Source organism: Alistipes sp. (assembly GCF_048465635.1).
Taxonomy (GTDB): domain Bacteria; phylum Bacteroidota; class Bacteroidia; order Bacteroidales; family Rikenellaceae; genus Alistipes.
Map to the genome: position 1 here is coordinate 229,408 of NZ_DBFWLF010000005.1, position 57,671 is coordinate 287,078.

The 57,671-nt window shown below is 62.3% G+C and carries 46 protein-coding genes, 3 tRNA genes and 1 riboswitch (1 of these 50 running past the window's edge); of the genes, 29 read left to right on the forward strand and 20 right to left on the reverse strand.

What is annotated here, in order from left to right; all coding sequences use genetic code 11:
- Positions 1-985, forward strand: the 3' portion of a protein-coding gene (gene purB / locus ACMO9O_RS01955; RefSeq protein ID WP_418981941.1) for an adenylosuccinate lyase. The gene continues 365 nt to the left of window position 1, outside the view; the window shows 985 of its 1,350 coding nt (coding positions 366-1,350); its start codon lies off the left edge, out of view; the stop codon is at positions 983-985.
- A gap of 189 nt (positions 986-1,174) precedes the next feature.
- Positions 1,175-1,918: a hypothetical protein gene (locus tag ACMO9O_RS01960; protein ID WP_418981942.1), complete on the forward strand. Its 744-nt coding sequence runs from the start codon at positions 1,175-1,177 to the stop codon at positions 1,916-1,918.
- 951 nt (positions 1,919-2,869) lie between these two features.
- Here ACMO9O_RS01960 and ACMO9O_RS01965 read toward each other — a convergent pair.
- The 3 genes from ACMO9O_RS01965 to ACMO9O_RS01975 all read right to left on the reverse strand — a co-directional run bounded on the left by ACMO9O_RS01965 (position 2,870) and on the right by ACMO9O_RS01975 (position 7,903).
- On the reverse strand, positions 2,870-3,985 hold the full coding sequence (locus ACMO9O_RS01965) for a fimbrillin family protein (RefSeq protein WP_418981943.1): 1,116 nt from the start codon (positions 3,983-3,985) through the stop codon (positions 2,870-2,872).
- A gap of 20 nt (positions 3,986-4,005) precedes the next feature.
- On the reverse strand, positions 4,006-5,781 hold the full coding sequence (locus tag ACMO9O_RS01970; protein WP_418981944.1) for a C10 family peptidase: 1,776 nt from the start codon (positions 5,779-5,781) through the stop codon (positions 4,006-4,008).
- Between the two features lie 478 nt (positions 5,782-6,259).
- On the reverse strand, positions 6,260-7,903 hold the full coding sequence (locus ACMO9O_RS01975) for a PL29 family lyase N-terminal domain-containing protein (RefSeq protein WP_418981945.1): 1,644 nt from the start codon (positions 7,901-7,903) through the stop codon (positions 6,260-6,262).
- A gap of 219 nt (positions 7,904-8,122) precedes the next feature.
- Positions 8,123-8,318, reverse strand: a riboswitch (cobalamin riboswitch).
- A 227-nt stretch (positions 8,319-8,545) separates the two neighbouring features.
- On the opposite strand from ACMO9O_RS01975, the gene ACMO9O_RS01980 reads away from it, so the two are divergent.
- The 5 genes from ACMO9O_RS01980 to ACMO9O_RS02000 all read left to right on the forward strand — a co-directional run bounded on the left by ACMO9O_RS01980 (position 8,546) and on the right by ACMO9O_RS02000 (position 15,073).
- Positions 8,546-10,159, forward strand: coding sequence for a hypothetical protein (locus tag ACMO9O_RS01980; RefSeq protein WP_418981946.1), 1,614 nt, complete (start codon positions 8,546-8,548; stop codon positions 10,157-10,159).
- Between the two features lie 241 nt (positions 10,160-10,400).
- Positions 10,401-11,858 (forward strand): amino acid permease, encoded by a 1,458-nt coding sequence (locus ACMO9O_RS01985; RefSeq protein WP_418981947.1) that lies wholly within the window; start codon positions 10,401-10,403, stop codon positions 11,856-11,858.
- 101 nt (positions 11,859-11,959) lie between these two features.
- Positions 11,960-13,852, forward strand: coding sequence for a glycosyltransferase 87 family protein (locus ACMO9O_RS01990; protein ID WP_418981948.1), 1,893 nt, complete (start codon positions 11,960-11,962; stop codon positions 13,850-13,852).
- Positions 13,849-14,628, forward strand: a complete 780-nt coding sequence (locus ACMO9O_RS01995; protein WP_418981949.1) for a polysaccharide deacetylase family protein — start codon at positions 13,849-13,851, stop codon at positions 14,626-14,628. The genes ACMO9O_RS01990 and ACMO9O_RS01995 overlap by 4 nt, the downstream gene beginning before the upstream one ends.
- Positions 14,621-15,073 (forward strand): GtrA family protein, encoded by a 453-nt coding sequence (locus ACMO9O_RS02000; RefSeq protein ID WP_418981950.1) that lies wholly within the window; start codon positions 14,621-14,623, stop codon positions 15,071-15,073. The genes ACMO9O_RS01995 and ACMO9O_RS02000 overlap by 8 nt, the downstream gene beginning before the upstream one ends.
- A 259-nt stretch (positions 15,074-15,332) precedes the next feature.
- Here the strand turns inward: ACMO9O_RS02000 and ACMO9O_RS02005 are convergent.
- From ACMO9O_RS02005 to ACMO9O_RS02015, 3 genes are all read right to left on the reverse strand, one after another.
- Positions 15,333-15,407: transfer RNA gene (locus ACMO9O_RS02005), tRNA-Val, on the reverse strand.
- Positions 15,408-15,446: 39 nt separating this feature from the next.
- Positions 15,447-15,521 (reverse strand) — tRNA-Val (locus ACMO9O_RS02010).
- A 137-nt stretch (positions 15,522-15,658) separates the two neighbouring features.
- A tRNA-Asn gene (locus tag ACMO9O_RS02015) sits at positions 15,659-15,732 on the reverse strand.
- A gap of 123 nt (positions 15,733-15,855) precedes the next feature.
- On the opposite strand from ACMO9O_RS02015, the gene ACMO9O_RS02020 reads away from it, so the two are divergent.
- Genes ACMO9O_RS02020 through ACMO9O_RS02040 form a run of 5 tightly spaced genes read left to right on the forward strand, consistent with a single transcriptional unit; the run spans position 15,856 to position 21,133 of the window.
- Positions 15,856-16,932, forward strand: coding sequence for a DUF1573 domain-containing protein (locus ACMO9O_RS02020; protein WP_418981951.1), 1,077 nt, complete (start codon positions 15,856-15,858; stop codon positions 16,930-16,932).
- Positions 16,933-16,988: 56 nt separating this feature from the next.
- Complete coding sequence (locus ACMO9O_RS02025; protein WP_418981952.1) at positions 16,989-17,876, forward strand: sulfide/dihydroorotate dehydrogenase-like FAD/NAD-binding protein; 888 nt, start codon at positions 16,989-16,991, stop codon at positions 17,874-17,876.
- Positions 17,873-19,144, forward strand: coding sequence for a M1 family aminopeptidase (locus ACMO9O_RS02030; protein WP_418981953.1), 1,272 nt, complete (start codon positions 17,873-17,875; stop codon positions 19,142-19,144). Before ACMO9O_RS02025 ends, ACMO9O_RS02030 begins: the two co-directional genes overlap by 4 nt.
- An 8-nt stretch (positions 19,145-19,152) precedes the next feature.
- On the forward strand, positions 19,153-20,556 hold the full coding sequence (gene gltA / locus ACMO9O_RS02035; RefSeq protein ID WP_418981954.1) for an NADPH-dependent glutamate synthase: 1,404 nt from the start codon (positions 19,153-19,155) through the stop codon (positions 20,554-20,556).
- 1 nt (position 20,557) lies between these two features.
- Positions 20,558-21,133 (forward strand): lipocalin family protein, encoded by a 576-nt coding sequence (locus ACMO9O_RS02040; protein ID WP_418981955.1) that lies wholly within the window; start codon positions 20,558-20,560, stop codon positions 21,131-21,133.
- 532 nt (positions 21,134-21,665) lie between these two features.
- On the opposite strand, the gene ACMO9O_RS02045 is transcribed toward ACMO9O_RS02040, so the two are convergent.
- Both ACMO9O_RS02045 and ACMO9O_RS02050 read right to left on the reverse strand, forming a co-directional pair.
- Positions 21,666-22,724 carry a glycosyltransferase family 9 protein gene (locus ACMO9O_RS02045; RefSeq protein WP_418981956.1) on the reverse strand — a complete coding sequence of 353 codons (1,059 nt, stop codon included), beginning with the start codon at positions 22,722-22,724 and terminating at the stop codon, positions 21,666-21,668.
- 220 nt (positions 22,725-22,944) lie between these two features.
- Positions 22,945-23,550 (reverse strand): DUF4254 domain-containing protein, encoded by a 606-nt coding sequence (locus ACMO9O_RS02050; protein ID WP_418981957.1) that lies wholly within the window; start codon positions 23,548-23,550, stop codon positions 22,945-22,947.
- A gap of 77 nt (positions 23,551-23,627) precedes the next feature.
- Between ACMO9O_RS02050 and ACMO9O_RS02055 the strand changes: the two genes are divergently transcribed.
- The 4 genes from ACMO9O_RS02055 (at position 23,628) to ACMO9O_RS02070 (ending at position 28,916) form a co-directional block, all read left to right on the forward strand.
- The gene (locus tag ACMO9O_RS02055; protein WP_418981958.1) at positions 23,628-24,626 is read left to right on the forward strand and encodes a glucosaminidase domain-containing protein; all 999 of its coding nucleotides are present in this window, start codon (positions 23,628-23,630) and stop codon (positions 24,624-24,626) included.
- A 13-nt stretch (positions 24,627-24,639) separates the two neighbouring features.
- The gene (locus tag ACMO9O_RS02060; protein ID WP_418981959.1) at positions 24,640-25,326 is read left to right on the forward strand and encodes a hypothetical protein; all 687 of its coding nucleotides are present in this window, start codon (positions 24,640-24,642) and stop codon (positions 25,324-25,326) included.
- A gap of 167 nt (positions 25,327-25,493) precedes the next feature.
- Complete coding sequence (locus tag ACMO9O_RS02065) at positions 25,494-27,527, forward strand: S9 family peptidase (RefSeq protein ID WP_418982131.1); 2,034 nt, start codon at positions 25,494-25,496, stop codon at positions 27,525-27,527.
- Positions 27,528-28,406: 879 nt separating this feature from the next.
- On the forward strand, positions 28,407-28,916 hold the full coding sequence (locus tag ACMO9O_RS02070; RefSeq protein WP_418981960.1) for a methylated-DNA--[protein]-cysteine S-methyltransferase: 510 nt from the start codon (positions 28,407-28,409) through the stop codon (positions 28,914-28,916).
- Between the two features lie 225 nt (positions 28,917-29,141).
- Here ACMO9O_RS02070 and ACMO9O_RS02075 read toward each other — a convergent pair whose 3' ends face one another.
- Positions 29,142-29,750, reverse strand: coding sequence for a superoxide dismutase (locus ACMO9O_RS02075; protein ID WP_418981961.1), 609 nt, complete (start codon positions 29,748-29,750; stop codon positions 29,142-29,144).
- A gap of 50 nt (positions 29,751-29,800) precedes the next feature.
- Positions 29,801-29,968: a rubredoxin gene (rd, locus tag ACMO9O_RS02080; RefSeq protein ID WP_418981962.1), complete on the reverse strand. Its 168-nt coding sequence runs from the start codon at positions 29,966-29,968 to the stop codon at positions 29,801-29,803.
- 121 nt (positions 29,969-30,089) lie between these two features.
- Between rd and ACMO9O_RS02085 the strand changes: the two genes are divergently transcribed.
- The 3 genes from ACMO9O_RS02085 (at position 30,090) to ACMO9O_RS02095 (ending at position 32,237) form a co-directional block, all read left to right on the forward strand.
- Positions 30,090-31,466 (forward strand): tryptophanase, encoded by a 1,377-nt coding sequence (locus ACMO9O_RS02085; protein ID WP_418981963.1) that lies wholly within the window; start codon positions 30,090-30,092, stop codon positions 31,464-31,466.
- A gap of 179 nt (positions 31,467-31,645) precedes the next feature.
- Positions 31,646-31,906 carry a GlsB/YeaQ/YmgE family stress response membrane protein gene (locus ACMO9O_RS02090; RefSeq protein ID WP_418981964.1) on the forward strand — a complete coding sequence of 87 codons (261 nt, stop codon included), beginning with the start codon at positions 31,646-31,648 and terminating at the stop codon, positions 31,904-31,906.
- Between the two features lie 4 nt (positions 31,907-31,910).
- Positions 31,911-32,237 carry a hypothetical protein gene (locus tag ACMO9O_RS02095; protein WP_418981965.1) on the forward strand — a complete coding sequence of 109 codons (327 nt, stop codon included), beginning with the start codon at positions 31,911-31,913 and terminating at the stop codon, positions 32,235-32,237.
- A 131-nt stretch (positions 32,238-32,368) separates the two neighbouring features.
- Here ACMO9O_RS02095 and ACMO9O_RS02100 read toward each other — a convergent pair whose 3' ends face one another.
- Positions 32,369-32,803 (reverse strand): PepSY-like domain-containing protein, encoded by a 435-nt coding sequence (locus ACMO9O_RS02100; RefSeq protein WP_418981966.1) that lies wholly within the window; start codon positions 32,801-32,803, stop codon positions 32,369-32,371.
- 122 nt (positions 32,804-32,925) lie between these two features.
- Complete coding sequence (locus tag ACMO9O_RS02105) at positions 32,926-33,792, reverse strand: VIT1/CCC1 transporter family protein (protein ID WP_418981967.1); 867 nt, start codon at positions 33,790-33,792, stop codon at positions 32,926-32,928.
- A gap of 322 nt (positions 33,793-34,114) precedes the next feature.
- Here ACMO9O_RS02105 and ACMO9O_RS02110 point away from each other — a divergent pair, with 322 nt between their 5' ends.
- The 5 genes from ACMO9O_RS02110 to ACMO9O_RS02130 all read left to right on the forward strand — a co-directional run bounded on the left by ACMO9O_RS02110 (position 34,115) and on the right by ACMO9O_RS02130 (position 39,071).
- Positions 34,115-35,365 carry a spondin domain-containing protein gene (locus tag ACMO9O_RS02110; RefSeq protein ID WP_418981968.1) on the forward strand — a complete coding sequence of 417 codons (1,251 nt, stop codon included), beginning with the start codon at positions 34,115-34,117 and terminating at the stop codon, positions 35,363-35,365.
- A gap of 60 nt (positions 35,366-35,425) precedes the next feature.
- On the forward strand, positions 35,426-35,656 hold the full coding sequence (locus ACMO9O_RS02115; protein WP_418981969.1) for a hypothetical protein: 231 nt from the start codon (positions 35,426-35,428) through the stop codon (positions 35,654-35,656).
- A 42-nt stretch (positions 35,657-35,698) separates the two neighbouring features.
- Positions 35,699-36,472: a hypothetical protein gene (locus ACMO9O_RS02120; protein WP_418981970.1), complete on the forward strand. Its 774-nt coding sequence runs from the start codon at positions 35,699-35,701 to the stop codon at positions 36,470-36,472.
- A gap of 81 nt (positions 36,473-36,553) precedes the next feature.
- Positions 36,554-37,519: a manganese catalase family protein gene (locus ACMO9O_RS02125; RefSeq protein WP_418981971.1), complete on the forward strand. Its 966-nt coding sequence runs from the start codon at positions 36,554-36,556 to the stop codon at positions 37,517-37,519.
- Positions 37,520-37,628: 109 nt separating this feature from the next.
- On the forward strand, positions 37,629-39,071 hold the full coding sequence (locus ACMO9O_RS02130) for an alpha-amylase (protein ID WP_418981972.1): 1,443 nt from the start codon (positions 37,629-37,631) through the stop codon (positions 39,069-39,071).
- 67 nt (positions 39,072-39,138) lie between these two features.
- Here ACMO9O_RS02130 and ACMO9O_RS02135 read toward each other — a convergent pair whose 3' ends face one another.
- From ACMO9O_RS02135 to ACMO9O_RS02150, 4 genes are all read right to left on the reverse strand, one after another.
- Positions 39,139-40,140, reverse strand: coding sequence for an aspartate-semialdehyde dehydrogenase (locus ACMO9O_RS02135; RefSeq protein WP_418981973.1), 1,002 nt, complete (start codon positions 40,138-40,140; stop codon positions 39,139-39,141).
- A 770-nt stretch (positions 40,141-40,910) separates the two neighbouring features.
- On the reverse strand, positions 40,911-43,322 hold the full coding sequence (locus ACMO9O_RS02140; protein ID WP_418981974.1) for a transglycosylase domain-containing protein: 2,412 nt from the start codon (positions 43,320-43,322) through the stop codon (positions 40,911-40,913).
- Positions 43,323-43,386: 64 nt separating this feature from the next.
- Positions 43,387-46,344, reverse strand: coding sequence for a hypothetical protein (locus tag ACMO9O_RS02145; protein WP_418981975.1), 2,958 nt, complete (start codon positions 46,342-46,344; stop codon positions 43,387-43,389).
- Entirely contained in the window at positions 46,344-46,691 is a 348-nt protein-coding gene (locus ACMO9O_RS02150; RefSeq protein WP_418981976.1) for a translation initiation factor, read from the reverse strand. The genes ACMO9O_RS02145 and ACMO9O_RS02150 overlap by 1 nt, the downstream gene beginning before the upstream one ends.
- A 146-nt stretch (positions 46,692-46,837) precedes the next feature.
- Here ACMO9O_RS02150 and ACMO9O_RS02155 point away from each other — a divergent pair, with 146 nt between their 5' ends.
- Entirely contained in the window at positions 46,838-47,929 is a 1,092-nt protein-coding gene (locus ACMO9O_RS02155; RefSeq protein WP_418982132.1) for a DUF4435 domain-containing protein, read from the forward strand.
- Positions 47,930-48,028: 99 nt separating this feature from the next.
- On the opposite strand, the gene ACMO9O_RS02160 is transcribed toward ACMO9O_RS02155, so the two are convergent.
- From ACMO9O_RS02160 to ACMO9O_RS02175, 4 genes are all read right to left on the reverse strand, one after another.
- Entirely contained in the window at positions 48,029-48,439 is a 411-nt protein-coding gene (locus ACMO9O_RS02160; RefSeq protein ID WP_418981977.1) for a hypothetical protein, read from the reverse strand.
- A 655-nt stretch (positions 48,440-49,094) separates the two neighbouring features.
- Positions 49,095-49,571 (reverse strand): hypothetical protein, encoded by a 477-nt coding sequence (locus ACMO9O_RS02165; protein WP_418981978.1) that lies wholly within the window; start codon positions 49,569-49,571, stop codon positions 49,095-49,097.
- A 45-nt stretch (positions 49,572-49,616) separates the two neighbouring features.
- Positions 49,617-50,873, reverse strand: coding sequence for an aspartate kinase (locus tag ACMO9O_RS02170; RefSeq protein ID WP_418981979.1), 1,257 nt, complete (start codon positions 50,871-50,873; stop codon positions 49,617-49,619).
- A gap of 773 nt (positions 50,874-51,646) precedes the next feature.
- Positions 51,647-53,791: a prolyl oligopeptidase family serine peptidase gene (locus ACMO9O_RS02175; RefSeq protein WP_418981980.1), complete on the reverse strand. Its 2,145-nt coding sequence runs from the start codon at positions 53,789-53,791 to the stop codon at positions 51,647-51,649.
- A gap of 108 nt (positions 53,792-53,899) precedes the next feature.
- Between ACMO9O_RS02175 and ACMO9O_RS02180 the strand changes: the two genes are divergently transcribed.
- From ACMO9O_RS02180 to mdh, 4 genes are all read left to right on the forward strand, one after another.
- A complete protein-coding gene (locus ACMO9O_RS02180; protein ID WP_418981981.1) occupies positions 53,900-54,727 on the forward strand; it encodes a 2,3,4,5-tetrahydropyridine-2,6-dicarboxylate N-succinyltransferase in 828 nt (275 codons plus the stop codon).
- A gap of 13 nt (positions 54,728-54,740) precedes the next feature.
- Entirely contained in the window at positions 54,741-55,466 is a 726-nt protein-coding gene (locus tag ACMO9O_RS02185; RefSeq protein WP_418981982.1) for a biotin--[acetyl-CoA-carboxylase] ligase, read from the forward strand.
- 126 nt (positions 55,467-55,592) lie between these two features.
- Entirely contained in the window at positions 55,593-55,970 is a 378-nt protein-coding gene (gene gcvH / locus ACMO9O_RS02190; RefSeq protein ID WP_418981983.1) for a glycine cleavage system protein GcvH, read from the forward strand.
- A gap of 553 nt (positions 55,971-56,523) precedes the next feature.
- Positions 56,524-57,465, forward strand: coding sequence for a malate dehydrogenase (gene mdh / locus ACMO9O_RS02195; protein WP_418981984.1), 942 nt, complete (start codon positions 56,524-56,526; stop codon positions 57,463-57,465).
- The last annotated feature ends 206 nt before the right edge of the window (positions 57,466-57,671 follow it).

Genomic DNA, 57,671 nt, shown 5'->3' on the forward strand with positions numbered 1-57,671 from the left:
CGTGAACAACACGGCCATCCCCCTCTCGATCAAGGAGGCGCTTACGGGCGTCTACTACCCCGCCGTCGAGCAGGTGCGCGACCAAATCGCCGCTTTCGCCGAGGAGTGGCGCACGGTTCCGATGCTGGCCCGCACCCACGGGCAGCCCGCCTCGCCCACGATGCTCGGCAAGGAGTTCATGGTCTTCGTCGAGCGCATCGAGAAGCAGCTGGCCCTGCTGCACGACATCGCCGTACCGGCCAAGTTCGGCGGGGCAACGGGCAATTTCAACGCCCACCACGCCGCCTACCCCTCGATCGACTGGGCGGCCTTCGCCGACCGCTTCGTGGGTGAAAAACTCGGTCTCTGCCGCTCGCACTACACCACGCAGATCGAGCATTACGACAACCTGGCGGCCATCTTCGACAACCTGCACCGCATCGACACCATCCTGGTGGATTTCGCGCGCGACATGTGGACCTACATCTCGATGGAGTACTTCAAGCAGCGGATCAAGGCGGGCGAGGTTGGATCGAGCGCCATGCCCCACAAGGTCAACCCGATCGACTTCGAGAACGCCGAGGGAAACTTCGGCCTTGCCGGAGCGTTATACGCCCACCTCTCGGCCAAACTCCCCGTCTCGCGCCTGCAGCGCGACCTGACGGACTCGACCGTGCTGCGCAACGTGGGCGTGCCGATGGCTCACACGCTCATCGCGCTGCGTTCGCTGATGAAGGGGATGGGCAAACTGATCCTCAACCGCGAAGCCATCGACCGCGATCTGGAGGCCAACTGGGCCGTGGTGGCCGAGGGCATCCAGACCATTCTGCGCCGCGAGGGGTTCCCCAAGCCTTACGAAGCGCTCAAGGCTCTCACGCGCACCAACACCCGCATCACCGCCGAGGCGATCGCCGCATTCATCGAGACGCTCGCCGTGTCGGAGGAGGTCAAACGCGAACTGCGCGCGCTCTCGCCGGCGACCTATACGGGGATTTATAATAAATAGTCGCACTTCGAGAAAGGAGAAACCCGGGCTTATCTCCGGGTTTTTTCATGTTAAACCGATGCTTGCCATCTCGCGGCCGTTGGCCGCCCGATACCAACAACAAAGTCATAAGATGGCTGTTTTATTCGGAATGATTTGGCAGTTGCGGCCCGATTGCTTATTTTTAGCACGAACTAAACGTGCACGGAGATGAAAACGTCTTTGTTGATCCTGACACTCCTTACATTCGCCTCCTGCGGCGGGCAGGGAGAGCAAAAACATGCCTCGGTCGAAAACGATCGTGCAGCGGCAGGCGCTTCCGCCGAGACTGTCACCCCGTCTGCCGCCGACAGCAATACCGGGGACCAACGCCCCCTGCCGAAAACCGACTCCCCGGAGGCGACGAACGACAAGGACTCTTGCGAATCGAGGTATACGATCAAGACAGGCGGCGCAGGTATATTTTCCATCGGACAGCCCATACCGGCTCAGGCGGAGGGCTACACGATAACCAAAGGTATCGAAACCAGATGGGAGGAGGGAGAAGAGTTCGACATACCCATCTATACGATTTCGGAAAAGGGAGAGCGCCTGTTGAACTTGGAGCCTTTCTATGACGATAAAGCCGGACAATACTCCGAAATAATCGGGGATATCTACATACTGTCCGAAAAGTTCCGAACTACCGAAGGCATCGGATTGGAATCGACGCTCGAAGCGTTTACGGCGGCGTATCCCGATTTCAAAATCTGGTACTCTTACGTTAGCGACATCTATGTAATCGAGACGGACCGACTGGATAACATCCAGTTTCTTCTCGACGGCCATGACTTCCTGCAAGAGGGCGGGCCGGATTTCGACAGCGACAGGACCATCCTGCAACCGTCCGAATTTAAAAAAGGCTCGAAAATCAAAGCGATCCGAATCTTCGGTTATGTCGACGATTATTTATAAAGCAAATAAGGGAGGAGGCGGATATTTCTGGTATAAAGATCGTTCGTGAGGTCATATGATAGGCCGTGACAATGCAGTTCCAGCCACCATGATTTTTGTAGCGCATGGTTGTCGCTTCAGCGACGCACCGTAAATATACCCCCGCCCCTCCCTCGGGAGGGGCGAAGAACCTAACACATGAATTAAACCTTTCGTGTTTGCGGCTCCTTGGAGCTGCGCGGGCGGTCATTTTCCCTTTTTCGGCTGCCAAACCGACGGGCCGCAGCCTCCCCCGGCGAAGGCCCGCTTGACCGCGTTCATCCGCAGGCTGCGCCCTTATTCATTATCCGCGGTGCACAGCACCGCACCTCCATCGCGCACTTCTGGAAACGGCGGGAATGGCGGTTGTCCGACGCCGAGCGCCCGGAACGGGCGTGCGATATGCTTTAGCTTTCGTGCCCGTTCAGCGAGGCGGAGGACAGACGCCCGACGTTTTCTGCGTGCGCCTCTCTTTCGCCCTTTCTTCTAAAGAAAGGGCAAGTCATTTCGGCTCGAAAAGCCGACGGGGCGCAATTTGGTTTGCCTGTCTTCGGCTGTTAAGCCGGCGGGCCGCAGCCGCCGGGCAGCGGAGGCCCGCTTGACCGCGTTCCTCCGCAGGCTGGGCCCGAAAGTAAGGGTCAGGCGCTTCTTAAAAATCACCCAATTCGCCACTTTGTTTTTCGGCTGTTAAGCCGGCAGCCCGCAGCCGCCGGGTGCGGAGGGCTGCATCTCAGCCTCCGGCTTCGATCCCCCTCCGCCGACTACGGACTGACCGGTACAATCGTTTTTTCATGCGGCTTGTTTAACGGCTTTTGAGCGGGCCGCAGCCTCCGATGGCGGAGGCCCGCTGATCGCGTCCCTCCGCAGGCTGTGCCCGCAAGTGCCAGTGACCAATATACTCGGCTCCGTATTCCCCCTGTCCCCGCCGTCGAGTCAGAACTGCGACAGGTCGACCCGCTCCACGCCCGTGAGGTCGGAAAGCTCGACCCGCTCCGCATTCCACATCTCGTAGAGGACCGTATAGGGACCGCTGCCCGCGTATTGGTGTGTCAATGCCTCCGCATACGGATCATCCGCTCCGTCGCCCCACCGGACAAAGCCGTAGGGCGAGCTGCCGAAGAACGCGGGTACGGCATACTGCGGGTTCGTATGCGTCACCCCGACGGTTCCGAACGGATCGTCGGTCAGCGGATCGGTTTCGGCATCGAGCGGGATGACCTCCGTTCGATCGGGCATCAGCACCGCCCCCTGTTCGGTGAGCATCACCTCAAAAATGTACTTCTTCCCCGCCGTCAGCTGCGTCGCGGGCAGCCAAACCAGGTAATCCTTCTCCGCGGTGCGGAGGACGACCGCGGTCTGCTCTGCGTCGACCGCATGGGGGATGGCGAAGAAGCCCGGATGGTCCGCGGTCCAGCCCGTCCGGGCCAGCGTCTTCACGCAGTCGCAGGTGTACGCCCCGGCGCGGGTGACCCGGATCGCACCGTCCGCGAGCGACATCGTACCCTCCAGCGGAAAGAGTTCATTCTCGACGATGATCTGCCGAAGTTCGCCCCCGACGTAACTGCGAATGTTGAACGCGACGATGCAGAGCGCGTGCCTGAGGGTCAGCTGCGCGGTGGGCTGCCGGTAATTCACGCGCACCGCCGGACCCGAATAGAGGTAGTCGGTCTGCGCCGCCACGCTCACCGGCCAGGCCGCCGGATCGCCCGCGTCTTCCCGATAGGGATAGGCGGCCAGCAGGGAGAGCTGCCCTTCGGGACGTATCATAACGCTCGGTTCTCCCCGCCAAACGCCGTTCGAGCAGGTCGCCCGGTGCAGGCGGCAGTTCCCGTCCGCGGTGCTGAAAAGCGACATTCGGTCGCCTGCGCCCAGCAGCGTGACCACATCATCGCGCTGCACGCGGGTCTGCACGGAGGTCGTAAAAGTTACCTCGACCTCTCGGATCGGGGTAGGCGTCGGCGACGGCGGCGTCTCTTCGACGTCCGAACTGCTGCACGATGCAACGAACAGCACCGCTGCGAAAAGTATATATTTCACGAGGTTTTTCATACTCTTCTTCTTTTCGATGATTACAACACCACTTGCAACGCAAAGGGCTCGGCGTCCGCTACGCCGATCGAGAGCGTACAGATCCCCTTGCCGAACGTTGAAACGGCAATATCCACTTTGCCGGTGACCGTATGCTCGTCGAAGAGCGTGGCGCCGTTCGGCCCGGTCAGCGTTACATCGGCGTTTTCGCAGGTCGACAACACGATCCTACGGGCGGTACGGTCATAGGCGAACGTCGACCGGGCGGCAATATAGTCTTTGTCGATCTGAGGAGTAAGCACAATCTCGTCCTGCATCCCCTCCGTGTAACGCCTGAGAATCCGCCACTGGGATTCGTCGTCCGCCTTGTAGAACGCACGAATCCGGTCTCCCGCCGCGATTCTGCCGGTGATCCGGCAGGTCAGCGTTCCGTCAGGCGCCGTCATCATCATGGATGGAAGCCCGACGATCGGAAAGACCTCGCTTACGTCCTCCTTTAGCTCCCCGGCCGCATCGCAGACCGTCAGTTTGACGGTCCCCGTGAACACATCGGGTCCGAAGTTGCCGTACGCCCCGGCCAGCACTTCGAACGGCACGTTCTGTCGGATGGTCTGCGCGTCGGTGGTCAGCCCACGGTATTCGACCCCCTTTTCGTTCGTATAGGGGTAGAATTTCAGATCGGACAGCCGGGTCGTGGTCCCGTCGGGGTCCTTCTCCAGGTCGACGATCGCACACTGATTGAATACGAACTCGAATCCCGCTCCGCCGATATAGAACCAGCCGTTATCATAACCGCCCCAACCCCAGTTGAAATGGAAGTAGTCCTGGTCATCGTAACCGTCGAGCACGAACTGGTGGCCCGCCTCCCCGTTATCGCCCGCGTAGAGCACCGGACGGTTTGCCTCGACCTCGCGTTTCATCAGTGCGATCCACTCCCTATCTGAGTAAGACTCCTTATAGGCGAGCGAAGCCGCCTTGCTGTAACGCATATAGGTGATTAAACCCGTCAATAAATCGGAAGTATAAGCGCCGGTCGCCTCCAAACCGTAATCGATGGAACATATGGACCCGGCATCGGCGATCAGACGGGCCGTCTCGGCAGCCTGGGCCGGCGTATATCCGTTGTCGTAGCGTTCGAGCATCAGGTCGTAGTCGTAGGGCTTCAACACACGCTCGGGCACGTGGATCGAGTAGGTCCTGGTGGTGTAGGCGGGCACGACGCCGATGCCGTGATCGGGCCAGCGATTGTAGTGCATCACGATCGCCGCGGCCGTGGCGACGCACCCGGTCAGCGTGCGTTGGCCCTGGTAGAGCGGGCAATCGTCGTTGAACGGAGGGGTCTGATTCCAGAGTGCCGTGGAGAGTAGCCGGACGACATTCCCGGTCCGGGAGGAGGCAGCGTTCCGCCAGGCCGGAAGCGGCGGCAGTCCGCGTTCGCGGGCCGTAAGGATCGTTTCGCGCACGGCCCGGAACCAGGCCTGCACATTTGCGGGCATCCCCTCCCTGCGGAATTTGCCCTCGGACGAATAACCCAGCAGCGGCACGGCGGCGTCATCGCCCGCAACGATGACGAAACCCGACGCATCGGTCCGGTTGAAGACGTAGAATGCCGGATCGGCATTGCTGCGGGTCGCGGCGGATTCACCGTCCCACACCAGTTCCAGCGCAGGCTGCCCGCTGCGTGTACCGACCGGGGAGACAAGAACGCCGAGCGCCACCTGACGGGCCTTTTCGGGTTTGACGGGCGCCGCATCGGCCCGTCCGGGCAGCGACAGAAGCGATGCGATCGAAAACAGAAGTAGCCAGAGTTGTTTCATAGACGATGCGGTTGTGGGCAGGCCGGCAGCGAATCGGGCGGCGCATCCCGTATTTACGCTCGTAATATACGCAATTTTTTGCAAATCTGCAACTTTCCCGGTTTCATCCGCGCTCGTCGGGAGCGCGGAACCGTTCCGGCCGGGAAGGTCGGATTTTCACCCCGGAGCCGGCCCGCCTCTGCCGCGCTGTTCCGCACGGACACAAACATACCCGAAAAGAGAAAGCGGTGCGATTTCCCGGGAGCGGGCCTTCGGTTTGGCATACACTTTGCACTTTCTCCGTACAGCTGCGGCACAGCAACCGCAGTGAGGTTTCTTCATTTATTTAAGTTTGGGTTAGTAGTTTTGGAGGGCAACCTCCGGGGGCAGCAGGCAATCGTGAGATTCCCTGCTGTTTTTTTTGTGCCGCAGACCCGACGCACACAAACAAAACGGCGGCAGGCCCGAAAGGTCTGCCGCCGTCCCACGGATGCAACCGCTACTCCCTGCAACAGCGCACCGAGTAGCCGTAGGAGCGCTCCTTGTCCAGCTCGGGGTTGATCGAACCGCTGCTCGAAAGCTGGCTGCGGAAGAAGAGGTAGCACGATTTGGCCGCCGTGGCGTCCGACGACCAGTAAGCGCCCGACCCGCCGGTCGAACTCCGCAGGCCGACGATGCTGCCCGAACTGTAATTGCGGTATCCCTGCGCCGGATACCACGCAGTCTGTACGCCGCAGGTGTAGGTCATGCCGAAATTCGTTCCGTCCCACGCCGAGACACCCTCGATGTAGTCGCGGCCCGCACTCATGTCCGACCAGGCGTCGATCTCCGGGACGCGGTAGCCCGGAGGGCAGGGGTCGTGGAGGCTCTTATTCGCACCCCACAGCATCTTTTTGGGCGACGCCAGCCAGTCGGACGACGTCCCGACCTTGGCGTTATAAAAGGTCGTCGGATGGGCGGCCGCCTCCCCGGGCGTGACCGTGGTATTGCTGAACGACCAGTCCAGCCCCTCATACGCCGGATTGAGGATCGTGTGCTCGCGTGCCTGCGCGAACGCCGTAGCCGACGTTTCGGTCTTTTCGCCGCCGTAGAACGGGTCCTTGCGGCCCCACTGATAGTAGAGACCGTAGGCCTCCGTACTGCCGGGCGTCGTCCCCACCGCCCCCAGGTTGCGGTCCTGGAAGACGGCCCCGTTGCCGCAGGTCATCGTCTGCGGAGGGTCGGTCACCCAGATATGCCAGCTCCAGACCACTGCGCCGTTCTCCATCAAAGCGATCAGCGCGTTGCCCTTGCCTTGGCCCACCGTAAAACCGATCTCTCCGGCCGCAGGGCCGAACGCGACCTCGCCGACCAGCCCTTCGGCATCGGTCCATAACCAGTCGGCCGTCATGCCGTCCGTCGTTTCGATCTGCGCATCGAACGCTCCCGCCTCGTCCTGCGCCCCGTTTCCGCGCACGGTCGCGCGGATCACGTAGCGGCCCGGCGCGGAAACGACATAGCAGTTGGCCGTTCCGCCGGCGCTCAGGTCGCTGACCAGCGGGGCGGAAAGTTCCCCGCCGTCCGCCAGCGCGACCCGTACGCGGCCGTCGGCCGCGGTCACCCCGCGGAACTGCGCCGCCCCGCACGCCGTCGTCGCTTCGAGGGGATTGCCGTCGCCGTCCTCGATGCGCCACGGTGCGGTTTCGGCATCCATGGTCACGGTCCAGAACCCGTCGTTGTCGACCCCCGTCACCGGCACGGGTCCCGTCAGGGGCATCCGCTCTCCGGAGCCGTCTCTGAGCCAGGGCTGCCCTTTCAGAGAGGCGAGCGTCCAATAACAAAACCCCTCGTCCGCCGCCATTCCGATCAGCGGGGTTGCCGCCGATGCCTCGCACGCGAGGGTGAGCTGCGTACCGTCCCCCATACCGAGGCGCACCCCCTGCTCCTCTTCCGCCACCGACCTTACGTCGGAGCGCATGAACGCTTCGGCCAGCTCCCGGAGCGCCACCAGCCCCGCATTCACCTCCTCCGCCTTTTGCAGCAGCTCGGGGGAAACGGGTTTCACAGGGACGGGGAGCGGTTCGTCCGGAATCTCCTCCGCATCGTTCTTGCATCCGCCCAGGAGCACAGCCCAGGCACACATGATCAGGATTTTCTTCATCATTTTTTTATTCGTTAAGTGGTTCTTTCGAGCTGTAAAAAGCCCGCAGCCACGAAACGACCCTCCCGCAGGCACAAGCCCGACGGGCGGCACGACAACGCCTCGTTCGACCGCAAGCGGTTTGTCCGACCGGGGACGGCGGCGAGAAAAAATGATCCGAAGCGAATGGCGGCCTGAAAAACGGCGGCAACGACTTCGGGTTCTCCCTTTCTCCGCAGGAGCGAACACCCGATCGCGCAAGGCAGGTCTTCTGACTCGTCCCTTGTGCGGCGCCTTCCCGGTCGTCGACCAGTGGCTCGGATTACCGCAACAATCAGCCCTTTACGGGCGGGACTCACAGCAGCGGGAACTGTCGCCGATTCGCACGGCGTTCCCTTTTAATTCCCCCGCGGGGGAAACCTTAGCGACGCAAAGATACTTTATTCGCCCGGATCGGCAAGCGTTCGGGCGAAATAGTTTCTTTTTTGCGTCCGACCGCCCGGTCCCTTCGCGCCTCCCGCGCGGAAATCACGCTTTTCGGCAATGCAGCTCTTCCGATCGGGCCGCCCGCATACGCTCAAAGGGCGTCGGAAAGAAAAATTTGGTTTTTTCATTCGGAATGATTACTTTTAGCAGCTTCACTTATAAAAAACTAATTTCACATTTATGACGAAAACCTTGATTTCGTGGGGAATGGCACTGACGGTGCTATGCTCCGGTCTGGCCACTTCGTGCAGCAGCAACGACGAGGACGAGGGGGGGGGAAATCCGCCCGCGCCTACGGTCGCAATCGCTCCCGGTAACGCTACGGCCTCGACCCTTCAATTCACCCTCACCCTCCGGGATGCGGACAAGTGCACCTACCTCTGCAAGGAGAAATCCGCCGCCGCTCCCGCCGCTGCCGAGATTCTGAGCGCGGGAAAGAGCGCAACCGCTTCCGGAAGCATCACCGTCGACCAGCTCTCGCCCAACACCGCCTACCGTCTCTACGCCATCGCCTCGAAAGGCAGCGTGAACGGTTCGATCTCGACGGCCGACCACACCACCCTCGCACAACCCGTCGTCAAGCTCAAGCCCGGCAGCGTCGTCACCAAGACGACCCTGACTTTCACGGCCGAGCTGACGGACGCCCAGTCGGGCGCTTATGTCTGCTTCGAGAAGACGGCCGACGCGGTCGTTCCGGCGGCCGAGGCCATCCTGCGCGACGGCAAACCCATCGCCGCATCGGGCGACATCACCGTCGAAGAGCTGACCGAATCGACCACCTACCTGATCGCCGCCGCGGTCAGCAACGGCAGCATCCTCTCCGAGGTAGCCACCCTCGAAATGACAACCGACGGCCCCGCACGCTTTACGCAGCAGGCTTTCGGCGGCTACATGGGCAAGCCCGCGGACAGCAGCTACGGCGAATACACGGTCGTGCTGGCCGACGGGCAGGCGGTCGAGGTGGACGGCGTATACAGCACCCTCGATGCCGGTATGGCCATGAGCTTCGATCTCTACCAGCTGATTCCGACCAATCTCAGTTCGATCACCCTTCCGGCACGCAACTACAAATACGCCACCTCGAAGAGCCTTTCGACGTTCCATCCCGACAAGACCTACTGCATGGTCAACGACGGTAAGGGCAACCTTTCGAAGATCGAATTTAAGGCCGGAACGATCGCCGTCACGCAGAGTGGTTCGACCTTCACGTTCGCGGTGAATCTCACCACGACTGCGGACGAGCCTTTCGAAGCCACCTACACCGGTCCCATCGTCATCACCGACCAGTCGGGCAGCGAACCGGACAAACTCCCCGAGCTGGAGGCCGACGTCACGGACATCACCTATATCCGTGCATTGGCCAAGTACTACACGGATTCCGATCAGGCCGACAACTGCATCGTCCACCTCTACGACGTGCAGCCCGGCGGGCTGGATTACGGGGCGGACTACCTGCTGGGCGCAGGCCATATGGTCGCGCTCGACCTTTCGACCGCCGTCTCGGAAGAGATGAAGCTGCAGGAGGGCGTCTACAACCTCTCCACGAACGGCGCTCCCGGCTCCTACGCCGCAGGCTACCAGACCGTGTTCATGGACGACATGCTGGCCGTGGGAACCTATTGCGAGAAGCGCAACGACCAGAGCCTTTCCGTCTACGGCTTCATCAATTCGGGAACCGTCACCATCTCCAAAGCGGGCGACGGCTACCGCTTCGTGCTCGATATGAAGACCGACAAGAATCACAAGATTACCGGCACGTACGAAGGCGTGGTGGAGATGACCGACAAGCGCTGATTCTCCCTCGTCAGCCAAACGGCACGCCGGACATCCCTTTGGGGACGTCCGGCGTTTTCGTCGGCCTTGGCCGCCCGGCGCCGAAGCGTACAGCGGAGAGGAGCGTTTTTCAGCCCCGCTCGCCGTCCCGGGACGTCGCGGCAGGTATCCGGGACGGTCGCGGAGCGCCGTTTTTTCGGGCGGAAGGCCCGCGCGGCACGAAAACTGTTTCAGAGCGCAAAAACCCTAAACAGTTTTGGTCATGGCTAAAAACAAGCACATCACAACCACCCAGCTCGCGCTGATGACGGCCGCCGCGGTCATCAGCCTGCGCGGGCTTCCGATGATGGCGCAGGAAGAGCTTACCATGTTTTTCTACATCTTCTTCGCCACGTTCCTCTTCCTCGTTCCGGCGGCGCTGGTGGGCGCGGAGCTGGGCAGCGCCTTCGCCGACCGCGGCGGCGGCGTCTACACCTGGGTCAAGGAGGCGTTCAACTCCCACCTGGGGTTCACGGCCATCTTCCTGCAATGGATTCAGAATGTCGTGTGGTATCCCACCGTGCTGGGATTCGCCGCCGCCTCGATCGCCTACCTGATCGGCATGCCGCAGCTGGCGCAGAACGGACTCTACGTCGGGCTGTTCTCGATCGCCATGTACTGGTGCGCGACGCTCGTGACGCTGCGCGGCACGTCGGCCATCTCGGGCATCACCTCGAAGGGATTTCTGATCGGCACGGTACTGCCGGGCATCGTCGTGATCGTGATGGCGATCGTCTGGATGGCGGGCGGCAACCCCATCGCGCTGGAGGACATTCCGGCCTCGGTGAGCCAGGTGGTCAACGTCGACGCGATGCAGCACGTCCACCCGCGGCTCTTTCCCCACATTTCGGGCATGAGCGACATCGCCTTTCTGGCGGGCATCCTGCTGCTCTTCGCCGGCGTGGAGGTGCACGCCGTGCACGCTCCCGAGCTGAAAACGCCGCAGAAGCAGTTCCCGCGCGCCATGTTCCTCGCGGCGCTGATCTCCTTTACGCTCTTCACGCTGGGCGCGCTGGCCGTGGCAATCATCACCCCCTACGACCAGATCAACCTCCAGTCGGGACTGTTCACCACCTTCCAGATCGTCTTCGACCGCTACCACGTAGGGTGGCTCTCCAACGTCATGGGCCTGCTGGTGGCCTTCGGTGCATTGGCCGGGGTCATGTCGTGGATTTCGGGTCCCAGCCGCGGCCTGCTGTGGACGGCCAAGGAGGGCGTGCTGCCCTGCTTCCTGCAAAAGACCAACCGCAACGGGGTGCAGGTCAACATTCTCATCATTCAGGGCTGCATCGTCACGCTGCTTTCGTCGTTCTACATCTTCATGAACGACGTGAGCGTGGCGTTCTTCCTGCTCAGCGCCCTGACCATCGGGCTTTATCTGATCATGTACATGATGATGTACGCCGCGGGCATCCGCCTGCGCTACACGCAGCCCCAGCTCGAACGCAGCTACCGCATACCGGGCGGCAACGCGGGCATGTGGGGCGTCGCGGGCATCGGATTTCTGGCCGTGCTGTTCGCCTTCATCGTCACCTTCTTCCCGCCCTCGCAGCTGCCGGTGGGCAGCCCCGCGACCTACACATGGCTGGTGGTGATCGGCACGGTGGTCTTCCTGGCTATCCCGCTGATCATCACCGCGGTGATGGGGCGCCGGGGTGCGAAAAAGCCGGAGACGAAGTAGTTCGGGACCTATTTTGCAGTAAAACGGGAACTTTCGACGGGTTCCCGTTTTACTTTTCGGCCGAATTTGCTTACCTTTGCCCCACCATCAACTACCCGAACATGCGCAAATTCGATTGGTCGTTCCTCACCAGCAAACGCAACCTCTACCTGCTGGGCTTCCTGATCGCCGCCGCGGTCACGTTCATGGAGGTCGCGCGCGGACGACACCTCAACTTCCTCATCTTCGCCGATTCGACGCTCGACTTCTGGCGCGGCATCAGCCCCTACACCCCGGAGTGGGTGGCGCAGCATGTGCGCTTCTTCCTCTACGCACCGCCCTTCTCGGTGCTCTTCGCCCCGTTCGCCCATCTGCCGGGATGGCTGGGTCCCTTTGCCTGGAACCTGTTCAACTACACGCTCTTCTACTTAGCCGTTTTCACGCTTCCCGAGCGCTTCTCGGAGCGGCAGAAGTGCCGGATCTTCCTCTTCACGCTCCCGATTCTGGCCCAAAGCCTGCTTTCGTTCCAGTACAACGTTCCGGTGGCCTACCTCTTCCTCTTCGCCTGGTCGCTGCTGGAGCGCGGCCGCGGCTTCTGGGCCGTGGTGCTCATCATGATCTCGGGCTTCACCAAGATCTACGGCATCTTCGAGCTGGCGCTGCTGGTCTGCTATCCGCGCTTCTGGCGCAATCTCGCTTACGCCCTCGTCGCCGGCGCCGCGCTCTTCGCCCTGCCGCTGCTGCGCATCGCCCCCGAAGGGCTGCTCCCCTACTACGGCGAGTGGCTGGACGCGCTGACGCGGCATCAGGCTGCCAAGACCTACGACTCGCTCTTCTACGCCCGTCCGCTGGCCGACTGGATGCTCGCCCACTTCCGCCTGCTGCAGATCCTTTCGCTCGGCACGCTGGCCGCGCTGTTCCTCGCCTCGTTCCGCAAGTGGACGACGGCGGCGTTCCGCGCCCAGGCGCTCGGTATTCTGATGGGCTGGGTGGTGTTGTTCAGCGACTCGGCCGAGAAACACACCTACGTCATCGCGCTGACCGGATTCGCCCTCTGGTACTGGAGCCGGCCCCGCCACACGCGAACGGACAAGGTGCTCTTCTGGGCGAACTTCGTGCTGCTGGGGCTCGTACCGATCGACATCATCTGCCCGGTTCCCGTCATGCGCTTCGTCACACGGACGCTGTGGCTCCATGTCTGGGTCTTCTGCTTCACGTGGCTGAGAATGGCTTACCTCACGTTCCTGCGCCCCGTCGCCGACTTCCCGCAGGCGGCCGAAAGTGACCCCGACACACCCCGTGCGGCGCAACCGGGCGATACACTCGACGTGGTGTGCCCCTGCTACAACCCCGCACCCGACTTCATCGAGCGCCTCAACCGCTCGCTCGAGGAGCTTCGGGCCATGTACCCCGCGCAGCGGCTCCACCTGATCGTGGCCAACGACGGTTCGCCCCGCGGCTTCGGGGAGGCGGAGCACGCCGAACTGCTGCGGACGATCGCCGACGCCGAGATCGTCGACATCCCCCACGGCGGCAAAGGGGCGGCTATCCGTGCCGGCATCGCCCGCTCCCAAGCCCCCTACACCATCTATACGGACATCGACATGCCCTATGCGCCCGAGTCGATGCGGCAGGTGATCGACCGCGTGCTGGCCGGGTGCGACGTGGTGATCGCCGTGCGCAACCGGAGCTACCACGCCAAGCTCTCGCCCATGCGCAAGGTGATGTCCTACGGCTCGAAGATGCTCAACCGCCTCTTCCTCAACATCCGCTACACCGACACGCAGGGCGGGCTGAAAGGGCTTTCGCCCCGCGCCCGCGAGGTGATGCTCCGCACGCGGATCGACGACTTTCTGTTCGACACCGAATTCGTGGTGCTCGCCGCGCGCGACCGGCGCATGCGCATCGAGCAGATCGAAACCACGCTGCGCGAGGGCATCGTCATGTCGAAGATGCCGGGCAAGGTGCTCGTCCGTGAATTGAAAAACTTTTTCCGAATCGCATGCCGCCTATGACCGTAACTTTGGGTTTCGACGTCGAAGAGTTCGATTTCCCGCTCGAACGGGGCCGCGAGATCGACTTCGACACGCAGCTGGCCGTCTCGTCCGAGGGCCTCGACTTTCTGCTGGACCTCCTGGACCGCCTGCAGCTGCGGGCCACGTTCTACACCACGGCCAACTTCGCCGCGCACCGTCCCCAGACCATCCGGCGCATCGTGGCCGCGGGCCACGAGCTGGCCTCGCACGACTACTACCATGCGCAGACCGCCGGATCGGACCCCGTCGGCAGCAAACGCCTGCTCGAAGAGCTGTCCGGGCGAACCGTCGTCGGCTACCGCGCTCCGCGGCTGGCCGTGGCCCCCTCCGACGCGCTCGAAGCGGCGGGCTACCGCTACAACTCCTCGATCAACCCCACGTGGATTCCGGGCCGCTACAACAACCTGCTCCGGCCGCGCGGAGTGTCGCTCGAGGGCGGGCTGAAGATCTATCCCACGTCGGTGGCGTGGCCGCTGCGCGTGCCGCTGTTCTGGATCGCCCTGCACGTCTTCCCGCTGCCGCTCTACCGCTTTTTCGCCGCCAGCGCGCTGCGGCGCGACGGCCACCTGAACCTCTACTTCCATCCGTGGGAGTTCTCCGAACGGCTCGCCGATCCCTCGTTCGGTGTGCCGGGCTACCTGGCCCGCTGCTCGGGACAGCGGCTGCAGCGCAAGTTCGAACGGCTGCTCGGCTGGCTCGTTGCGCGCGGCTGCCGCTTCACAACCACCCGCGAATACCTCGGCTGCGATGAATAGGTTGATCGACCGGCTCATCACGCTCATCCGCACGCTCTACGAAAACTCGTTCGTGCGCTTCGCAGCCGTCGGCGGCATCGCCACGGCCATCAACTACGTGACCTACGTGCTGATCGTCAGCCGCTGCGAGACGCTGGGCCTGACGGCCGCCTACATCCCCACGCTGGCCTACATCGGCGCGTTCTGCGTCAGCATCGTCTGCAACTTTTTCCTCTCCAACTACTTCACGTTCGGCACGAAACCCACCTGGGTCCGCGCCGGAAAATTTCTGACGGCCCACTTGGTGAACCTCTTCAACGAACTGGTGCTGCTCAACCTCTGGCTCTGGATCGGCGTACCGAAACTCTATGCGCCCTTGTGCGTCTTCGTGGTGGCCTTCCCGGTCAACTACTTCATGGTCCGCTTCGCCCTGCGCGGCAGGTTGCGCGGAGAGGGGAAGCAGTAGCGCCTCTGCCGACTGATGGCTCCAATAGCAAGAGAAAGCGACCGATCGGCCGCTTTCTCTTGCTATTGGCTATCCTATCTATATATCGAAATTCATCGGCATCCGCACCGCCGGAAAAAGGATAAGCCGATCCGGAGCGAATTCCTCGGTTCGCCTCGTCCCCTCCGGGGCAAGCGCTCTTTATTCATTGGACGCAGCTCGAGCAACCCTCCGCCCCGAACAAAAAAGCCTTCCGGAACGTATCCGAAAGGCTGCTTTGTGGGAACATGCGGATTTGAACCGCAGACCTCCTGCTTGTCGAGCAGGCGCTCTAAACCAACTGAGCTATGCTCCCTGCATAAAAAAACCATCCTGTTGGGATGGTTTCGACCTGTGGGAGCTGAGGGATTCGAACCCCCGACCCTCTGCTTGTAAGGCAGACGCTCTGAACCAGCTGAGCTAAGCTCCCTTGGTGAATGGCTTGGGACTGCAAAGGTAATTCAATTTTTGCGAACTCCAAATTTTCCCGGAAAATTTTTCGGCACGCACTCTTTACCTTGCAATAAAGCGAACTTGAAAGAACCTTACGCAACCCTCGCGCATCTGCGCCTGAACAAGGACTTGAACCTAGGACCCCATGATTAACAGTCATGTGCTCTAACCAACTGAGCTATTCAGGCATACGATCCGGTATTCCAACCGTTTCGGAGTGCAAATATAGGACAAAAAATCATTCCCGCAAAATAATTGCACGATTTTTTCGTAAAAAATGTACCTTTGCCTGTCACACCACACCGTTCGACATGATACGCTGCAAACATACCCTGCTCATTCTCTTGCTGCTGGGCCTTACGATCGTTCCGGCGCGGGCGCAGCTCCGCTTCGACGACGCCTCCTGGGATTTCGGCACGATCCGCGAGGACGGCGGCCGCGTCAGCCACACCTTCACGGGCGTCAATCGGGGAGACAAGCCGCTGGTCATCCTCGACGTGGTGACCTCGTGCGGCTGCACGGTTCCCCATTTCACGCGCAAACCCATCCTCGCGGGCGACCGGACGCGGATCACCGTCACCTTCGACCCCGCGAACCGGCCCGGCACGTTCGTCAAGGAGCTGGGCGTCTACTCCTCCGACCGCGAAAAGATCGCCACGCTCACCATCCGGGGCAGCGTCACCCCGCGCCAACGGAGCACGGAGGAGCTTTATCCGACCGACGCGGGCGGCGGCCTCTGGCTGAATACCTCGCTCAGCGCCTTCTCCTACATCTATCAGGGCAGGCGCGTGCAAGGCTCCGTCGGCTACGTCAACACCTCCGACCGGCCCCTCGCACTCGAACTGCGCCCCCAAACGACCAGCGGCGCGCTGGAGATCGACTACCCGCAGCGGATCGCCCCCGGCGAGCAGGGCGAGATCGCCCTCGCCTACTTCATCCCGGAAGAGCATCCCCGCTACGGCACGCTCAACGACACGTTCGAGATCGCGGTCGACGGGCGGAGCAACGGCACGCTGCTCATGGCGCACGGCATCGCGGTCGACAACCCGGCGACGAGCGGAAAAAAGCGGCCCGAAGCACAACTATCCGAAAATATCCTTAAATTTGGGGCAGTCAAACGACGGGGGCCCGTCGTGCGACGGCCGTTCACCATCTCGAACACGGGTTCGGGCGAGCTGATCGTCCGCGCGGTGGAGAGCGACGGACGCATCGCAACGACGCTCACGGCCGGAGAGCGCATCGCACCGGGCGACAGCCGGACGTTCTCCGTGTCGCTCGACCCGTCGAAACAGGAGTACGGCGTGCTGACCGACCGGCTGATGATCGTCATGAACGACCCCGCGCGTCCGATGCGGCGGCTGCGGGTGACGGCGATCGTCGAAGAGTGACGCCGCAGGGCAAGACCCGGAGGCATGCGCCCAAACGAAAAGAAGAAACGAAAGATATGTATCCCATCCTGGAAAAGAGACGCCTCGCCGAAGGCATCTATCTGATGAAGGTCCTCGCTCCGCGCGTGGCGCGTGCGGCGCTGCCGGGACAGTTCGTCATCGTCCGCGCCTCGGAGTGCGGCGAACGCATCCCGCTCACCATCGCCGACTATGACGCTATGGAGGGCAGCGTGACGATCGTCACGCAGGCCATCGGCGTCTCGACGCGCAAAATCTGTGCGCTGGAGGCGGGCGACCGGCTCGTCGACGTGGCCGGACCGCTGGGCCGGCCCTCCGAATTTGTCAACCTGCCCTCGGAACAGCTCGCAAAGCGCCGCTACCTCTTTATCGGCGGCGGCGTGGGCACGGCCCCGGTCTATCCGCAGGTCAAGTGGCTCGCCGAGCACGGCGTACGCGCCGACGTGATCGTCGGGGCCAAGACGCGCGACATGCTGATCTACACCGATGCGATGCGTGCTGTGGCGGGCAACCTCCATATCGCCACCGACGACGGTTCGGAGGGGTTCCGAGGGCTGGTCACGCAGTTGATGGAGCAGCTGATCGCCCAGGGAAATCACTACGACGAGGTGGTGGCCATCGGCCCGATGATCATGATGAAATTCGTGGCGCTGACCACGAAGAAATACGGTCTGAAAACCACCGTGTCGCTCAACGCCCTGATGGTCGACGGCACGGGCATGTGCGGCGCGTGCCGCGTCACGGTCGGGGGCCGGACCCGCTTCACCTGCGTCGATGGTCCCGAATTCGACGCGCACGAGGTCGACTTCGACGAAGCGATGCGCCGGCAGGGCATGTACCGCTCGGAGGAGCAGCGCCGCGCGGCCATCGCCGCCGAGCGAGAGGCCGGACACGTGTGTAGAATCGGACTGGACAAACAGCGATGAAGAAGCTGCTTCTGCTTGTCGGCACGCTGCTATCGGGCATCCTGAACGCCCATAGCGCAGACGGGACCGCCACGCCCGAGGTGCTCCGTTACGACCTGCGCCTCGCGCTCGACATCGCAGCCCGCACGGCCACGGTCAGCGGCTCGCTGGAGATCGATTTCAAGGGGTGCGACACGATCGGCCTCGTCCTGTGGGGACGCACCGCCATCCGCTCGGTCAGCCATGAAGGGTGTCCGGTAACCTACCGTTTCGACACGCTCGCCCCCGCCCCGGTCCTCTTTATTCCCGACGGACGCTCCTTGCAGCTGGCCAATCCGCGCCCGGGCAGCGGAAAAAACCGCATCGACGTGGAGTACCGATGCGATATGAGCGGTATCCAGGGTCCCGCCCGCGCATTCGACGATGCGTGGATCGAATTGGGATTCTACACCGCGTGGTATCCGGTCCATCCCGAGAGCGGGCAGGCGCACACCGAAATCGACATCACCATCGACGAGGGTTACCGGGTCGACGGCTCGGGGATCGTAACCCGCCAAAAAGACGCGTGGCATATCTCGCAGCCGTGGGCATCTTTCGACAATGTGGTGCTGGCATCGCCGCAGCTGAAGAACCGCACGCTCGACCGGGACGGAATCCGCTTCGAGGTGGTTTACACCGACTTCCCCGAAGCGGACGCCGAGGCGGTCCTGAGCCGCTGCGCGGAGATGCTGGCCTTTTACAAAACGTTGTACGGCGACCCCGACAGCGGCGACGACCGCCTGAAATTCTCCGTCTCCGTCTCCGGCGAGCGAGGCGGATACAGCCGCAAGAATTTCATCACCTATATGGGCCGCCGTTACGACAAATCGTTCGAGCGGGGCATTGCGCACGAGCTGGCGCATTTCTGGTGGAACAAGGCCCCGACCGACAGCTGGCAGGACTGGCTCAACGAAGCGTTCGCCGAGTTCAGCACAATGTGGTCCGTGCGCCGGTTCCGGGGCGTCGAAGCCTACCGGGACCTTGCAGCGGCTTACCGCGAAGATACCGCCGCGACCTGCCCGATTTGGGGCATCGACCGCGATTCGCCGGAAGCCTTTCGGGCCTTGTACGCGAAAGGGGCGCTCATCCTCTGCGACCTGGAGGAGCAGATCGGCGAGGAGCGTTTCTTCGCATTCATGCGGAAGGTAGCCGCCCGAAAGATCACTTCGACCACCGAATTTCTGCATTGTACCGAACAGTCGCTGGGTCGAGAGCTGCGCGACTGGTTCTTCCTCAGACTGAATAATTAGACCGCATTATGGCGAACAAGATACCCCGCGTCCCCGTACGCGAACAAAACCCCGAACGGCGCGCCGCCAATTTCGAAGAGGTGTGCTACGGCTACGACCTGCAGGAGGCCACGATGGAGGCATCGCGCTGTCTTCGGTGCAGGAATCCGCGCTGCGTAGCGGCCTGCCCCGTCGGCATCCGCATCCCCGACTTCATCGCCGCGCTCCACGCAGGCGACCTGCAGCGGGCCGCGGACATCATCGCCGAGGACAGCTCGCTGCCGTCGGTCTGCGGCCGCGTCTGCCCGCAGGAGAGCCAGTGCGAGGGGGCGTGCATCCTCGGCATCAAGGGCGAACCGGTCGCCATCGGCAAGCTGGAACGCTTCGTGGGCGACTGGAAGATCGAACACGGCGCCAAGACGTCCGCAACGCCCCGCAACGGGCACAAGGTCGCCGTAATCGGCAGCGGCCCCGCAGGGCTGGCGTGCGCCAGCGACCTGGCAAAGATGGGTTACGGCGTGAAGATTTTCGAGGCGCTGCACCAGGTGGGCGGGGTGCTGGTCTACGGCATTCCCGAATTCCGTCTGCCCAAGGAGCGCATCGTGGCGCGCGAGATCGAGGCCGTGAAACAGCTGGGCGTGGAGATCGAGACCGACGTGATCGTGGGCCGCACCGTGACCGTCGACTCGCTGCTCGGCGAAGAGGGCTTCGACGCCGTGTTCATCGGTTCGGGCGCGGGCCTGCCCCGCTTCATGGGCATCCCGGGCGAGAACCTCAACGGTGTGGTCTCGGCCAACGAATTTCTGACGCGCACCAACCTGATGCACGCCTACGACGAGCGCTACGACACGCCGATCTACGTCGGGCAGCGCGTGGTGGTGGTCGGCGGCGGCAACGTGGCGATGGACGCCGTGCGCACGGCCAAGCGGCTCGGTGCGGAGGCGACGATCGTCTACCGCCGTTCGGAAAAGGAGCTTCCGGCGCGCGCCGAAGAGGTCCATCACGCCCGCGAGGAGGGGATCGCCTTCCGCATGCTGACCAACCCCGTGGAGGTGCTGGGCGACGAGCGCGGCTGGGTGCGCGGCATCCGCTGCGTGGAGATGGAGCTGGGCGAACCCGACGCCTCGGGCCGCCGTTCGCCGGTGGTAAAGGCGGGATCGGAGTTCGAGATCGCCTGCGACGTGGTCATCATGGCGCTGGGAACCTCGCCCAATCCGCTGCTGGCCGCTACGACCGCCGGGCTGGAGACCGACCGGAGGGGCTGCCTCACCGCAGACGAAGCGGGCGCCACCACGCGCGAGGGCGTTTTCGCCGGCGGAGACGCCGTGACCGGGGCGGCCACCGTCATTCTGGCCATGGGGGCGGGACGGACCGCAGCACAGGCTATCGACCGCTATATCCATGAGAAAAAATCATCCCTTAAAAATAACTGACATGAAAAACATTCGAATCCTGGTTTCAGCCGCCGCTTTGGTCGGGCTGGCCGCCTGCTGCTCGAACGAGCCGAAAACCTTCACGGGCGTCATCACCGACGCCACGATGAACACCGTAACGGTGAAAGCCGATGCGGAGGACAAAACCATCACCTTCACCACCGAGAACGCCGACATGGCCCAGGCCAACGGGCTGCTGCTGGGTGCTCCGGTGGTCGTGGACTACAAAGGCTGCCTGAAAGATGTCATGCCCGCCACAAAGGTCGCCACTGATGCCACCTACGCCCAAGCGGTCGGCAGATGGACGATGCCCGATCCGAACGACCCCGAAGCCGTCATGGGCGTCGAGATCGAGATCGAGGGCGCCGCCGAGTCGATCAACATGGCCACGCTCCGCTACACCTCGTGGGAGCTTTCGGGCGAAGCCGACAAGATCATCCTCAAGGGCGAAAGCGAAGGCTCGGGCGAACCCATCGCATTCACCCAGACAGGCATTCTGGCAAAGAACGCCGAGGGCGTCTGGACCCTTGCGATCGAGGGCACGGAGGTCGTCTACACCCAGCAGGCCAATATGTAATTGTTACGGCTGCGATTTTCACAGGAAAGCCTCCGCAACTGCGGGGGCTTTTTATATTAGGAAGCCTGAGATAGGAGGGGTGGACCGGAATCAAATGCTGCGCCGCTGTCTGCGGGGCACGCGACAAGCGGCTCTCTGCCGACGGAGGCTGCGGCCCGCGGTTCTTCGGACCGATTAAACAAAGCGATTAGGCTTAATGTTAAAGTAGAAAGCTGCCCTTTTCGGACGCAGCCTGCGGAGAGACGCGACAAGCGGGCCTTCGCCGCCGGAGGCTGCGGCCCGCCGGCTCTTCGAACCGCAAAACAAGACAAACGAACGCGATAAATTGGACACGAACCTGCAGAATAAATAGGACGCAGCCTGCGGAGGACACGCGCTAAGCGGGCCTCCGCTACCGGAGGCTGCGGCCCGCGCGGCTCCTCGGAGCCGCAAGACTGAAGAGGAAAGTATTAATTCTATCTGATTACGCGGCCAGCTACCGCGTAGATTCGACACTCGTCAGCGGGTTATCGGTCATGCACTCACACTAATTTTATTCCGCTCCCCGGTCCGGGCGACATTCCGCCACGGCGGCGACCCGGTCGGCGATCATGCGGGGGGTTATGGCCCACAGGCAGCGGTAGTCCCCAAACTTACAGGGTTTGCTGCCGTAGACCGAGCAGGGCCGGCAAGGCAAATCGGCCTGCAATACATTCGCCGGATCGCATCCCCACCCCAGGAATCCCAGTCCGGGATGCGTCGCGCCCCAGACCGAGACCACGGGGGTTCCCACCAGCGCCGCCAGGTGCATGACCAGCGAATCCATCGAAACCACGCAGTCGAGATTGGCCACCAGATCCATCTCGCCCGCGAAACGCACCCGGCCATAAAGCGCCGTCACATTGGGGTGCATGCGCTCCATCTCCTGCGCGAACTCGGCCTCGCGTCCCCCGCCGCCGTGGATAAAGACGCGTTCGCAACGTTCCGCCAGCAGCGCGACCGCCTCGCGGCTCAACGCCTCGGGGTAGGTCTTGCCCGCATGGGCCGAGAAGGGTGCGAAGCCGACCCAAACGCCGTGCTTCTCCCCCATCGGGTTCGGCCGCTTCTGCGGCAGGACGGGCTGCGGATCGTCGAATACGAAGCCCAGCCGCCGGAAAACGTCGCAGTATCGCAGCACGGTGGGCCGCAGCGGCGCCATTCCCCGGCCGCCGCGGCGGATAAAGCGGCTTTTTTCGGCGCGTCCCTTGCGAATCCGCGCCACGGGAATCCCGTGCAGCCGCATCGAGAGCGAGAACGCCTGGGAGCGCATCACCCCGTGCACGTCGGCCACAGCATCCACGCCCAACCGCCGGGCTTCGGCGGCCAGACGCAACATCCCCGCCAGCGAATGGTGCGCGCCTTTGAGGTCCACATCGAGAAAATCGACCCGAAGCCCCGCGAAGAAGGGCTTGAAGTGCGGCTGCGTGGCGACGGTGACGTGCAGGTCGGGATAGGCCGCCGTCAGCGCCCGCAGCGCGTGCGGCAGCATCGCCACGTCGCCCATCGCCGAGTTGCGTACGACCAGCAGATGACGCGGCAGCCGCTTCCCGGTGTCGTACGGCTCCGCTTTCATGTCCGGAACCGTTCCGACCGACCGATCCGCTTTCGCGTCCGGTGTCATTCCGGTCGGCCTACCGTCCTGTCCGCCTCCGTCCGGCCGACCCGGGTCCACGCTCGGGTTCTCTCCGGCTGTCCGACCCGCTTTCGCGTCCGAGTCCGCGCCGGCCTGCGGCACGCGCGCTCCATCCGGCTCCGCAGCAAGCGGTCCTCTGCCGGCAGGGCGCGCGCTGCCGTTATTTTTTCTGCCCATAGAGCACCGGATTGAGGGCCGGGTCGTTGTACATCTTCATCTGTTTATAGGTCTTCATGTACTTGCGGCCCGCCTCGATGTCCTCGATCAGCTCCTCGATGGCGCGCGACAGGTCCTGCTGCTGCGCGAGCAGCACGTCGAGCTTCCTGCGGCACGCCGCGAGGTGCTCCCCGCCGACATCCGTGCGCTCCGTCTCGCGGGCCATGTGGTAGATCTTCAGCGCCAGGATCGACAGACGGTCGATCGCCCAGGCCGGGGTCTCGGTGTTCAGCCGCGCATCGGGCGCCGGAGTCACCCCCTTGTACTTGTCCAGCAGGTAGGAGTCGACGTACTCGACCATGTCCGTACGCTCCTGATTCGAGCGGTCGATGCGGCGCTTGATTTTCAGCGCTTCGGCGGGGTCGATCGCCGGGTCGCGGATGATGTCCTCCAGATGCCACTGCACCGTGTCGATCCAGTTCTTGTGGTAGAGCAGATGGTCGAGCGAACCCGCCTCATAGGGGTTGTCGATCGCGTGGTCCACATCGTCCCAGCGGTGGTAGTCGGCGATGGCCCGGTCGAATATCCGGTTTGCGTTTTCGGTAAACATAGTGTAAGGGTTATGCGTTCGTATTGTTATTTTCGCGGGAATAACGTATCTTTGTCCGTAAAGTCGAAACAAAGATAATGAATATTTCAAAAAAAGCAATAGGCGCGGCCGCGATCCTCTGCGTGCTTTGTCTCGCGGCACGGGGGCAGATCCGGCAGACGCGCGAAGAGTATATCGACCGCTACAAATCGATCGCCGTGGACCACATGGAGCGGTACGGCATCCCGGCGAGCATCACCCTGGCGCAGGGCATCCTCGAATCGGACTGCGGCAACAGCCCGCTTTCCATGCAGTCGAACAACCACTTCGGCATCAAGTGCAAACGCAACTGGACCGGGAAGAAGGTCTACCACGACGACGATGCGAAGGGCGAATGCTTCCGTTGCTACCCCACGGTCGAGGCGTCGTACCGCGACCACGCGGAGTTCCTTGATGCGCAGCCCCGCTACGACTCGCTCTTCGCCTACCCCGCCACCGACTACAGGAGCTGGGCGCGCGGGCTGAAAGCCGCCGGCTACGCCACGGCCCCCGACTATGCGCAGCGGCTGGTGCGCATCATCGAGGAGAATGAACTCTACCTGCTGGACCGTCCCGACGGCATGCGGCTCTACGCCTCGCGCATGGGGCGCAAGGCCACCGACCCCGAGGGGTGGTTCACCGACCAGGCGACCATCGCCGAGGCGGGCGCGACGGTCGATCCGGACAACTACCGCGTGACGATCAACGCCCACAACGGTTACAACGTCTACGCGACCAACGGCGTGCACTACGTGCTGGCCCGCGAGGGAGACACCTACGAACATATCGGCCGCCAGTTCCGCGTCTCGGCGCGCAATTTGCGCAAGTTCAACGACCTGAAAGACAGGAAAGCCCAGCCGATGACCGGCGAAGTGGTCTACATCGAGCGTAAGAAGAAGCGCTGGGAGGGCAACGCCCGCCACCACATCTGCCGCGCGGGCGAGACGGTCTATGCCGTCGGGCAGTCCTACGGCATCCGCATGCGTTCGGTCGAGAAACTCAACCGCCTGCGCCGCGGCGCGACGCTCGCCGAGGGCGAACAGATACGCATCAAATAACACACGACTATACATGGAAAACACCCCGCTAAGGACCCGTATATTGGAAACTGTGGTCCGCAAGTCGACCCTGAAGCAAAAGGTTTTCGACAACACTTTCGCGGCTTTCAACCTCCTGAAGGAGACCCTTTTCGAGATGGCTTCGGAGATGGACGACGCGCTGGACGGCAAGCTCGACCGCCGCGTCAGGCTCGAATACCGCGACCGCGGCAAGTTCGAGGCCCAGCTGCAGGTGGCCAACGACATGCTCCTCTTCCAGATGCACACCGACGTCTTCCGCTTCGAAGCGGGCCACCCCGTCTTCCGGACCCCCTACGTCGAGGCCGACCCGGAGAACGCCTACTGCGGAATGATCAACATCTACAACTTCCTCTCCGACTCGTTCAAGTTCAACCGCAACGCCGACGAGGGCTACCTCATCGGACGCATCTTCATCAACCGCGAGCGCTGCTACTTCGTCGAGGGCAAGGGACAGACCTCGCTGCGCGTGGCCGACTTCGGCCGCGGGGAGATCGACCGCGAGGCGCTGATCGAAATTCTGGAGTCGGCCATCGCCTTCGCACTGGATTTTGACCTGCTGACCCCGCCTTACGCCTACAACATGCGCGTCATGGTCGATCAGTTCAACACCAAGATGGACAACTCGAAATTCGTCACCGGAAAGCGGCTCGGGTACGCTTTCGACGCGGAGGAGGAGTAAACAAATACTAACCGGCAGGGCCTACACCCGGCCTGCCCGGCCCCGCAAAGGCCCAAACATTCGACCACGTGATCCGTAAAACAGCATCCTTCCTCTGCCTGCTCCTGCTGGCAGCGGGCTTCGCACAAGCCGGCAACGAATATGCCGAAATCGCCCGTCTGCGGGGCATGAACCGCACGGTGGACAGCGGCTGCCCGATGGCCGACGGCGAGCACTACACCGTCCGGCAGGACAACCAGATCGTGCGCTACCGCTACGATGCCGACACCCCGGGCGAGCGCCTTTTGCCCGCCTCGGCCAACCTGACCGTCACCCACTACTCCTTCTCGCCCGACGAGCGGCAAATCCTGATCGCATCGGGCGCGAAACCCATCTACCGCCACTCCTATACCACGACCTACTACCTCGTCAGCGACGGCACGGTCACCGAGGCGCTGCCCGGAGCCGAGGCCCCGCGCGACGCGTCGTTCTCGCCCGACGGCGAGCGGATCGTCTACTCGGACGGCAACGACCTCTATGTCCGCGACATAGGGACCCGCACCACGCGCCGCATCACCGACGACGGGGCGTGGAACGCCGTGATCAACGGCACGACCGACTGGGTCTACGAGGAGGAGTTCGGTACGACGCGCGCCTACGCCTTCTCGCCCGACGGCAGCCGCCTGGCCTACCTGCGCTTCGACGAAAGCGACGTGCCCCTGATGGAGCTGATGCGCTACGACGGCAAACTTTACAACCGCGCTTTCTCGTTCAAATACCCCAAGGCGGGCGAACCCAACTCCGTCGTGCAGCTCTGGGTCTACGACTTCGCAACGGGCACGAAAGAGCGGATCGACACCGGTCCCGAGACCGACCAGTACATCCCCCGCATCGGCTTCACGCCCGACTCCCGACTCTGGTTCCACCGCCTCAACCGCCGTCAGAACACGTTCGAAATGGTCCTTTGCGAGCCCCACGGAGCCCAGCGGACCATCTACGCCGAGGGCGCCCAGCAATACGTCGAACGGGTGGACGACGGCACGGTGACCTTCGTTGACCGCGACCGCTTCCTCGTGCGGCAGGAGGGCCATACGGGGTATATGCACCTCTATCTATACAGCATCCGGCGGGGTCTGCTGGGACAGGTGACCAAAGGGGCATGGGAGGTGACCCGGGTCGTCGGAACCGACGGCAAACGGGTATGGTATCTCTCGACCGAGACCTCGCCGCTGCGCCGTAACCTTTACAGCATCGCTCTGGACGGCCGACAGAAACGGCGGCTCACGCCCCTCGACGGCTTCTACGACGCCGTTCCGGGCCGCGGTATGAAATACTTCATCACCACCTTTTCCAACGCCTCGACCCCCAACGTGGTGACGGTCTGCGACGCCGAAGGCCGCCCCGTGCGGACGCTGACCGACAGCCGCGAACTGCGCGAGGAGCTTGCCGCCGCGAAGCGCCCCGTAAAGGAGTTCTTCACCTTGGTCACCGAGCGCGGCGACACGCTCAACGCCTACCGCCTCCTGCCCCGCGACTTCGACCCCGCGAAGCGCTATCCCGTCCTTCTGACGCAGTATTCGGGGCCCGGCTCCCAGTCCGTACAGGACCGCTGGTCGATGGACTGGGAGGACGCGCTGGCCGAAAAGGGCTACGTGGTGCTCTGCGCCGACGGACGCGGCACGGGCTTCCGGGGTGAGAAGTTCAAGAAGCAGACCTACGGACGGCTCGGTGCGCTCGAAGTCGAGGACCAGCTCTCGACGGCCCGCTACGCTGCGGCGCAGCCGTGGGCCGATCCCGACCGCATCGGCATCTACGGCTGGTCCTACGGCGGATTCATGTCCCTGAGCTGCGCCCTGAAGGGGCACGGCCTCTTCCGCATGGCGATCGCCGTGGCGCCGGTCACCTCATGGCGCTTCTACGACTCGATCTACACCGAAATCTACAACAACCTGCCCCAATACAACGCCGCGGGCTACGACGACAATTCGCCGCTTCAATTCGCACGGTTGCTCGACGACAGCCGGACCCGCCTGCTCCTGATCCACGGTCTGGCCGACGACAACGTCCACTTCCAGAACACCGCCGAGATGGCCCGGACGCTCAACCGCTTCGGCAAGCGCTACGACATGATGGTCTACCCCGACCAGAACCACTCGATGCGCCCCGACGACATGGGCAACGTGCGGCAGAAGATGATCGACTACACACTCGAACATCTCTGACGGAGGGGGGGGGCAAGGTTGGCGAACGCAGTTTGTCCCGGGTTGCGGACGCAGCCTGCGGAGAACAGGCGGTAAATGGGCCTCCGCCGCTCGGCGTCGGATAACCGCAATTCCCGCCGTTTCCAGACGTGCGCGGGTGAGTGCAAAGCTATCCCCTTTGCTATAATTGAGGCGTTGCCGGGACATCAGGTTAGGGGGGGGGCAGCCTGCGGAGGACTGCATCAGCGGGCCTCCGCGGGGCGAGGCTGCGGCCCGCCGACCTAAAGGTCGAAAAAACCAGACAAGGCTGATTACGGCCCGCGTGCCTCCCGCAAAGCAGGACAGGAAAGCAAGTCCCTTTGTACCTGAGGTTCTTCGCCCCTCCCTGAGGGAGGGGCCGGGGGTGGGGTCAGATTTGCAGACGCGGCGGCACACCGCGAGGCTCCGACGGTCGGGAGCGTGCTTACGTTGATACGACCCGCGACCATTCGGTGCGACTATCCTTTTGGGCCTCCGCGGGGCAAGGCTGCGGCCCACACGGCTCAAAGAGCAGAAACAACGTAGTTTAGGCAGAATATCTATAAATCATGGCTTCGCTTTTATTCGGACGCAGCCTGCGGAGTGCACGTGGAAAGCGGGCCTCCGCACCCGGAGGCTGCGGCCCGCCGGCTTACCAGCCGAAACAGGACAATTCGGACAGTTCTAGCTGTTTTGAAGAACCGCAAGGCCGGACAGGAAAGGCCCCTTTGTACCTGAGGTTCTTCGCCCCTCCCTGAGGGAGGGGCCGGAGGTGGGGCAGATTTGCAGACGCGGCGGCACGCCGCGAGGCTCCGACGGTCGGGAGCGTGCTTAAGTGATGTGCCCCATCGAATATAAAGTTGAAACCTTTTATCATCACCTATGAACTACATCCGCTGCATCCAAACTCCCATCGGGCCGCTGCGCATCGAGACCGACGGGCAGGCCGTCACCCGGATCCGCTTCGGCGGCGATCCGAACGGCGATTCAAGCATTGAACCAAACAGTGATCCGAATGGCGATCCCAACAATGGGGTCGATGAGAGGGCGGACACGCCCCTGCTTCGTCAGGCGGTTCGAGAGCTGGAGGAGTACTTCGCCGGGCAGCGGCGATCGTTCACCCTGCCCCTTGCCCCGGCCGGAACGCCTTTCCAATGTGCCGTATGGGAGGCGCTGCGGCAAATCCCCTACGGCCAGACGCGCAGCTACAAGCAGATCGCCCAGCAGATCGGCCGTCCCGCCGCCTGCCGGGCCGTCGGCATGGCCAACAACCGCAACCCGATCCCCATCCTGATCCCCTGCCACCGCGTCGTCGGCGCGGACGGTTCGCTGACAGGCTATGCCGGCGGGCTGACGGTCAAAAGTCGCCTGCTGGCGATCGAACGCCCGTAACACCTGCAAACCGGCCCCGGCATCCAGTCCGGCCCTTCGGAACGAACATTCAGGACGGACGTTCGGGAGAGAAATTCTGAACGGCTGTTCAGGACGCCCCGACCTCCCGAACCTCTTAAACCTCCCGAACACCCCTCCCCAACGCCTCCGGCTAAGCACCTACCGCATCGAAAAACGCCGCCACCCCGAATCGGGATGGCGGCGTCCGCATCGGACCCGGCGCAGCTACTTCTTCTCGAAGCGGTCGCCGATGGTTTTCCAGTCGATCCGGTTCCACAGCGCGTCCACGGCATCCGCGCGGCGGTTGCGGTAGTCGATGTAGTAGGCGTGTTCCCATACGTCGATGCACATCAAGGGTTTCATCCCCTCGCGCATCGGATTGCCGGCGTTGGGTTCGCTGACGACGACCAGTTTGCCCTCGCGGTCGGCGGCCAGCCATACCCACCCCGAGCCGAACAGCGCCACGGCAGCCTTGTTCATCTGCTCCTTCATCTTGGCGAACGAGCCGAAGCCGGCGTCGATGGACTCTTTGAGCGCTCCGGTGGGAAGTGCCTGCGGTTCGGGCGAAAGCTCTTCGAAGAAAAATTCATGGTTCCACGCCTGCGCGGCGTTGTTGAATACCGCGCCGTCGGCCGCGAGGATGATATCCTCGAGCGGCTGCTGGGCATAAGGCGTATCGAGGATCAGTTCGTTGAGTTTGTTGACGTAACCCACGTAGTGTTTGTCGTGGTGGAAACGCAGCGTCTCCTCCGAGACCTGCGGCGCGAGCGCGCTGTAGGCGTAGGGGAGGTCTTTGGGCGTGAAGCGCGCCTGTGTCATGGAGTCGGTTGCCATAATCGGGAAAAGGATAAATGAGACGATTAGCGAAAACATCGGACCGGGGATCACTGCTCTTCGAGCGGTTCGAACGCCCACTTACCCTCGCCGCAGACGGGACATACCCACCCGTCGGGCAGCTCTTCGAACGGGGTTGAGGGTTCGATGCCGTTTTCGGGATCGCCCAGCGCAGGGTCGTAAATGTATTCGCAGACGGTGCAACGATATTTTTTCATGGTGTGCGGATTAAATTTCACCGGTTGCGGAACAAATAAGATGCCGGGCGGAGATATCTCGAATAATTTTCGTATTTTTGAAGTAAATACCGACGATCCATAACCTAAAACCTATAATTCTATGACACTTCCGTATGCCGAACCCTACAAGATCAAGATGACCGAAGCCATCCGCACCTCCACGCGCGAAGAGCGCGAGGCGTGGATCCGCCAGGCGCATTACAACCTTTTCAAGCTGCGTGCGGATCAGGTCACGATCGACCTGCTGACCGACTCCGGAACCGGTTCGATGAGCGACCGCCAGTGGGCGGCGATGATGACCGGCGACGAGAGCTACGCCGGAGCGTCGTCGTTCTTCCGCCTGAAACAGGTCGTCGAGAGCCTCTTCGGCATGCCGTGGTTCCTGCCCACACACCAGGGCCGCGCCGCGGAGAACGTGATCTTCTCGGCGCTACTGAAGGAGGGGGACATCGTGCCGGGCAACTCCCATTTCGACACCACCAAAGGCCACATCGAGTTCCGCAAGTGCCACGCCGTCGACTGCACGATCGACGCCGCGGCCGACACGCAGCGGGAGCTGCCGTTCAAGGGCGAGATGGACCTTGACAAGCTGGAAAAGGTGCTCCGCGACAACCCGCTGGAGAAAATCCCCTGCGTGGTGCTCACCATCACCAACAATACCGCGGGCGGACAGCCCGTATCGCTGGCGAACATCCGCGGTACGGTCGAGGTGTGCCGCCGCTACGGCGTGCCCCTGCTGATCGACTCGGCGCGCTTCGCCGAAAACGCCTACTTCATCAAGATGCGCGAGGCGGGTTACGCCGACAAGACGATTAAGGAGATCGTGCGCGAAATCTACCAGTATGCCGACATCATGACCATCTCGGCCAAGAAGGACGGCGTAGTGAACATGGGCGGCTTCGTGGCCATGCGCTCCGAAGAGCTGTACCGCAAGGCCATGTCGTTCAGCATCATGTTCGAGGGGTACGTGACCTACGGCGGCATGTCGGGCCGCGACATGGACGCGCTGGCCGTGGGGCTGGACGAAAACACCGAGTTCGAACAGCTCGACGCCCGCATCCGGCAGGTGAAGCTGCTGGGCGACCTCTTGGACGAATACGGCGTGCCGTACCAGCGCCCTGCCGGAGGCCACGCCATCTTCATCGACGCGAAAAAGGTGCTCCCCAACCTGCCCAAGGAGCAGTTCATCGCGCAGACGCTGGGCGTGGAACTCTACCTCGAAGCGGGCATCCGCGGCGTGGAGATCGGCTCGATCCTCGCCGACCGCGACCCCGAGACACACGAGAACCGCTACCCGGCCCTCGAGCTGCTGCGCCTGGCCATCCCGCGCCGCGTCTACACCGACAACCACATCCGCGTGATCGCCACCGCCTGCCGCAACATCTACGAGCGCCGCGAGCGGATCACCACCGGCTACCGCATCACCTTCGAAGCGCCCATCCTGCGCCACTTCACCGTGGAGCTGGAGAAGATCTGATCCTTTCCTGCAAAGGATTCGTTCCGGGGAGCCGCACTGTCGTGCGGCTCCCCTTTTTCGCGTCGTCCGGCCGTACGGCATGCCCCCTCCAAGGCCCCGGCCGCGCCTTTCAGCCGATTGCAACCGCATCGGGTACGAGTTTTGCAGCTCGGTCGGTATCACTCATAAAATGTAACGCTATGTATTTTCTTTGGTACTTACTCATCGGATTGGTAGCCGGATGGATCGCCAACCTGATCATGAAAGGCAGCGGCTCCGGACTTCTGATCAACCTGATCGTGGGTCTGGTCGGCGGACTGCTGGGAGGGTGGCTCGTATCCCTGTTCGGATGGGTTCCGACGGGCACGATAGGGACCCTGATCGCATCGGTCATCGGCGCGGTCGTGTTGTTATGGATCGTGTCGCTCTTCACGCGGCACAAAACGGTTAAAAACTCTTAATTTTATGGAAAAGGATTATCGTGAAAGGGAGCATGAGCACCACGGACTGCACGAGGACGTGGAGAAGGCCGTGCACAAGACCGAAGAGCGCGGCCAGGAGGTGAAGCACACCATCCGCGAGGACGCGCAGAAGGCCCGCGACGCCGCCGAGGAGGCCGCGCTCAAAGCCGAAAACACCACCAAAGAGGGTATCCACCACGCTGCCGGCAAGGTCGAAGAGTTCGGCACGAAGGTAAAAAACGCCACCAAGGAGGGTGCGACCAAAGCCGCCAACGCGGTGGACGAGGCCGCAACCAAGGCGGGCCACCGGATCAAGGAGACGATTCGCTGACAGCGCTGGATGGACGACCGGAAAGGAGAAGCCGCACGGCTTCTCCTTTTTTTAGGGGCGGACCCGCCGCCCGTCCACGAAACAGGGCGGCCCGAAGTGGGTCGCCCTGCTGCGCTGCAAGGGACGCGAAGCTATTTGGAAGCCTTCACGAAGTTGCCGTCCTTGTCGAACGAAATCATGGTTCCGTTGGCGAGCTTCAGCTCGTAGCCGTCCTTGGTCGTCTTGATCATCTTGACCTGCTGGCCGCGGTAGGCGTTGCCCGTGTAGGTGCGGATGTTGGCCGGGATAGCCGTTGCGGGCACTTCGCCGTTCTTCATCAGAATCTCCGACCAGTCGCCGCTGCCGCCCTCGAACGACACCTGGCTGCCACTGTTGAAGTAAACCGTGTACTTGTCCCACGAAGCCTCGCGGTCCATCTCGACCGATTTGATCTTCTCACGCGGGAAGTTCTTCTGGATGAACTCCTGCGAGTTGTTCGGCAGTTTGCCGAATTCGACCTTCTGGGGCGCAGCGCTCACGCCGAATGCGGTGGCGGCACACACAAAGAACAATAAAAATTTTTTCATAGTCACACAAATTTTAGTGAATCTTGACAGACGGTGTTATGCAAATGGTATTCCAATCCGGGTCACCGGCCCGAAAAAGCGCGCATCGCGCCCCGTTTTCCGCGCCCCGCAGCCGAATGCACCTATATATTAATACCCGTAAGCGCCTTGAGCAGGTAGCCGATCAGAAAGCTGATCCCCGCAATGCTGAAACTCAGCACGGCCATCTCCAGAAAGCGGCGGCGGAACCGTTCGCGGCGCACCACGGCGTAATAGCCGTTGAACAGGGCGATGATCCCGAGCGCCGCCAGGAGCATCACCCCCAGCGCCACCACCGCACGCGTGAAGAGGATATAGGGGAGCACCAGCACCGCCACGGTGATGATGTAGGCGATACCCGTACAGACGGCGGCCCGCAGGGGGCGCTTCTCGGGGTTGCGGGCCGACTTGGTCGAGAGGTACTCCGAAGCGGCCATCGAGAGCGCTGCGGCGATGCCCGTGATCGAGCCGGTCAGCGCCACGATCCGCGCGTCGTTGAGCGCCAGCGTAAACCCCGCCAGCGCCCCCGTGAACTCCACCAGCGCATCGTTCAGCCCCAGAACCACAGAGCTGATGTACGAAAGCGGCGTCCCGGCCGCCAGCAGCGTCAGCGCCTCGCCGTGCTGCCGCTCCTCGCGGGCGATACGCCGGAACTCCTCCCCGTCCGCACAGCGCAGGTAGAGGCGCTCGGCCATCCGTTCGCCCTGCTCCAGCAGCCGGACGACGAAGGTCGGCCCCAGAATGCGGCTTATCCAGACGTAGGTCACGACCCGCCGCCGGTCGGGTGCTACCTCGCACCCCGTGCGGCTTCGGAGCAGCTCGCAGTGGCGCGCTTCGTCCTGCATCAGACGCAACAGCACCTCGCGCCGTCCGGCGTTCCGTTCCGAAGCAGCCAGCCGGCGGTAGACCTCGCACGAGGTACATTCGTCCCGCTGAAGTCCCAGCAGGAGCCTGGTCGAATTGTCATCCATCCATCGAGGGGTAAGGGGTGCGCCCGAAGAGAGCCGCCCGCATGGCCCGGATTGTGCAAAATATTTGCCGTTCTGCCCCCGGCGCCCCGCTCCCGCAGCCGGCGCGGCCGCCGCCGAAAATCCGCCGGGCCGTTTGCGCTCACCTGCAATGCGGTGCGATAAATCGTTCGCAAATTCTTCCGAAAGCTCGAATTGTGGCATTAATGATGTATAAAAATGCGTCGGAAAGGGCACGCATTAGTTAAAAAGAATTCTTTCCACCAAAAAATACCGTAACATCGGACAACCGATCATTTTGTTAATTTAATTATCATTTCTTACCATGAAAAAAAAGTTCTTCTCAGCCGTGTTCGCCACGGCATTGCTTTTCGCAGGTGTCGCCTTTACGGCTTGCGATGACGACGATGACGACAACGGGGCTCCCGGGACCAATCCGACCATCAAGTTCGAGAACGTAACCACCATGAAGAATTACGTGCAGAGCGGCACTTTCACCGGAGCGAATCCCGGCGGAAAGAGCACCTTCACGTTCCATGCCGCCAAGGGTGAGCGTCTGATGCTGGCCACGATGTACAGCTATTCGAACGACCTGTTCTTCGCACCGGAGAACCCGGGTATCCAGCTCTTCGACGATGCCGGCGTTCCCCGGACGGGCGTGATCGACAACGCGCTCAAACTGTGGGATAACGGCACGCGTGTCAACGAGCAGCCGGGTCCCTCCGTCAACCACCCGGGTACGGCCGAGGCAGGTGTGGTAACCGAAGTCAACGGACAGGATAAGGCCGGTCACAGCTATGTCCCCGCTACGCAGCTGATTCAGGTAAGCCTGGAGTTTGATGCCAAGCAGTCGCTCTTCACCTGCACGCTCACCAACATCTCCACCGACACGGCCAACGCAACCCCGTTCTCCAACGGCGTATTCGTCGTATCGAACGTGTTGGACGGCAACCTGGTGATGGACAAACCGTTCTTCGCCGTCGACCAGAAGTCGGGAACCGAACTGACCGCACTGGCCGAGGCCGGCAACGTGACGCCGCTCAATACGCTCGTAACCAGCCAGACGGGTATCATCACCACGCTGCACGGCGCTATCGTCGTTATCTACACGGGTGACACCAACCCCATCTACCAGCTGGGACAGAAGGATGCACAGCTCGGTCTGGCCGCGCTGGCACAGCGGGGCGATCCCTCGCCGCTGAAGACGTCGCTGGAGAAGGTTCCGCAGGTCCGCAAGATCTATGTGATCAACGACACGGTAGTTCCCGGCAAGGACATGTCGTGCAGCTACGAGGCAGCCGCCAACGAGAAGATCGCGTTCGCCACGATGTTCGGCTACTCGAACGACTGGTTCTTCGCCAACGGATCGGAGCTGAACGCCCTGACCAAAGGCGACGTGACGAGCAAGACGCTGCTGCTGGACGACGGTACGGCCGTCAGCCAGTACCCCGGCGCAGGTAACGCCCAGTTCATCTTCGGCGGCACGCTGATGCCCGACGACCAGCCCATCTCCGTGGTAGGCAACACCTTCCCGGTTCCCGCCGTGAACGAGCTGATCAAGGTCACGATCTATTAAACATTACGCATCGAACAATTCCGGAGCAGGCGACTGCTCCGGTTTTTAAACCGCAGAGACATGTTACACGCAAAACCGAAGGAGGGAAAAGCCACCGTGGCCGTCGAGAAACGGACCTCGCGCATCCCTTCGATGATCTACCTGATCGCAGGGCTGAGCGCCCTGGCCTCGTCCTCGTGCATGATGATGCGCGGACGGAAGTCGAAGGCGCTGCTCGTCGGCCAGTGGGCCGCCCCGCTGCTGATCATGGGACTCTATAACAAGGTAGTCAAGACCGAGGGGCACGACTGAAAGCGCCCCGCAACCGAAACAAACCAATTAAAATTCGCCACTATGAACGAAAACAAGAACCACGGAGAAGACCGTGAAAAGATGAACGACACCCAGATGGGTTCGATGAAAAACGGCAATACGAACACGATGAGCGGCAGCCAGGGCCGCGAGGACAACAGCGGCATGCACGCAGGCGGCTCGACGGGCAGCTCTTTCGAGCGCGAAGGGTCGGAGCATTCGTCGCAGACCGGATCGCAGACCGGCTCGCAGTCGGGCTCGGCGTACAAGCCGCAGACCGGTTCGCAGTCCGGGTCGGAATACGGCTCGCAGCACGGTTCGCAGTATGGCTCGCAATCCGGCTCGCAGGAAGGATCGCACGGCAGTATCGGCAGCCAGATGAACGAGCAGCACATGCACTCGGGACAGAGCGGCCAGCAGTACCACCGCCCCGAGGAGCAGCAGTACGGACAGAGCGGCCAGGGCAGCGAGAAGTATGGCCAGGGCAGCGAGAAGTACGGCCAGAGCAGCGAAAAGTACGGCCAGAGCAGCGAGAAGTTCGGCCAGAGCAGCGAAAAGTACGGCCAAAGCGAACATAAGTACGGCCAGGACAACCCCTTCGGTCAGGAGGAGAAGTACGGCCAGCAGAAGCAGCAGGGCTGCCAGTCGGGCGAGAAGTACGGCGAGAAGTGGAACCAGACCGGCGAAAAGCCGGGCGAGAAGTACGGCCAGTCGGGCGAGATGAAGCACGGCGGGCAGTACGGCCAGTCGGGTTCGCAGTCCGGCAAAGAGGGCGAGTGCGAGAAGGACTCCGTTTACGGTTCCGAGAAGCGGTAATGAGGCCGTCCGCCCCGGGGTCGGGTCGCAAGACCGGCCCCGCCGGCGGCAGCCGATCCAAGAACGATAAAACGAACGACTATGTTTTACCATTCCAAAGAACTCCAGTTCAAAGCCCGCGTTTCGAAGCCCGATCCGCGTTTCGCCCGGCTGCTGCTCGAACAGTTCGGAGGCGGGAACGGCGAGCTGAAGGCCGCGATGCAATATTTCGTCCAGGCTTTCGCCTGCCACAACCCCTACCCCGACAAGTACGACATGCTGATGGACATCGCCACCGAAGAGCTCGGACACCTCGAGATCGTCGGCGCCACGATCCAGATGCTCCTCTCGGGCGTGAACGGCAACCTGAAGGACGCCGCCGAAAAGACCGACGTATTCGGTGAAGGGACGTCGAAAGACGACATGATCCACTCGGTTTTTTCGGTCAACCCCCAGTTCGGCGTGCTGACGGGCGGCGGACCCCGCCTCACGGACAGCAACGGCGTGCCCTGGATGGGTTCCTACGTCAATGCGAACAGCGACCTGACGGTCGACCTGCGTTCGGACATCGCTGCCGAGTCGCGTGCCAAGATCGTCTACGAATATCTGATGCAGTTCACCGACGACAAGGACGTATTGGCCACGCTCAACTTCCTGATGACGCGCGAAGTGGCTCACTTCCAGCAGTTCGAAGCCGCGCTGGACACCATCCAGCCCAACTTCCCGCCGGGCGTGCTGCAAAGCGATCCGCGTTACAGCAACCTCTACTACAACAACTCGGTGGGTCAGGACGCCCGCGGGCCGTGGAACGAGGGCGAAAGCACCGGACTGGGCGAAGAGTGGCAGTTCATCGACAACCCGCGCACCCACGTGCTCGAGACCGACGGACTGACCCGGCTCGAACCCGAGGGGACCGACCGCACGGAGGCCTCGGTACGCAGCGCCGACCGCAAGCTCAGCAAGCAGCGCAGCCGCGAGATCCGATCGACGACCCCGGAGAAGAACCAGCAGTGGTGCGACTACTCCGAGGCAGAGGACACGCTCCGCGAGCCGGTCGAGCAGGATTGACAACCCTTCTGCAGGACGTGTACGAACGCTTCGGAACTTTTTCCGGAGCGTTCGCCGCGTTTTCGCATGCCCTTTGCAGGGAGGCGGTTATCAACTGAAAAACGAGCCTATGAAAAACGGAGTGATGATGCAGTATTTCGAGTGGAATCTGCCCAACGACGGAACATTATGGACGCGTCTGAAAGAGGACGCCAAACACCTGCACGACATCGGCGTGACGTCGGTGTGGGTCCCGCCCGCCTACAAGGCCGACGAGCAGCAGGACGAGGGGTACGCCGTCTACGACCTCTACGACCTGGGGGAATTCGACCAGAAGGGGACCGTACGCACCAAGTACGGCACGCGCGGCGAGCTGGAGGAGGCCATCGCCGCGCTGCACGAGAATAAGATTTCGGTCTACCTCGACACGGTGATGAACCAGAAGACGGGGGCCGACTACACGGAGAAGTTCATGGCCTGCGAGGTCGATCCCGAAAACCGCGAGCAGGTGATCGGTCCACCGAAGCAGGTCGAGGGCTGGACCGGATACACCTTCCCGGGGCGCGGCGACAAGTACTCCGATTTCAAGTGGCACTGGTATCACTTCACGGGAACCGATCAGGTCTACGAAACCGGCAAGCGGGCCATCTACCTCATTCAGGGCGAGGGCAAGAAGTGGAGCGAAGGGGTCGACGGCGAGAACGGCAACTACGATTTCCTGATCTTCAACGACGTGGATTTCGACCACCCCGACGTGGCGGCCGAGATGAAGCGCTGGGGCGTGTGGTTCGCCGAGACGCTCGACGCCGACGGCATGCGCCTCGATGCGCTCAAGCACATCGAGAACAAGTTTATCGGCGACTTCATGCACGCCCTGCGCGATGCGCGCGGCAAGGAGTTCTACGCCGTGGGCGAGTACTGGAGCGGCGATTTCACCGACCTTGAGGCTTACCTCGACGCCGTAGACCACTCGGTCGACCTGTTCGACGCGCCGCTGCACTACAAGCTCTTCCAGGCCTCGCAGCAGGGACGCGATTTCGACCTGCAGACGCTGCTCGCCGACACGCTGGTGGAGAAGTATCCCACGCTGGCCGTGACGTTCGTCGACAACCACGACTCGCAGCGCGGCAGTTCGCTCGAATCGCAGGTCAAGGCGTGGTTCAAGCCGCTGGCCTACGCGCTGATCCTGCTGATGAAGGAGGGCTATCCCTGCATCTTCTACGGCGACTACTACGGCGTGAAGGGCGAACTGTCGCCCCACCGGGTCATCCTCGACATCCTGCTCGACGCCCGCCGTTCGCGCGCCTTCGGCGAGCAGAACGACTACTTCGACCACCCCAACACGGTGGGCCTCACGCGCACGGGCGATCAGGAGCATCCCGATTCGGGGCTGGCGCTGCTGCTTTCGAACGGCGACGACGGCGAAAAGGTGATGGACGTGGGCGAAGCGCATGCCGGCGAGACTTGGCACGAGATCACGGGCAGTTTCGACGAAGAGGTCAAGATCGGCGACGACGGAAAGGCGCTCTTCAAGGTGCACGGCGGCAAGGTGGCCGTGTGGACCAAGAAGTGATCCGGCCGCATACAGCAGAGCGGGGCGCAGGCAGTACCTGCGCCCCGCTCGTTTTCCGGCACGTCTTTTACCGTCCGGCAAGCAGGCTTTCGAGAATCTGCACCGCATTGAGCGCCGCACCCTTGCGGATCTGGTCGCTCACGCACCAGAACGTCAGCCCGTTCTCCGAGGTAAGGTCCTGCCGGATGCGGCCGACATAGACGGGGTCCGTCCCTGTAAGGGGCAGCGGCATGGGGTAGACCTTTGCGGCGGGGTCGTCCATCAGCACCACCCCCTCGGCGCGGGAGAACGCCTCGCGCGCCTCGGCCGCAGACACCGGACGCTCGGTCTCGACCCAGACGCTCTCCGAGTGGGCGCGCAGCACCGGCACGCGCACGCACGTCGCCGACACGCGCACGTCGGAATGCATGATCTTGCGCGTCTCGAGGTGCATCTTCATCTCCTCCTTCGAATAGTCGTTGTCGGTGAAGATGTCGATATGGGGAATTAGGTTGTAAGCCAGCTGGAACGCGAACTTCTCCACGGTCGGCTCGCGGCCCGCCGCCAGGTCGGCGTACTGCCCGACCAGCTCGTCCATCGCCGCCGCGCCGGCCCCGCTGGCCGACTGATAGGTCGCCACATGCACGCGGGTGATATGCGAGAGCTTTTCGAGCGCATGAAGCGCCACGACCAGCTGGATCGTCGTGCAGTTGGGGTTGGCGATAATCCGCCACGGCGCGTGCTTCGCATCCTCGGCATTGACCTCGGGGACAACCAGGGGCACGTCGTCGTCCATGCGGAAGGCGCTCGAATTGTCGATCATCGTGGCCCCGTGGCGGGTGATCGTCTCCGCAAATTCGCGCGAGGTCCCCGCCCCGGCGGAGACGAGGGCGAAATCCACCCCCCTGAAATCGTCGTTATGCTGCAAGAGGCGGACAGCGATCTCCTCTCCGCGGAAGCGGTAGGTGCGTCCGGCGCTGCGTTCCGACCCGAAGAGCAGCAACTCGTCTATGGGCAGCGCCCGGCTCTCCAAAATCCGCAGAAACTCCTGCCCCACTGCGCCGCTGGCGCCCACAATCGCAATTTTCATGTTCGTATTTTTAGCTTGTTAAATAAAACTGTTTTCCGGACCCTACATGCTGCTTTGGTACGGTTCCCCTCGCCGCCTCCGGCGTCGTTTACAAATCTGACCCTCCCCTAAATCCCCTCCTCGGAGGGGACTTATATCCGCCTGCGGCGGAAAGGGTGCTGTTGCGGTCTTTCGCATCAACTCATCCGGTCTTGCGGCTCGAAGAGCCGGAGGGTCGTATTCCGTTCTTCTTGTTTTCGGCTGTCAAGCCGGCGGGCCGCAGCCTCCGGACGCGGAGGCCCAAGAGGATAGTCAACTGGACGGTCATGGATCGTCTCAACGTATGCCTGCTCCCACCTGCGGAACCTCGCGGCGTACCGCCGCGTTTATAAATCTGACCCCACCCCCGACCCCTCCCTCGGGAGGGGCGAAGAACCTCAGGTATAAATCTATATCTGCTCGGCGGCTTTAGCCATGCGGCTAAATTCGCTTCGTTTTGTTTTCGACCTTTAGGTCGGCGGGCCGCAGCCTCCGGGTGCGGAGGCCCGCTCATCGCGTTCCTCCGCAGACTGCGCCCGAAATCTGGGCCACACTTCGGTCTCGCACAAGAGAACAGCGAAACCGCATTATCCCAATAAGCACTCCGCAAACTGCGGCCGGAATCCGGGCCACTCCGGTCTCGCACCTGGGAACAGCGGAAACCGCATCGTCCCGATAAGCACCCCGCAGGCTTCGTCCGCAAACCACAATATACACCGCGCGCAGCACAACACCCGATTGAGAAATCCGGTTCAATCGAAAAAGTCGTCGTCCTCGGCGATCCCGGTCTCCGAGGAGCGTCCCTCGTCGGTTACGGTCTGGTCGCAGTCGTAATGGGGCATGAGCGCCGGACGCGTGAAACGGTCGGTGCGGCTGATGCCGAAGCGACCGTCGTCGTAGACCTTTTTGAGGAAGTCGCCCACAATCGGCAGCGCCACCACGCCGCCCTCGCCCGCCGACATGAGGTGCGTGGCCTGATCCTCGCCGCCGACCCACGCCCCGGCCACGATCCGCGGAGCCACCCCCACGAACCAGGCGTCGCGGTTGCGGTTCGACGTTCCGGTTTTGCCGCCGATCTCCACCCCGTCGAAACCGTACTGCCACTTGAGGCGGCCCGCCGTTCCGGCGTTGACCACCCCCTGCAACATGGTGAGCATCGTGTAGGCCGTGCGTTCGCTGATAGCGTCCTGCGACTGGGGAATGAAGCTGGCGATCAGGTTGCCCTGCCTGTCCTCGATGCGTGTCACGAAGATCGCATCGGTGTGTACCCCCTCGTTGGCGAAGGTCGAAAAGGCGCTCACCAGCTCGAAGACGTTCGACTCGGAGGTCCCGAGGCAGAGCGCCGGCACGGGATCGATGTAGCTGCGGATGCCCATGTTGTGGATGAAGTCGGCCACGGCGGCGGGCTGCTTGGCCTGCTTCATGATCCACGCCGAATAGTTGTTGCGGCTGCGCGCCAGCCCCCACGAAAGGGGGTGCAGCTCGCCGTTCTGCTCCACCTTGCCCGCCTCCTTGGGCGACCAGGCCGTGCCGTTGGCCGTCTCGATGGTCACGGGCAGGTTCGGAACCTGCGTGCAGGGGGTCATGCCCAGGTGGTCGATGGCGAACGTATAGACGAAAGGTTTGATCGTCGAGCCGATCTGCCGCTTGCCCTGCTTGGCCATGTCGTACTTAAAGTAGCGGAAGTTCGGCCCGCCGACGTATGCCTTGACATAGCCCGTGCGGGGATCGAGCGCCACGAACGAGGCGCGCAGGATGCGCTTGTGGTGGAGGATCGAGTCGCGCGGGGTCATCACCGTATCGCGCTCGCCCTTGTAGGTGAAGACCTTCATTGCCACGGGCCGGTCGAACGAGGCCAGAATCTCGCGCTCGGCGATCCCGGCGCGCTGCATCTCGCGGTAACGGTCCGAATAGCGCACGGCGTTGCGCATGATGCGCTCGCGCTCGGCCTTGTCGGCGTCGATGAAGAGCACCTTCGTGCGGCGGTACTGCTCGTCCATGCGGGGCTGGATGACGCTCTCCATCTGCCGCTGGAGGGCCTGCTCGGCGTAGGTCTGCATCACGGAGTTGATCGTGGTGTAGATTTTCAGTCCGTCGCGGTAGATATCGTAGGGCGTGCCGTCGGCCTTGCTGTTCTTGCGACACCAGCCGTAGAGCGGGTTTTCGTCGTATTCGCGGACCGCCTGCTCATAGTCCCAGTCGTTGTTGAACTGTCCGCGGCGGGGCCGCTCGGCGCTCATCACCAGCCGCAGCATTTCGCGGAAGTAGGTCGCCGTGCCCTCGTTATGCGACACGGGTTTGTAGTTGAGAATGATGGGCAGCGCCGCGATCGAATCGTACTCCCGGCGCGTCAGCGCCCCGGCGTCGCGCATGCGCGAGAGCACCAGGTTGCGGCGCACGAGGGCGTTCTCCGGGTTGCGCACGGGCGAGTAGCGCGTCGGGGCGTTCACCACGCCCACCAGCATCGCGGACTCCTGCACGTTCAGCTGGTCCGGCTCCTTGTTGAAGAAGGTCTGCGCCGCGGTCTTGATGCCGTAGGCGTTCGAACCGTATTCGACCGTATTGAGGTACATGGCGGCGATCTCCTCCTTCGTGTAGTTGTACTCCAGTTTGAGCGCCGTGATCCACTCCTTGAACTTCGAAACCACCAGCTTGGCCTTGCGTCCGATGCGGCCGCGGCTGGTCGTGTCGCGCGGGAAGAGGTTCTTGGCCAGCTGCTGGGTGATGGTCGAGCCGCCGCCCTGCGAGGTGTTCTGCAAAAGGAGCGTTTTCACCGCCACGCGGGCCAGCGACGGGATGTCGATGCCCGAATGGCCTCGGAAACGAATATCTTCCGTGGCCACCAGCGCCGCCACCAGCGGCGGAACCTCCCGGCCGCCCATGCGGATGTGGAACGTCGAATCGGAGGGGAACAGATCGGCGTACTGCACGTAGGAGCGGTTCTGCACGAAGTAGGTCCCGATCACCTTGCCGTCCTCCGAGTAGATCTCCGTGGCGAGGTTGCTGCGCGGATTCTCCAGCTCCTCGAACGAGGGCAGGCGTCCGAACACGCCCAGCGCGGTGAGCAGCAGCATCACGGCCACCAGCGCGAAGGGCGCGAAAGCGACGTACCAGATGTATTTGATCGTTTTGGGGCTGACGCCCGACCGTTTCTTTTGTGCCATAAACCGATTTTGCTGCAAAGGTAACTATTTTTTCCAAGAACGCGCCCCGCGCGCGTTTGGTATGTCAGAACGGAAGTCCCAGCGAAACGGCCGTCCACACCCCGCCCGAGGAGGGGTGGTAGACCGAGAATTTGAAGGTCGAGGTAGCCGATGCCGGCATGCGCAGCACGTTGAAGTCGATCACCAGGTCCCCGCCCACGGACCACAAGCGCCGTTCGGTGTCGCCAATCCGGGCATCGCGGAAGCGGGCGAAGTCGCCGCCGACGTTCAACCGCACGCGCTTGAAGTAGATCACCGACGGGATGCCGCCCTCGGGATACCACACCGGAAGCTGGTAGTCGGCCGAGACGGCGAAGTAGTTGTCCGAAATGATATTCGACGAGGTGAAGCCGCGCGGGATCAGCCGCGAGGAACGGTAGCTCAACGGAGCGTAGCCCGACGGGAACCGGTAACCGCCCAGCGAGGTCTGGTAGGCGGCGGCCAGCTTCACCGAGTTGTTGCGCGCCGCGCCCGGCAGGTAGACCTGCCCGTAGAGGGAGATCAGGTCGCTGAAAAGGCGGTCGGCGGGGTTGAACGTATAGGTCGCGGCGAGCGTATAGCCCCAGCGGGGCGCGATCTCGCGGTGGGCCATGCGCACCTGGTCGGACCACGACGCCCCCAGGGCGATCTTGTGCAGCCCCTCGCGGAAGCCGATGTCGCGGATGTTGACGATGGCGCCGTCGTGCCACACGATCTTGTCTACCTCCGCCACCATGCCGTTGGAGTAGTTCCAAGCGGTCGACAACGTGAGCCGGCGCGTGTGGTAACCCTGCTGGAACAGCAGCGGCAGCGAGGCCGAAAGTCCCACCGAGTAATATTTCTCGGGCGCGGGCCGCGGCTGGTAGAACACTTTGCCCGACTGCGGGTCGCGCGCAGCGAGCGGCGAGTAGAAGAGCTGGTCGCCGCCGTAGGAAGCGTCGAAATCGAGGTGCACGCCCAGTCCGAAATAGCGCACGCCCACCTTGAAGAGCGACCCTTCGTTTCGGTTCCAGCCGTAGGAGGCGAACGCCTCGGTGTTCGAGAGGAGGTTCTGCGAGAGGAGCGTCAGGCCCGCATTCACGTCGACGCTGTGTTCGTCCACCGCCTCGAACGGATCGAACGCCGCGGGCATCCAGCTATGCACGTTGAGCAGATTGGCCCCTTTGCGGTAGCGGCGCGTGCGGTACGCGGCACCCTGTCGCAGCGAATCGGCCGCCGTGAAGCGCACCGTGTCGAGGTTGACCACCTCCCACCGCTTCCGGACGGGGTTTACCAGATTGACCGGAAGCCGCGCGGGCGCGACCGCGATCAGCGCGCTGTCGGCGATCGGCTGCCGGGCGGCACAATAGCCGCGGCGGTCGTAAGTCGTTGCGAGCAATTCCTTGCCGCCGGCCGCCGGAGCGCCGTCGAATGCGCCGTACGTGGAGGTGGTGATGCGGTACTCGCGCTCCTCCGTCAGGTCGTAGCAGTGCACCTCGTCCTTTCCCGAAGCGATCGAGCCGAAGTAGAGCCTGCCCCCTCCGGCCCGCAGGTTGCTCAGCGTGATGTAGGCCCCCGCGGTCACCGCGTGCAGCCCCTCTTCGCCGATGCGGCCGAGCCACATGCCGCTGTCGTCGGTCACCAGCACGTAGAGTGCCCCGGTCCCGTCGTCCCACGCCAGCCCGTGCAGCTCCTTGCCGGATGGGGCCGCATAGCGCCGCTCCGCCCCGTCGTCGTCCCGCACGACGACCGAATAGCGGCCGTCGGGGTTGTACTCGACCCACGCGAGAGCCTCCCCCGCCGCGGTCGGATAGAGCGCATTGCGCGGGCGGGCCACCGTCCGGGGGCGCCCCTTGGCGAGGTCCATGTAGCACAACTGCGAATTGACGCGCTGCTCGAAGAGCTTCGAGCGGCGGTATTCGGTCCACCAGACACGGCCGTTGCGCAGAACCGGGCGGGTCGAAACCACGCCCGTGTGGCAGATGACCCGCTCGGCGCCCGTCGCGGGGTCGATCCTTACGAAACGCGTCGTCCGGTCGAAGTCGGTCTTGAGCGCCAGCACCGACCCGTCGTCGAGCGGCAGCGGCCACTGCCAGGTCGTATGGTTTCCCTCCGGCATCCGCACCAGCGGCTCGGCGCTGTCCGGCGTCTGCGGGATCGAATCCCAAAGTCGCTGCAGGTCGTCGAACGTTTCCCGGAAGAGGCGGTCGACGTTGGTGTCGTAGTATTTCTCAAGTCCGACGCGCGTGGTGGCCAGAACATAGGGGTTGCGCACCCCGTAGCGGCCGACCTTGTTCCAGATGTTCTCCCCGTAACGGCCGTAGGCGTAGGAGCAGATCTGGTAGCCCAGGTGGTAGTGGTCGGGGATAAAGTCGCGGTAGGAGCCGCAGAACCAGCGGTCGGGGTTGCGCCGCAGCCGCCCGTCGCGGCCCTCGCCCACGCGCCCCATCGCACGGTAGGCGATCGTGAAGGAGGGTTGCAGCCCGCGGCCGTAAGAGGACATGGACGTTTCGGACATCACCGCGTCGCCCTCCAGGGCCCAGATCGGCATGCACAACAGACCGACGGTCGACCCCTGCTGCCCGAACAGATAGCTCAAAACGCGGATCACGCCCCGGTTGAGGTTGTTGTACTGCACGGCGTGGCGGTATTCGTGCGCCACCAGCTGCTTGATCCACGGCATCGAATAGCTGTGCAGGGAGGGCGAGGTGAGGAACTCCACGCGCTTGGGCAGGTACATGACCAGTCCGTTCGACTGGAAATTCTCGGGGTGCAGGACGAAGGGGATGCGCATCGGTCCGTGCGTGAATCCGTAGGAGATGTCGGGGCGCACGGTGCGGATGTAGAAGAGCGTGCGCTGCGCCACGCCGGAGACCGTATCGGGGAAGATCACCCGCACGTCGGGCGTGCGGATCGCCGACCACTTCAGCGGCGGGTCCGAACCCCACGAATAGTACTGCGCCGCAGCGCGCTGCCCGCCCGTAAGGACGAACAGCACAGCGAGGAGCGGGACGAGGCGGCGCATCACGAACCGGCTTTTTTGCAGCCGTAGCCGCTGCGGGTCAACAGTTCCACCACCCGGTCGCGGTGGTCGCCCTGGATGATGATTTCGCCCTCTTTGGCCGCGCCGCCCACGCCGCACTTGGTTTTCAGCAGCCGCGCCAGCTCCTGCAGGGCATCGTCCGGGCCGACGAAGCCGCGGACAATCGTCACCACCTTGCCCGCCCGCTGCCGGCGGTCGAGCCACACGCGCAGCTGCTGCCGCGCGGGCGGGAGCAACTCGGCCTGCTGCCGCTCTTCGGTCGCATAGTTGAAATCCGGATCGGTCGAGTAGACCATTCCCAGCCGTGATTTCCAGTCGTTCTCCGCCATGTTGTTCTTTTCGTTAGATTTTAACGCCGAAAGAAGTGCCTTATTTTGTGCAAATTTAACAAAAATATTATCTTTGTCAAAGCCCTCTGCTGCCAATGCCGGAGCACCGACCGCTCCAGGCCCCGATGCAGAGGAGCGCCAAGCCCATGCCGAAGAAGATGCGTGACAAACTGCGCCGGTTCAACCCATTCACGCGCACGACGCCGGACGAACTGCCCAAGCCCCTGCCGGCCAATCCCGACCAGCGGCTGGTGAAGGTCTACGTCGAGGGGTACGAGGACGTGGCCTTCTGGCGCGGCATCTTCGACCACTTCCAGAATCCCTATCTCTGCTTCGAGATTTCGGTCCCCGACCGCGGCGACCTGCCCAAAGGCAAGAAGGTGCTGATGAACATGATCCCGCACTCGTCGGAGGAGTTGCTGCTGTGCGTCGATTCGGACTTCGACTACCTCTTCGCCGACCGCACGCCCCAGTCCCGAGAGGTCAACGGCTCGAAGTTCATGTTCCACACCTTCGCCTACGCCACCGAAAACTACCTCTGCTACGCCCCCTCGCTGCACAACGTCTGCGTAAAGGCCACCAAGAACGACGCGCGCATCTTCGACTTCGTGAAGTTCATGCACGCCTATTCGTGCACGATCTACCCGCTGTTCGTCTGGTACGCCTTCTCGGCGCAGCTCGCCACGGAGAACGTCTTTCCGCTGATCGACTTCAAGGCTTCGGTGCGGCTGGGCTACCTCGATCTGGCTCAGAACGGCGCCAACACGCTCGCGTGGCTGGCGCGCAACGTCGAAAAGCGCGAACGGCTGCTCGCGCAGCGCAACCCGCGCATGATCGAACCGATGAAGACCTTCGAACAGCAGCTCCGCGCCCGCGGCCTTACGCCCGAAAACGCCTATCTGTTCATGCACGGCCACACGCTGATGGACAACGTGGTGATGATCCTGCTCAACTCGGTGTGCGAGAAGCTGCGCGAAATGGCCATCGCCCGCATCACGGCCTCCGAAAAGCGGGGCGTGGCGCTCAAGAACGAAATGTCGAACTACACCAATTCGCTGCGTTCGATCCGCGACGTGCTGCTCGACAACGAGAACTACATCCGCTGCCCGCTCTACAAACGGTTGCAGCGCGAGATCGTCCGCTACATCATCCGCACGATCCTCGACATGAAGAAGCGCGGCGAAATCCGCAGCGACTCCTATCTGGAGATTCTCCACAAACTACGGCTGATGAATTGACTCGGCCTCGTCTACAAGATAGCGAGCCTTTAGGAAGATAGCGAGCCTTCCGGGACGATCCGAAAGGCTCACTTGCCGGGCGCGCCGGAGGCAAAACGGTCATTTCCGCCGGAAAATCCAGAGGCAGAGAATGGCTGCTATCAGCAGCGACAGCGTGGTCAGGCCGTATTGAAGCTCGTTCTCCCACCCCGCGTAAGAGAGCCTGAGAAGGAAGTAGGTCGTAGCGTTCACCACCACGACATAGGCCGGGATCGCCCAGCACATGCGCCGATAGATCCGGTTGCGCGCGATTTCCGCAGACGGCCTTCGCCCTTTTTTAGCCGCCTTGTATCGCAGAGAGCCGTATAAGGGGAAGAGCAGCTGCGCGAAAGGGGCGAACAGCAGGGCGAGCAGCCACCACGCAGAGAATCGGTATTTGTACCAGGAGGCGACGGCGAACCAGATCACCGCTGCACAGGACAAGATGATGCAGCAGAAAACGAGCAGGACGAGGGGTTCATAGGGTTGCATAGTCTGAGGTTTTTATAAGCAGAGAGTAGATGCGCGTAAAAATGTCCCTATATAACATGAACCCATAAGGATATTCGATAAGTCGCATAAAAGGTCTGATGAAGAATCGGCCTGGATATACTCTTTTCGCCGTTTGAATGTGTCCGCGGTACACCTCCACCAACTGCTCAGTCCATTTGTCGTTACCTCGACCGGAATCTCATCATTAATAACCATATCGGATAATTGCTCATCCGTATATACTATGGAGACCATTTCGTTCCAGAATTGTGAGAAATATCGATAAAATGACATATGACGCCGAAATCCAATTCGTGGAAAGGTTCGGTACATTTGGTATAAACTTTCCAGAACTCACATGCGTAATATAAATATTTTTTTTTGAATACACAACTTTTTCTTTGAATATCTTCGGAGAAAGAATCGATGGCCCGAACAAGTCCTGTCGGCCGCACGGTCATCGGGGCGAAGAAGCGGGGCGGGTTCGGGGCGGTTCCCTCCTGTCGCTCCCGCGGTTTCCGTCCGGATGAATTCCGAATGCCGAACGGGGAGGGATAAACGCAAGGCGGCCTCGTCGCCGAAGCCGCTATGTTGCTGATCCGACCGCCGCGTCGGTGCTTCCTCGCGCGGAAGCAGTCGACGCGGAATCCCACCGTCACGTAGAGGTTGCAATCGTGGCCGCCCGTCTCCCGCAGGCTGTCGTAGAAGCGGACGCTCCCACCGAGGTACATCGCTCCGTGCGACGCCAGCCCCCATCCGGAACGGATACCTCCGTCGTAACAGAGGTATTCCAGCTCCTTTCGACCGTACCGCCGAAACACGCCGGCAATTCGAGTTGCTGCCGCTTGTCGTGCAGCGGGCTGCAACCGGCCGCCAACCCCAGCAGTCCCGACTGCCGGTAGGTTTTGGAACCGTCGCGGTCGAGAAAGCCGCAGCCCGGCGTCACGGGCAGGCAGAGCGAGAAGCGGCTGCTGAAACCGTAGCCCGTCGCCGCCTCCACCTCCGGGGCGATGAACTCCGTACGGCCGTTGAGCGACGGTCCGGCAAAACGGTTCTCGAACGAGGAGACGAACCCGGCGATCCGTGCGGGCGTTTGCGCCCCGATCGCAACGGCAGAAAACAGAACGAGCAAAAAAGAGCGGTTTTTTGACTGTCAGGATATAAGGACAGGTCGATTTCATTCCCGTTTGCGGACCACGCGCACGGTCGACTGCGTGGCCTGCCGCACGAAGACCTGCGGCCCGATGGCGTAGCGCTGCCACAGCTCGTCGGTATAGCCGCGCACGGTCAGCAGCTCCATGTTCTCGGCCTTCATCACGTCGCACCCCGCACCGCGCAGCGCGTCGATCGCCTCGTCGATATGCCACGAGTTGTCCACGCAAAGGCTCAGGTTTACGGCCGAGTTGTGGATCAGGTTGGCCTTGACGCGGTAGCGTTCGAGCAGCGAGAAGATCGTGGCGAACTTCTCCTCCAGCACGAACGAAAAGTCGCGCGAGCGGATCGTCAGCAGCACCTGATCCTTCTTCAAAATCAGGATCGGAACTTCGACCGGCGCGGACATGCCGCGGATGACCGTCCCCGCCTTGCGCTTGTCGCCGAATGGCCGCACGTAGAGCGGGATATTCTTGTTTTGCAGCGGCTTGATGGTCTTCGGGTGGATAATCTGCGCTCCGCTGTACGCCAGCTCGATCGTGTCCAGGTAGTTCAGTTCGGCGATCTGCACGGCATCGGGGAAGATCTTCGGATCGGCGTTCAGCACGCCGTCCACGTCCTTCCACACCGACATCGACTCCGCATCGAGGATGCTGGCCGCCACGGCCGCCGAGTAGTCCGAACCCTCGCGCCCGAGGGTGGTCGTCGTGCCGTCGGGCGCACCGCCGATGAATCCCTGCCCCACGAAGATCGTCTCCTCCGCTCCGGCCAGCGCCGCACGCAGCAGGGGTGCGGAGGCTTCGAGATCGACGCTCGCGTCCTTGTGGCGCTGCTCGGTCCGAAAACAGCGGCGCATGTCGATCCAGCGGTTGCGCACCCCGGCGTAGTTGAGGTATTCGGAGATGATGGTCGTCGAGACCAGCTCGCCGAAAGCGACGATCCGGTCGTACCACAACTCCGCATCCTCCGTGCGGTAGCCTTGACCCGCCGCAACCCGCTCCAGTTCCTCGAAGAGCGCCTCGACCCGTTCGAGCTGCGCGGGACCGCGCCAAAGATCGCCGATGATCCCGGCATGGTAGTCGCGCAGCGCGTCGATCTGCTCGCGGCAGAGGGCCTGATCGCCCTGCTGCACCCCTTGGAACACCTTCTCCAGCGCGTTGGTCGTCTTGCCCATCGCCGAGACGATGATGAAGAGGTGCTGTTCGTCGTCGATGATCTTCCGCAGATTGCGCACCCCGTCGGCGTTGCGCACCGAAGCGCCGCCGAATTTGTAGACTTTCATGGTATGTATGCTAACTAACCTTAATTCTCCTCTTGCTTGCCTGCGGCCTCCGACGCTCTCCCTGCTATCGGCCGCCGTTGCCCGCGGCATGCCCCCGCGTTTATAAACCTGACCCCACCCCGGCCCTCCCTCAGGGAGGGAGAAGAGCCTCTTGTATGAAGTTTCTTACTTTCTGCCTCTTGCGACCCTGTTCTCATGACTGTCAGGTCGGCGGGTCGCAAGACGGTTTGTCCTGTTACGGTTCGAAGAACCGGCGGGCCGCAGCCTCCACCGGCGAAGGCCCGCTAATCGCGTGCCTCGCAGGCCATGGCCCTTAAAATCAGCCTTATTCGGTAAAATTACCCAAATAATCTCATTCGGTTCGAAGAACCGGCGGGCCGCAGCCTCCCGGCGCGGAGGCCCGCTTATCGCGCCCCTCCGCAGGCTGCGCCCGAAAACAAAGCCTTCCTACAATCTTAATCTGCGGCGCAACGCGCCGCACCTGCTCGCGCACTTCTGGAAACGGCGGGAATTACGGTCGGCCGACGACGAGCGCCCGGAACGGGTGTGCGATATGCTTTAGCTTTCGTGCCCGTTCAGCGAGAAGGAGGACGACCGGCCGCCGTTTTCTGCGTGCGCGGTTCTTTCGCCCTTTCTTTTAAAGAAAGGGCAAGAACGTTTGGTTCAAAGAACCATGCTCCGCAGGCTGCGTCAGCAAGCTACTTTACTGCATCGCGCAACGCCAAAACAATCCTTTGCAGGCAGCCGCCGAAACAGCGGCACGAAAAACCGGCCTACCTATCCCCTACCTTCCGGTACGGCACACCGATATTCTGGAACAGGAACGCGTAGGTATCGGCCGCCTCGTCGATGCGTTTCGACGTGGGTTTGCCCGCGCCGTGGCCTGCTTTCGATTCGATACGGATCAGGATCGGAGTGGGGTAGTTTCCCGCCGCCTGACAGTGCTGCATCTGCGCCGCGAACTTGAACGAGTGCGCCGGAACCACGCGGTCGTCGTGATCGGCCGTGGTGACCAGCGTTGCGGGGTACTCGACGCCCTCGCGGATATTATGCAACGGCGAATACTTGTAGATATAGGCGAACTCCTCCTCGTTGTCGCTCGAACCGTACTCCACGGCCCAGCCCCAGCCGATGGTGAACTTGTGGTAGCGGAGCATGTCCATCACGCCCACGGCCGGGAGGCAGACGGCGTAGAGGTCGGGGCGCTGCACCTCGCAGGCGCCCACCAGCAGACCGCCGTTCGAACCGCCGGCGATGGCCAGCTTGTCCGACGAGGTGTATTTGTTCTTGATAAGGTATTCCGCCGCAGCGATGAAGTCATCGAAGACGTTCTGCTTATGCTCCTTCATGCCGGCCTTGTGCCACGCCTCGCCGTACTCCGAGCCGCCGCGCAGGTTGGCCACGCAGTAGATGCCGCCCTGCTCGACGAACATGATCGCCGAGGGGTTGAAGCCGGGCGTCTGGTTGATCTGGAAACCGCCGTAGGCGTAGAGGTAGCAGGGATTCTTCCCGTTGAGTTTCATGTCCTTGCGATGGGTGATGAACATCGGAACCTGCGTGCCGTCCTTCGAGGTGTAGAACACCTGTTCGGTGGTGAACAGCTCGGGGTCGAAGTTGACCTGCGGCGCCTTGTAAAGCGTCGATTCGCCCGAGGCGATGTCGTAGCGGTAGATAGTCGCGGGCGCCGTGTAGTTCGTGAGCGCGTAGTAGATTTCGGCATCCTCCTCCTCGCCGTCGAAGCCGCCGACCGTACCGATCGCCGGCAGCGCCGCCTCGCGGATCAGTTTGCCGTCGAAATCGTATTGATAGACCTTGTTCTGCGCATCCTCCAGATAGACGGCAAAGAGGCTGCCGCCCGCCGAACCGACGCCCTCGAGCAGGTTGCGGTCGTGCTCGGGAATTACGGTCTCCCGCTTTGCTGGATCGTTCAGGTCGATGCGGCGCAACGCATAGTTCGACGCGCCGCGGTTGGTGCGGTAGTAGAGCTGATCGTTCCGGCACTCGGCGATGTCGTAGTCGGCGTCGAAGCCGGGCAGCAGCGTGCGGAACTTCGCGTCGGAAACTTTCTTATAGAGAATTTCGGTTCCCGAGGTCCCTTCAGAGCCCACGACGAAGAGCCACTTGCCGTCCTCCGAAGGCCAGGCCGAGAAGTAACGCAGCGGATGGGCCTTGTCCTCGTAGATGAGGCGGTCGGCCGTCTGTGGCGTGCCAAGTTTGTGGTAATAAACCTTCTGGAACTGGTTCTGCGACGAGAAAACGCCCTTTTCGGGTGCATCGTAAGCACTGTAATAGAACCCCTCGGAATCGGGCGCCCAGACCGCACCCGAGAATTTGACCCACTCGATCCGATCCTCCGCGAGCGACTTGTCGGCGGTATTGATCACGCGGATCTCGACCCAGTCCGAACCCGATGCGGCCGCCGAATAGGCGAAATACCTGCCGTCTTTGGAGAACGACATGGCGGCCAGCGCCACCGTACCGTCGTCCGAGAGGGTGTTCGGATCGAGGAACACCTCGCCCGGCGTGCCCGGCTCCTGCGTGCGGTAGATCACCGACTGGTTCTGAAGACCGTCGTTATAGGCGTAGTACCACCAGTCGCCGTGTTTGGCGGGCGCGGACTCCTTGGGGTAGTTCCACAACTCGGTAAGACGCTCGCGGATCGCCCCGCGGAAGGGAATCTGCGAGAGGTAATCCTGCGTCACGGCGTTCTGCGCCTCGACCCAGGCGGCCGTGGCATCGGAGTTGTCGTCCTCCAGCCAGCGGTAGGGATCGGCCACTTCAGTCCCGAAATAGTTGTCCACCACCTCGCCGCGCTCCGTGGTGGGATAGGGCATCAGTTTGATGGTCTTCATGTTGCTGCAACCTGCAAATAGCGCCGCAAAGGCTCCCAGAGCCACGGCAGTACACCAGTTTTTCATCGTCATTGGGGGTGTTTGGGTATGTTTGGGAGCAAAGTTAGCAAAAAATTGCGTAACTTTCGCACCTCTCCCCGCGGGGAGGGATACGAACGAACAGCAGAACCGAATATGTACGACGAACTCAGAACGATCATCGAACAGGCGTGGGAGGAGCGCGCGCTGCTCCGCGAGGAGGCGACGCAGCAGGCCATCCGCCGCGCGGTGGACCTGGTGGACCGGGGCCAGCTGCGCACGGCCGAACCGGTGGACCCCGCCCAAAGCCTTTGGCAGGTCAACGAATGGGTCAAGAAGGCCATCATCCTATACTTCCCGATTCAGCCCATGCGCAAGATGGAAGCGGGCGAACTGGAGTGGTACGACAAGATGGAGCTCAAGCACGGCTACGAGCAGTTAGGTGTACGCGCCGTACCCCACGCTGTGGCGCGCTACGGGGCCTATGTCGCCCCGGGAGCCATCCTGATGCCCTCCTACGTCAACATCGGCGCATACGTCGACACGGGCACGATGGTCGACACGTGGGCCACGGTCGGTTCGTGCGCCCAGATCGGTCGCCACGTCCACCTCTCGGGCGGCGTGGGCATCGGCGGGGTGCTCGAACCGGTGCAGGCGGCCCCGGTCATCATCGAGGACAACTGCTTCATCGGCTCGCGCTCGATCGTGGTCGAGGGGGCGCACGTCTGCCGCGAAGCGGTGCTCGGGTCGAACACCGTCATCACTGGATCGACGCACATCATCGACGTGACGGGCGCGGAACCCGTCGAGTACCGCGGCTACGTGCCGCCGCGCTCGGTGGTCGTGCCGGGCAGCTACCGCAAGCAGTTCCCCGCGGGCGAGTACAGCATCACCTGCGCGCTGATCATCGGCCGCCGCAAGGAGTCCACCGACAAGAAAACATCGCTCAACGACGCCCTGCGCGACTTCGGCGTTTCGGCCTGATCCATTCCTCCCCATGATCCATCGCATCGAAGAGACCACCTCCACCAACGACGACGCCAAGCGGGCGGAATTCAGCCACGGCGACGTCGTCTGGGCCGAGCGGCAGACCGCCGGGCGCGGCCAGCGGGGCCACGCATGGAGCAGCGCCGAGGGAGAGAACCTCACCTTTTCGCTGGTCCTGGAACCCCGCTTCCTGCCCGTGGGCGAACAGTTCCTCCTCTCGGAGGCGCTCTCGATCGCCCTCACCGAGACATTCGAAGCCTACGGCATTGCGACCCGCATCAAGTGGACCAACGACATCTACGCGGGCGACCGCAAGATCGTGGGCATGCTCATCGAGCACAACTACTCGGGCGCAACGCTCGCCCGCTCGGTGGCCGGCATCGGCATCAACGTCAACCAGACGGCGTTCGACCCCGCGCTGCCCAACCCCGTGTCGATGGCGCAGCTGACCGGGCGGAAGTTCGACCGGGGCGAGGTGCTCGAAACATTTCTCAGCCGGATAGCGGCGCGCTACGCACAGTTGGAGCGGGGCGACCGGGAGGCGTTGCAGCGCGACTACCGCACGCGGATGTACCGCCTCGGAGAGATGCACCCCTACCGCCGTCCCGACGGCACGCTGCTGCTCGCCGCCATCGAGGGGGTGCGCCCCTCGGGCGAACTGCTCCTGCGCGAAGCGGACGGCACGCGGCACGAATTTCTCTTCCGCCAGATCGAGTTCGTTATCGCGGAACGCTGAATCCGCTATCCACAAGTCACGAGCGAAAAGGTTTGTTAAAAAAATAACACGAATCCTTGCTGTTACCGAAATAACAGCTATATTTGCATCAGAAAAATTACGAATCGCAACCAAACAACAACGATTATGAACATACCCGAAAATCTGAAATACTCCAGCGACCACGAGTGGTGTCGCCTCGAGGGGGATACGGCCGTCATCGGCATCACCGACTTTGCGCAGAGCCAGCTGGGCGACGTGGTTTTCGTCGACGTACCGACCGTGGGCGAAACGCTCGCCGCAGGCGAGGTGTTCGGCTCGATCGAGGCAGTGAAGACCGTCAGCGACGCTTTCCTGCCCGTCGGCGGCGAGATCATCGAGTTCAACGACGCGGTGGACGCCGACCCCTCGCAGGTCAACAAGGACCCCTACGGCGAGGGCTGGATCGTCAAGGTAAAAGTCGCTTCGGCCGAAGAGTACGACGCGCTGCTTACCGCCGAGCAGTATCGGGCGCTGATCGGATAGTTCCTGCTTGGGGCGGCGCAGGCAAAGAGGGTCGAAAGAGTTCGGTTTTTCCGTACCGTCGAAAGCCGGCTGTCGGAAGCGGGATCGCGGTGCACACCCCATTGACTGTCGGTTGAACTCTTGTCGGGCGGCAGCCTGCTGAGGGACGCAATGAGTGGGTTTTTGGCTGCCGGCTTGGGTTCTATCCGCTCGGGCAGCAGCCTGCGAAGGGACGCGTAGAGCGGGCTTTCGCCGCCGGAGGCTGCGGCCCGCCGACCTGTCGGTCGAAAAGACGAAACAGAGGTTCGCGCGGCCACGGAGCCGCATAACAATAACACAATTAATCACCGAGGCGGCAGAAGGCAATTCGGCAAGAAGAACGAATAAGCCCGACTGCTTCCCGACCCGCACTTTCCGCGCAGCGTACATAAATCGCCTCCGAGGAGGGGATTTGGGGGAAGGTCAGACTTGCAACCGCGGCGGCACGCCGCGAGCGAGGACAGGCCAAAGCGAGGACAGGCCAAAGCGAGGAAACACCGAAAGAACGTAAAACCAAACTTAATACTTAGAAAACATGTCCAAAGTAACCGTAGTAGGCGCAGGCGCAGTAGGCGCAACGTGCGCAAACGTAATGGCTTGCCGCGAGGTGGCGAGCGAAGTGGTCCTGATCGACATCAAGGAGGGCCTTTCCGAGGGCAAGATGCTCGACATGTACCAGTGCTCGACACTGATGGACTTCGACACGAAGCTCGTCGGCGCGACCAACGACTACAAGCAGTCGGCCAACTCCGACGTGGTGGTCATCACCTCGGGCATTCCCCGCAAGCCGGGCATGACGCGCGAGGAGCTGATCGGCACGAATGCCAACATCATGAAGGGCGTCATCGAAAACGTCATCAAGTACTCGCCGCGCGCCATCGTCATCGTGGTGGCCAACCCGATGGACACGCTGACCTACCTGGCACTGAAGGCTTCGGGGCTGCCGAAGAACCGTGTGATCGGCATGGGCGGCGCCCTCGACTCGTCGCGTTTCAAGTGCTACCTGGCCAAAGCCACCGGAGCGAACATCAACAACGTCGACGGCATGGTCATCGGCGGCCACGGCGACACGACGATGATCCCGCTGCTGTCGAAAGCCTCCGTGAACGGGGTTCCCGTGACTCAGTTCGCCTCGAAGAAGAAGTTGGAGGAGGCCGTGCAGAGCACGATGGTCGGCGGCGCCACGCTCACCAAACTCATCGGCACGTCGGCCTGGTACGCTCCGGGCGCAGCGGCTTCGATGATGGTCGAGGCGATCCTCAACGACCAGAAGAAGCTGATCCCCTGTTCGTGCTACCTCGACGGCGAGTACGGCGAAAAGGACCTCTGCATCGGCGTTCCCGCGATCATCGGCCGCAAGGGCATCGAGAAGATCGTGAAGATCGAACTGACGAAGGAGGAGGCCGCGAAGTTCGCCGCTTCGGCCGCCGCCGTACACAAGACCAACGACGTACTGCGCGAGATCAAGGCGATCTAACGTTCAAACCAGCACACAACTGATCCGCTCCGGGACCTCCGGAGCGGATTTTTTGTTTGACCGTTTTTTCCACGCCAAATAGAACACTTCGGCAACTTTTTAGTATATTTGTAACATGCGTTGTTACCTGCTGTGACGCACCGACGGTCGTAATCCGGCAGATCGGCGGAAAACTCCGGCCGAGGTTCCCTCCGAGGAGGCGATCA

Coding starts and splice junctions, on each gene's coding strand:
- ACMO9O_RS02020 (WP_418981951.1), top strand. CDS start 15,856: ATGATACGCTGCAAACATACCCTGCTCATTCTCTTGCTGCTGGGCCTT.
- ACMO9O_RS02030 (WP_418981953.1), top strand. CDS start 17,873: ATGAAGAAGCTGCTTCTGCTTGTCGGCACGCTGCTATCGGGCATCCTG.
- ACMO9O_RS02130 (WP_418981972.1), top strand. CDS start 37,629: ATGAAAAACGGAGTGATGATGCAGTATTTCGAGTGGAATCTGCCCAAC.
- ACMO9O_RS02175 (WP_418981980.1), bottom strand. CDS start 53,791: ATGAAAAACTGGTGTACTGCCGTGGCTCTGGGAGCCTTTGCGGCGCTA.
- ACMO9O_RS02045 (WP_418981956.1), bottom strand. CDS start 22,724: ATGAAAGCGGAGCCGTACGACACCGGGAAGCGGCTGCCGCGTCATCTG.
- ACMO9O_RS02060 (WP_418981959.1), top strand. CDS start 24,640: ATGGAAAACACCCCGCTAAGGACCCGTATATTGGAAACTGTGGTCCGC.
- ACMO9O_RS02155 (WP_418982132.1), top strand. CDS start 46,838: ATGCCGAAGAAGATGCGTGACAAACTGCGCCGGTTCAACCCATTCACG.
- rd (WP_418981962.1), bottom strand. CDS start 29,968: ATGAAAAAATATCGTTGCACCGTCTGCGAATACATTTACGACCCTGCG.
- ACMO9O_RS01990 (WP_418981948.1), top strand. CDS start 11,960: ATGCGCAAATTCGATTGGTCGTTCCTCACCAGCAAACGCAACCTCTAC.
- ACMO9O_RS01995 (WP_418981949.1), top strand. CDS start 13,849: ATGACCGTAACTTTGGGTTTCGACGTCGAAGAGTTCGATTTCCCGCTC.
- ACMO9O_RS02160 (WP_418981977.1), bottom strand. CDS start 48,439: ATGCAACCCTATGAACCCCTCGTCCTGCTCGTTTTCTGCTGCATCATC.
- ACMO9O_RS02075 (WP_418981961.1), bottom strand. CDS start 29,750: ATGGCAACCGACTCCATGACACAGGCGCGCTTCACGCCCAAAGACCTC.
- ACMO9O_RS02095 (WP_418981965.1), top strand. CDS start 31,911: ATGGAAAAGGATTATCGTGAAAGGGAGCATGAGCACCACGGACTGCAC.
- ACMO9O_RS02110 (WP_418981968.1), top strand. CDS start 34,115: ATGAAAAAAAAGTTCTTCTCAGCCGTGTTCGCCACGGCATTGCTTTTC.
- ACMO9O_RS01975 (WP_418981945.1), bottom strand. CDS start 7,903: ATGATGAAGAAAATCCTGATCATGTGTGCCTGGGCTGTGCTCCTGGGC.
- ACMO9O_RS02000 (WP_418981950.1), top strand. CDS start 14,621: ATGAATAGGTTGATCGACCGGCTCATCACGCTCATCCGCACGCTCTAC.
- mdh (WP_418981984.1), top strand. CDS start 56,524: ATGTCCAAAGTAACCGTAGTAGGCGCAGGCGCAGTAGGCGCAACGTGC.
- ACMO9O_RS02085 (WP_418981963.1), top strand. CDS start 30,090: ATGACACTTCCGTATGCCGAACCCTACAAGATCAAGATGACCGAAGCC.
- ACMO9O_RS01985 (WP_418981947.1), top strand. CDS start 10,401: ATGGCTAAAAACAAGCACATCACAACCACCCAGCTCGCGCTGATGACG.
- ACMO9O_RS02125 (WP_418981971.1), top strand. CDS start 36,554: ATGTTTTACCATTCCAAAGAACTCCAGTTCAAAGCCCGCGTTTCGAAG.
- gltA (WP_418981954.1), top strand. CDS start 19,153: ATGGCGAACAAGATACCCCGCGTCCCCGTACGCGAACAAAACCCCGAA.
- ACMO9O_RS02120 (WP_418981970.1), top strand. CDS start 35,699: ATGAACGAAAACAAGAACCACGGAGAAGACCGTGAAAAGATGAACGAC.
- ACMO9O_RS02150 (WP_418981976.1), bottom strand. CDS start 46,691: ATGGCGGAGAACGACTGGAAATCACGGCTGGGAATGGTCTACTCGACC.
- ACMO9O_RS01965 (WP_418981943.1), bottom strand. CDS start 3,985: ATGAAAAACCTCGTGAAATATATACTTTTCGCAGCGGTGCTGTTCGTT.
- ACMO9O_RS01960 (WP_418981942.1), top strand. CDS start 1,175: ATGAAAACGTCTTTGTTGATCCTGACACTCCTTACATTCGCCTCCTGC.
- ACMO9O_RS02145 (WP_418981975.1), bottom strand. CDS start 46,344: ATGCGCCGCCTCGTCCCGCTCCTCGCTGTGCTGTTCGTCCTTACGGGC.
- ACMO9O_RS02115 (WP_418981969.1), top strand. CDS start 35,426: ATGTTACACGCAAAACCGAAGGAGGGAAAAGCCACCGTGGCCGTCGAG.
- ACMO9O_RS01980 (WP_418981946.1), top strand. CDS start 8,546: ATGACGAAAACCTTGATTTCGTGGGGAATGGCACTGACGGTGCTATGC.
- gcvH (WP_418981983.1), top strand. CDS start 55,593: ATGAACATACCCGAAAATCTGAAATACTCCAGCGACCACGAGTGGTGT.
- ACMO9O_RS02040 (WP_418981955.1), top strand. CDS start 20,558: ATGAAAAACATTCGAATCCTGGTTTCAGCCGCCGCTTTGGTCGGGCTG.
- ACMO9O_RS02180 (WP_418981981.1), top strand. CDS start 53,900: ATGTACGACGAACTCAGAACGATCATCGAACAGGCGTGGGAGGAGCGC.
- ACMO9O_RS02185 (WP_418981982.1), top strand. CDS start 54,741: ATGATCCATCGCATCGAAGAGACCACCTCCACCAACGACGACGCCAAG.
- ACMO9O_RS02170 (WP_418981979.1), bottom strand. CDS start 50,873: ATGAAAGTCTACAAATTCGGCGGCGCTTCGGTGCGCAACGCCGACGGG.
- ACMO9O_RS02135 (WP_418981973.1), bottom strand. CDS start 40,140: ATGAAAATTGCGATTGTGGGCGCCAGCGGCGCAGTGGGGCAGGAGTTT.
- ACMO9O_RS02105 (WP_418981967.1), bottom strand. CDS start 33,792: ATGGATGACAATTCGACCAGGCTCCTGCTGGGACTTCAGCGGGACGAA.
- ACMO9O_RS02065 (WP_418982131.1), top strand. CDS start 25,494: ATGAACCGCACGGTGGACAGCGGCTGCCCGATGGCCGACGGCGAGCAC.
- ACMO9O_RS02025 (WP_418981952.1), top strand. CDS start 16,989: ATGTATCCCATCCTGGAAAAGAGACGCCTCGCCGAAGGCATCTATCTG.
- ACMO9O_RS02070 (WP_418981960.1), top strand. CDS start 28,407: ATGAACTACATCCGCTGCATCCAAACTCCCATCGGGCCGCTGCGCATC.
- ACMO9O_RS02090 (WP_418981964.1), top strand. CDS start 31,646: ATGTATTTTCTTTGGTACTTACTCATCGGATTGGTAGCCGGATGGATC.
- ACMO9O_RS02100 (WP_418981966.1), bottom strand. CDS start 32,803: ATGAAAAAATTTTTATTGTTCTTTGTGTGTGCCGCCACCGCATTCGGC.
- ACMO9O_RS01970 (WP_418981944.1), bottom strand. CDS start 5,781: ATGAAACAACTCTGGCTACTTCTGTTTTCGATCGCATCGCTTCTGTCG.
- ACMO9O_RS02055 (WP_418981958.1), top strand. CDS start 23,628: ATGAATATTTCAAAAAAAGCAATAGGCGCGGCCGCGATCCTCTGCGTG.
- ACMO9O_RS02050 (WP_418981957.1), bottom strand. CDS start 23,550: ATGTTTACCGAAAACGCAAACCGGATATTCGACCGGGCCATCGCCGAC.
- ACMO9O_RS02140 (WP_418981974.1), bottom strand. CDS start 43,322: ATGGCACAAAAGAAACGGTCGGGCGTCAGCCCCAAAACGATCAAATAC.